This window comes from Streptomyces sp. NPDC059002, from assembly GCF_042740435.1.
GTDB lineage: Bacteria > Actinomycetota > Actinomycetes > Streptomycetales > Streptomycetaceae > Streptomyces.
Map to the genome: position 1 here is coordinate 1 of NZ_JBHYJI010000074.1, position 42,561 is coordinate 42,561.

Annotated in this window: 37 protein-coding genes and 2 pseudogenes; 18 read left to right on the top strand and 21 right to left on the bottom strand. The window is 66.8% G+C overall.

Translation table 11 applies throughout. From position 1 onward, the window contains the following. Nucleotides 1-158 precede the first annotated feature (158 nt). The 6 genes from ACFWZ2_RS38435 to ACFWZ2_RS38460 form a co-directional block, all read right to left on the bottom strand. On the bottom strand, nucleotides 159-581 hold the full coding sequence (locus tag ACFWZ2_RS38435) for a DUF6409 family protein (protein ID WP_384553921.1): 423 nt from the start codon (nucleotides 579-581) through the stop codon (nucleotides 159-161). Between the two features lie 120 nt (nucleotides 582-701). Beyond that, on the bottom strand, nucleotides 702-1,556 hold the full coding sequence (locus tag ACFWZ2_RS38440) for a hypothetical protein (RefSeq protein WP_384553923.1): 855 nt from the start codon (nucleotides 1,554-1,556) through the stop codon (nucleotides 702-704). 126 nt (nucleotides 1,557-1,682) lie between these two features. After that, nucleotides 1,683-2,042, bottom strand: coding sequence for a hypothetical protein (locus tag ACFWZ2_RS38445; protein WP_384553925.1), 360 nt, complete (start codon nucleotides 2,040-2,042; stop codon nucleotides 1,683-1,685). Between the two features lie 60 nt (nucleotides 2,043-2,102). After that, on the bottom strand, nucleotides 2,103-2,735 hold the full coding sequence (locus tag ACFWZ2_RS38450) for a hypothetical protein (RefSeq protein WP_384553927.1): 633 nt from the start codon (nucleotides 2,733-2,735) through the stop codon (nucleotides 2,103-2,105). A gap of 521 nt (nucleotides 2,736-3,256) precedes the next feature. Continuing rightward, complete coding sequence (locus ACFWZ2_RS38455; RefSeq protein ID WP_384553929.1) at nucleotides 3,257-4,276, bottom strand: transposase; 1,020 nt, start codon at nucleotides 4,274-4,276, stop codon at nucleotides 3,257-3,259. Beyond that, on the bottom strand, nucleotides 4,249-4,758 hold the full coding sequence (locus ACFWZ2_RS38460) for a hypothetical protein (protein ID WP_384553931.1): 510 nt from the start codon (nucleotides 4,756-4,758) through the stop codon (nucleotides 4,249-4,251). Before ACFWZ2_RS38460 ends, ACFWZ2_RS38455 begins: the two co-directional genes overlap by 28 nt. Nucleotides 4,759-5,223: 465 nt before the next feature. Here ACFWZ2_RS38460 and ACFWZ2_RS38465 point away from each other — a divergent pair, with 465 nt between their 5' ends. Then, on the top strand, nucleotides 5,224-6,486 hold the full coding sequence (locus tag ACFWZ2_RS38465; protein ID WP_384553933.1) for an IS110 family transposase: 1,263 nt from the start codon (nucleotides 5,224-5,226) through the stop codon (nucleotides 6,484-6,486). 47 nt (nucleotides 6,487-6,533) lie between these two features. Further along, nucleotides 6,534-6,674 (top strand): annotated as a pseudogene (locus ACFWZ2_RS38470) (4-hydroxy-3-methylbut-2-enyl diphosphate reductase); the annotation flags it as partial. A gap of 52 nt (nucleotides 6,675-6,726) precedes the next feature. Here the strand turns inward: ACFWZ2_RS38470 and ACFWZ2_RS38475 are convergent. The 5 genes from ACFWZ2_RS38475 to ACFWZ2_RS38495 form a co-directional block, all read right to left on the bottom strand. Beyond that, nucleotides 6,727-7,395: an MBL fold metallo-hydrolase gene (locus ACFWZ2_RS38475; RefSeq protein WP_384553935.1), complete on the bottom strand. Its 669-nt coding sequence runs from the start codon at nucleotides 7,393-7,395 to the stop codon at nucleotides 6,727-6,729. Beyond that, complete coding sequence (locus ACFWZ2_RS38480; protein ID WP_384553937.1) at nucleotides 7,388-7,720, bottom strand: putative quinol monooxygenase; 333 nt, start codon at nucleotides 7,718-7,720, stop codon at nucleotides 7,388-7,390. The genes ACFWZ2_RS38475 and ACFWZ2_RS38480 overlap by 8 nt, the downstream gene beginning before the upstream one ends. A 40-nt stretch (nucleotides 7,721-7,760) precedes the next feature. Continuing rightward, entirely contained in the window at nucleotides 7,761-7,967 is a 207-nt protein-coding gene (locus ACFWZ2_RS38485; RefSeq protein WP_384553939.1) for a DUF2180 family protein, read from the bottom strand. Then, entirely contained in the window at nucleotides 7,967-8,539 is a 573-nt protein-coding gene (locus ACFWZ2_RS38490) for a DJ-1/PfpI family protein (RefSeq protein WP_384553941.1), read from the bottom strand. The genes ACFWZ2_RS38485 and ACFWZ2_RS38490 overlap by 1 nt, the downstream gene beginning before the upstream one ends. 71 nt (nucleotides 8,540-8,610) lie before the next feature. After that, nucleotides 8,611-9,141, bottom strand: a complete 531-nt coding sequence (locus ACFWZ2_RS38495; protein WP_384553943.1) for an RpiB/LacA/LacB family sugar-phosphate isomerase — start codon at nucleotides 9,139-9,141, stop codon at nucleotides 8,611-8,613. Between the two features lie 222 nt (nucleotides 9,142-9,363). Between ACFWZ2_RS38495 and ACFWZ2_RS38500 the strand changes: the two genes are divergently transcribed. Continuing rightward, a complete protein-coding gene (locus ACFWZ2_RS38500; RefSeq protein WP_384553945.1) occupies nucleotides 9,364-10,218 on the top strand; it encodes a helix-turn-helix transcriptional regulator in 855 nt (284 codons plus the stop codon). A 106-nt stretch (nucleotides 10,219-10,324) separates the two neighbouring features. Here the strand turns inward: ACFWZ2_RS38500 and ACFWZ2_RS38505 are convergent, their stop codons facing one another. Together ACFWZ2_RS38505 and ACFWZ2_RS38510 are read right to left on the bottom strand one after the other, a co-directional pair. Continuing rightward, nucleotides 10,325-12,661 carry a galactose oxidase-like domain-containing protein gene (locus tag ACFWZ2_RS38505; protein WP_384553947.1) on the bottom strand — a complete coding sequence of 779 codons (2,337 nt, stop codon included), beginning with the start codon at nucleotides 12,659-12,661 and terminating at the stop codon, nucleotides 10,325-10,327. A 193-nt stretch (nucleotides 12,662-12,854) separates the two neighbouring features. After that, nucleotides 12,855-13,409, bottom strand: coding sequence for a ubiquinol-cytochrome c reductase iron-sulfur subunit (locus ACFWZ2_RS38510; protein WP_384553949.1), 555 nt, complete (start codon nucleotides 13,407-13,409; stop codon nucleotides 12,855-12,857). A gap of 726 nt (nucleotides 13,410-14,135) precedes the next feature. Here ACFWZ2_RS38510 and ACFWZ2_RS38515 point away from each other — a divergent pair. The 4 genes from ACFWZ2_RS38515 to ACFWZ2_RS38530 all read left to right on the top strand — a co-directional run bounded on the left by ACFWZ2_RS38515 (nucleotide 14,136) and on the right by ACFWZ2_RS38530 (nucleotide 18,818). Beyond that, nucleotides 14,136-14,471, top strand: a complete 336-nt coding sequence (locus ACFWZ2_RS38515; protein ID WP_384553951.1) for a hypothetical protein — start codon at nucleotides 14,136-14,138, stop codon at nucleotides 14,469-14,471. Nucleotides 14,472-15,632: 1,161 nt separating this feature from the next. Continuing rightward, nucleotides 15,633-16,409 (top strand): IS630 family transposase, encoded by a 777-nt coding sequence (locus tag ACFWZ2_RS38520; protein WP_384553953.1) that lies wholly within the window; start codon nucleotides 15,633-15,635, stop codon nucleotides 16,407-16,409. Between the two features lie 208 nt (nucleotides 16,410-16,617). Next, on the top strand, nucleotides 16,618-17,571 hold the full coding sequence (locus tag ACFWZ2_RS38525) for a hypothetical protein (protein ID WP_384553955.1): 954 nt from the start codon (nucleotides 16,618-16,620) through the stop codon (nucleotides 17,569-17,571). Nucleotides 17,572-17,801: 230 nt separating this feature from the next. Continuing rightward, nucleotides 17,802-18,818 (top strand): hypothetical protein, encoded by a 1,017-nt coding sequence (locus ACFWZ2_RS38530; protein ID WP_384553957.1) that lies wholly within the window; start codon nucleotides 17,802-17,804, stop codon nucleotides 18,816-18,818. Nucleotides 18,819-20,841: 2,023 nt separating this feature from the next. Here the strand turns inward: ACFWZ2_RS38530 and ACFWZ2_RS38535 are convergent. The 3 genes from ACFWZ2_RS38535 to ACFWZ2_RS38545 form a co-directional block, all read right to left on the bottom strand. After that, nucleotides 20,842-21,312 (bottom strand): hypothetical protein, encoded by a 471-nt coding sequence (locus tag ACFWZ2_RS38535; protein ID WP_384553959.1) that lies wholly within the window; start codon nucleotides 21,310-21,312, stop codon nucleotides 20,842-20,844. A 379-nt stretch (nucleotides 21,313-21,691) separates the two neighbouring features. Further along, nucleotides 21,692-22,882 carry a sensor histidine kinase gene (locus ACFWZ2_RS38540; RefSeq protein WP_384553961.1) on the bottom strand — a complete coding sequence of 397 codons (1,191 nt, stop codon included), beginning with the start codon at nucleotides 22,880-22,882 and terminating at the stop codon, nucleotides 21,692-21,694. Beyond that, nucleotides 22,879-23,532, bottom strand: coding sequence for a response regulator transcription factor (locus ACFWZ2_RS38545; RefSeq protein WP_384553963.1), 654 nt, complete (start codon nucleotides 23,530-23,532; stop codon nucleotides 22,879-22,881). Before ACFWZ2_RS38545 ends, ACFWZ2_RS38540 begins: the two co-directional genes overlap by 4 nt. 383 nt (nucleotides 23,533-23,915) lie before the next feature. Here ACFWZ2_RS38545 and ACFWZ2_RS38550 point away from each other — a divergent pair, with 383 nt between their 5' ends. The 9 genes from ACFWZ2_RS38550 to ACFWZ2_RS38590 all read left to right on the top strand — a co-directional run bounded on the left by ACFWZ2_RS38550 (nucleotide 23,916) and on the right by ACFWZ2_RS38590 (nucleotide 31,419). Beyond that, nucleotides 23,916-24,287 (top strand): hypothetical protein, encoded by a 372-nt coding sequence (locus tag ACFWZ2_RS38550; protein WP_384553965.1) that lies wholly within the window; start codon nucleotides 23,916-23,918, stop codon nucleotides 24,285-24,287. After that, entirely contained in the window at nucleotides 24,284-25,486 is a 1,203-nt protein-coding gene (locus tag ACFWZ2_RS38555) for a peptidoglycan-binding protein (RefSeq protein WP_384553967.1), read from the top strand. The genes ACFWZ2_RS38550 and ACFWZ2_RS38555 overlap by 4 nt, the downstream gene beginning before the upstream one ends. Continuing rightward, on the top strand, nucleotides 25,483-26,208 hold the full coding sequence (locus ACFWZ2_RS38560) for an ABC transporter ATP-binding protein (protein ID WP_384553969.1): 726 nt from the start codon (nucleotides 25,483-25,485) through the stop codon (nucleotides 26,206-26,208). The genes ACFWZ2_RS38555 and ACFWZ2_RS38560 overlap by 4 nt, the downstream gene beginning before the upstream one ends. Further along, nucleotides 26,205-27,422, top strand: coding sequence for an ABC transporter permease (locus ACFWZ2_RS38565; protein ID WP_384553971.1), 1,218 nt, complete (start codon nucleotides 26,205-26,207; stop codon nucleotides 27,420-27,422). The genes ACFWZ2_RS38560 and ACFWZ2_RS38565 overlap by 4 nt, the downstream gene beginning before the upstream one ends. Before the next feature lie 138 nt (nucleotides 27,423-27,560). After that, nucleotides 27,561-28,286 carry a hypothetical protein gene (locus ACFWZ2_RS38570; protein ID WP_384553973.1) on the top strand — a complete coding sequence of 242 codons (726 nt, stop codon included), beginning with the start codon at nucleotides 27,561-27,563 and terminating at the stop codon, nucleotides 28,284-28,286. Between the two features lie 52 nt (nucleotides 28,287-28,338). Then, nucleotides 28,339-28,863, top strand: coding sequence for a TasA family protein (locus ACFWZ2_RS38575; RefSeq protein ID WP_384553975.1), 525 nt, complete (start codon nucleotides 28,339-28,341; stop codon nucleotides 28,861-28,863). Between the two features lie 10 nt (nucleotides 28,864-28,873). After that, entirely contained in the window at nucleotides 28,874-29,404 is a 531-nt protein-coding gene (locus ACFWZ2_RS38580) for a signal peptidase I (RefSeq protein ID WP_384553977.1), read from the top strand. A gap of 174 nt (nucleotides 29,405-29,578) precedes the next feature. Then, the gene (locus ACFWZ2_RS38585; protein ID WP_384553980.1) at nucleotides 29,579-30,769 is read left to right on the top strand and encodes a sensor histidine kinase; all 1,191 of its coding nucleotides are present in this window, start codon (nucleotides 29,579-29,581) and stop codon (nucleotides 30,767-30,769) included. Further along, the gene (locus tag ACFWZ2_RS38590; protein ID WP_384553982.1) at nucleotides 30,766-31,419 is read left to right on the top strand and encodes a response regulator; all 654 of its coding nucleotides are present in this window, start codon (nucleotides 30,766-30,768) and stop codon (nucleotides 31,417-31,419) included. Before ACFWZ2_RS38585 ends, ACFWZ2_RS38590 begins: the two co-directional genes overlap by 4 nt. A 485-nt stretch (nucleotides 31,420-31,904) precedes the next feature. On the opposite strand, the gene ACFWZ2_RS38595 is transcribed toward ACFWZ2_RS38590, so the two are convergent. Together ACFWZ2_RS38595 and ACFWZ2_RS38600 are read right to left on the bottom strand one after the other, a co-directional pair. Further along, nucleotides 31,905-32,315 (bottom strand): L,D-transpeptidase, encoded by a 411-nt coding sequence (locus ACFWZ2_RS38595; RefSeq protein ID WP_384553984.1) that lies wholly within the window; start codon nucleotides 32,313-32,315, stop codon nucleotides 31,905-31,907. Nucleotides 32,316-32,470: 155 nt separating this feature from the next. After that, the gene (locus ACFWZ2_RS38600; RefSeq protein WP_384553986.1) at nucleotides 32,471-34,327 is read right to left on the bottom strand and encodes a SpaA isopeptide-forming pilin-related protein; all 1,857 of its coding nucleotides are present in this window, start codon (nucleotides 34,325-34,327) and stop codon (nucleotides 32,471-32,473) included. Nucleotides 34,328-34,652: 325 nt separating this feature from the next. Here ACFWZ2_RS38600 and ACFWZ2_RS38605 point away from each other — a divergent pair. After that, nucleotides 34,653-34,847: pseudogene (locus ACFWZ2_RS38605) on the top strand (hypothetical protein); the annotation flags it as partial. 523 nt (nucleotides 34,848-35,370) lie between these two features. On the opposite strand, the gene ACFWZ2_RS38610 reads toward ACFWZ2_RS38605, so the two are convergent. Next, on the bottom strand, nucleotides 35,371-39,339 hold the full coding sequence (locus tag ACFWZ2_RS38610) for a ribosome-inactivating family protein (RefSeq protein ID WP_384553988.1): 3,969 nt from the start codon (nucleotides 39,337-39,339) through the stop codon (nucleotides 35,371-35,373). 380 nt (nucleotides 39,340-39,719) lie between these two features. Between ACFWZ2_RS38610 and ACFWZ2_RS38615 the strand changes: the two genes are divergently transcribed. Continuing rightward, on the top strand, nucleotides 39,720-39,980 hold the full coding sequence (locus ACFWZ2_RS38615; RefSeq protein WP_384553990.1) for a DUF5808 domain-containing protein: 261 nt from the start codon (nucleotides 39,720-39,722) through the stop codon (nucleotides 39,978-39,980). A 59-nt stretch (nucleotides 39,981-40,039) separates the two neighbouring features. Here the strand turns inward: ACFWZ2_RS38615 and ACFWZ2_RS38620 are convergent, their stop codons facing one another. Then, nucleotides 40,040-40,882 (bottom strand): transposase family protein, encoded by an 843-nt coding sequence (locus ACFWZ2_RS38620; protein WP_384553994.1) that lies wholly within the window; start codon nucleotides 40,880-40,882, stop codon nucleotides 40,040-40,042. Nucleotides 40,883-41,082: 200 nt separating this feature from the next. After that, nucleotides 41,083-42,192, bottom strand: coding sequence for a hypothetical protein (locus ACFWZ2_RS38625; protein ID WP_384553992.1), 1,110 nt, complete (start codon nucleotides 42,190-42,192; stop codon nucleotides 41,083-41,085). Nucleotides 42,193-42,561 lie beyond the last annotated feature (369 nt).

Consider the following 42,561-nt stretch of genomic DNA (forward strand, 5'->3'; position numbering starts at 1 on the left):
GGGCCCCGCGGGGGGGGGCCGCCCCCGCGGGGGGGGGCGGGGCCCCCCGCCGGGCACCGGACCGGACCTGTCCTGCCGCCCCGAAGGGGTGTCCGCTGGGGTGCTGGGGGCCTGCCGGTCCGGAGGGTTGCCCTCCCCCAGACCGGCGAGGCTGGGTGTCAGCTGCGGTGGAGCGTGTGGCGGGCGGTCGGGTCGGCGTCGGCAAGGCCGGTCCGCTCGCGCCATGCCCGGCGGACGGCGGCGCGGAGCGCGTCCCCGTCGTCGTAGGCGAACCGGCCCCGGCGCAGGCTGCGGACGATGTCGCGGAACGTGTCCTGGTGCATCGTGGTGAGCGTGTCGTCCAGCGGGGTCAGCTCGTGCGGGAACATCGCCTGGACCGAGTCGCCCGGCTGCGGGGCACCGAGGGTGAAGTACCAGACCACGGACATGGTGGCCTCGTCCGCGAACTCCGGCCCGCCGAACGGGCCGACGACGACGGCGGGGCGGGTGTCGAGCTGGTGGCCACGGAACCAGGGTCCGGCGATCACGAGCGTCGCGGTGGGGAAGTCCTGGACGGTGGGCTTCTGGTCGGTGGTGAGCATGTCGTATCCCTGTCTGGTGAGAGGTTCCGCCGGGGCCGGTCGGCCCCGGCGGGGGTGTCGGTCGGGGGGTTGCCCTCCCCCTTCCGACACCATTAATTAAACCATGTTCTTGGGTTCGGGTCAACCGGTCACGGCAAATTCGCGGCGGCGCTCGGCGGCGGCCCGGACGGTGCTTGCGATGGCGCGGCCGGTCTCGATGGCCCGTACGGCGGACTCGTGAACCGGGGGCTTCTTGCCGTCGGTGATGATGCCCGCGAGCGGCGGCATGACGGCGGGGCCCGGAGTGATTCCGAGGATGAGCGCGGCGACGTGGGCGGCGGACGCAACTTCCGCTTCGCGCTGCCCGTAAACGGGGGCGTCAAGTTCGCTGATGCGCTGAAGCGCCGCGTTGTAGAGGTGGAGCCGGACGGCATAGTCGCACTCCCCGTCGGCGTCGGGTATGCCGTCGGCCCCGGAGATGGCGGCCCAGACTTCTTCGACGGTGAACCGCGCGGGCGTGGACGGCTCGTAGGCGTCGCCGTCGGTCTGGCTGATGTCGAAAACCGGCCCGGCCTTGAAGCCGGACACCTTGCGCGCCTCACCCCCGGCGGCCTCGTCGGCGGCCTCTCGCTGCCCGCCGTCGGCGACTGCGGTCGTGGCCTCCTGGCCGCCCTCGGGCCGCCGCTTGATCGGCGTCCAGATACGGAGCGAGGTGGAGCCCTTGGCGGGGAAGCGTCCGACCTTCCGCCAGTCGCCGGAGCTGAGTATGTGGGTGGCGTTGGGGTGCTGGGCGGCGACGGCAATGCAGTTGGTGGGGCTGCGGTCGTCGCGGTCCGCGTGGGTGAGGTTCGCGGCCGTGCGCATGACGGCGGTCCAGAAGTCTTCGCTGCTGACCATCGCGCCGTACGCACGATCCATGACGGCTTCGAGTTCACCGCGCATCTTGGCGGAGTAGGCCCGGCGCTCTTCGTCGGTCATCTTCGGCTTACGGGGCATGTCGCGGTCCTCCTGGTGAGAGATGGGCATCCGGGGCCGACTGGCCCTCGGGGTGCCGGTCGGGGGGTTACCCTCCCCCTTCCGGCACCACTAATTAAACCATGTTCTTGGGTGATCGGCAACCTTCTAAATCCAGTACAGCCCTGCTTCGTTGCTCGCGGCGCGGTATGCGGCTATGACCTCGTCCTCTATTCGTGTCCAGCGTTCGAGGACATCGGGGGCGGTCCGCTTGTCGCTGGCCGCACGCGTGGCCCTGCGCCATTCAATGGCGATTTTGAGTGTGCGGAGTTGGGAGCGGGTGAGTTCCCATCGGCCGGAATCCGGGAGTTCATTACCGTAGGCCATCCCAACGGCGTTGTTGATGTGCTCGGTACCGGACCACACGTTGTGTGCGGACTGGAGCGCAAGGGCGCGCTTGAGGGTGCACCGTAGGTGCGGGGCCTGCACGATCCATTGCGGTTCGATCGTGAATACGTCGGCGCTCAACCTGGGCCTTTCTGGGGAGGGCGGCGCGCTGGGCAGCGCGCCGCCACAACGCGCAGGGAATTAGAGGGTGTATCCGTCGACGTATTCGCCGCGCTCCCCCTCGGGGGTTTGGACGTGGGGAAGGAATCGGCTCACCGCGAATACGACGGCGTCGGCGATGATCCGGGGGGCGTCGTTGAGTACGAGACTCACAGCGTCGCCGTCGAGTCCGATACGGACTTCGCCCGGATCAAGATCCATGTAGACAAAGGCGGTTGTGCCGTCGATTCGGGTTCGCGCTCCGGGGAGTCGGGCGGAGAGATCGCGTGCGGCTTCCTCAACGTCCCGGCGCATTTCGGCCTGTGCGCGGTTGTGTTCCTTCACGCGCTCGTGAACGTCACGGTGCGCGGGGATGAGATCGGCGGCGATCCCGGCCGCGATGTCCGCCGGGTCCTCGCTCATGGCGAATCGGACCGTGTCGCGCTCGCCCCTGCGGAACGGGTAGTCGGTGGTGGGGAATGCGCCCCGGATGTGCAGGTGCCCGGGGTCGTCGAACCGCTCGGACAGGTGGAGCTGTCGGCCGTCCAGGTGCGTGAACGTGGCGGCGTGGTCCAGTTCCTGGATGCCGTGGCGCGCGGGCTGCGGTCGCCAGTTCCCGCCGAGTTCGAGGGCGATCGGGTGGGACAGCTCCGCGACGGTGAGAGGCGTGTTCATCGTCCGTCTCCTGGTGAGAGTGGGCGTCGGCGGCCGGTCGGCCCGCCGTTCGCCGGTTGGGGGTTGCCCTCCCCTTCCGACATCACTAATTAAACCACGTTCTAAGGGGTGGCGCAACCCTTCCGTGGGCTCTGACCTGCTCCTTTTCCGCCCTCGTCGACCCGCACCCGCTCGGCCGGGCCCGGCCACAACGGGCCTGGGCGGGGTTCCCTCCTCGGTCGGACAGCTCCGCCGTACCAGGGTTCCGGGCGCGGTGTCCTGGCTCGCGAAGCGACCGCGAAGCGGCCCGGCCTGGACGCCGTGTCCGGGTTCCTGGTACGCCCCTTGGGGTGTCCGGCCGAGGAGGGAACCCCGCCTTCACCACCCGCACCACAACGTTCCCGCACCCGACCGACCAGCCCCCGCCCCCTCCGAGGAGGACCCGCCGGAGGCAGGCTGTTCGCTCTCGCCGACACCCAACGGAGCTGTTCGCCTGTCTATACGCACTTGTTTGGGGGCAGGCACGCATTCCGTGAAGACGATCACGATGTCGTCGCCCCGGTCACGGTGAGTGGTCGACGACTCGCGGCGATCAACAGCAGTCTCTTGCGCAGGAGCGGGAGGCCGGCGCGGCCGAACATGGCTCGCTTGAGGGTCTTGAGGTCGTTGACTCTGCCCTCGACCGGCCCGGAACTCCACTTGGTGCTCAGCCCGTAGACCACAGCATCTTGGTCGGTTTCGAGGCCGGTGGCGAAGGAGCTCAGGCTGCAGGCAGGGTCGGCGCGGGCTGCGGCGATCCAATCTGGGAGCCGGGCGCCGTCACGCTGGTCCATCAAGGTCGCGAACGCGCGGACGTGGGCGGAGGCGGAGGCCAGCTCCGGGGACAGTTCCAGGAGTCTCTTGAGGTACTGGTGATTTTCTTCGTGCAGGTGGTCGGGGTGACTCATGATCCATCGGGTCGCCGTGCGCGGGGACGGCGGCAACGGAGTCGGCGGTCGGCTGCCTTCGCGTAGTGGGACGAGGAAGTGGCAGACGGTGCTGTAACTGCCCTTGAAGCCACGCTCTTTGATCTCGTCGTAGAGCCGGTTTGCCTTGGTGCAGCCTTCGCTCCACCGCTGACAGAGGTAGGGCTTGAAGGGGTCGAGGATGGTGGCGCGGTTCTGCCACTGGTCACGGAAGAGGGACTCAGGCGTGGCGGCCCGCGCGTACTTGGTAACCGTCTTGCGGGTCATCCGCAGCCGACGGGCGATCTCCCGGAGGCTATGTCCATGAGCCAGTTCCGCCTGGACCGCGGCGTGTGTGTCACGGGCCCGGTTGGTGAAACGCCCCTCCGGTACTTTGCGCGGCACCTCGTCCGTCGACTGCCCGGACTGCTGGTTCTGATCGACTTCTTCGGCAGGATCCTTGGCGACGGCATCGCGCAACGCGGCCCGGTGCTGGTTGACCAGGCGCTCGACAGCCTCACCCAGGTTGTGCCAGACATGCCACCGATCAGCACAGTGGGCCGCTTCCGGGGCACCTTCGCGGGCGCCGTCTAATAGCAGGGAGAGCCGTCCCGGCACACGATCTGCACTCCAGGATGCTCGCCGAGCCAGGTGCTGAGCGTCTCGGCGTCTCGACCCTCCCACAGGGTGATCGGGAGCCGGGTGCCGACGTCGACCAACAGGGTGCCGTACCTGCCCGCGTACAGAGCGAAATCGTCCACGCCCAGCACGCGAGGTATGACAGCGGGCGGCAGCGGCACTCTCATCAGGTGAAACAGGACGCTCGTGCGCGACAGCGCCGTGTTCAGGATGCACAGCAGGCGTGCACCACCGCGGCCGGCCAGGAGAATGCCGAGAGTCTCCACCAGGTGCTGCAGCAGCGGAGTGCGGCGTTGGTAGCGCACCGTCAGTCCGTCGACCTGCTCGGCGAAGGTGACCTTCGCGCAGGCCGGGTTCCCGCAGTACAAGCGCCGCACGCTCAAATCGATGCGGACAGGCCGGCCACCGAGAGCAGTATCGTCAAGGTGGCGCAGATAGCGGCTGTGGATCCAGTCGCTCATGACACCACAACCCGTACAGCACGCGGATACAGCGTCGTGGGTGCGGGCCTGGATGGCCACGATGGGGCCCGTGGTGTCCACCGAGACGACGGCCACCGACGTCAAGTGCGGTAACAGATCACACAGTTCGTTGACACACAACGAGAGGATGCCCGCTGACCTGTATCCCGACAGCCAGGACCTCGCCCTGATCTTCGGCTACGAAATTCTTGCCAGGAACGCGGATGGCTGTGCTGATCACCTCGAGTGCGGGAAAGTCGTGGTGGGTGTCCCGGTCACACCGAAGGTGCTGCGATGCCGGTGAGCTCGTTTGCCAGGATGGTGCGGGGGTCAGCCAGGGGACCACGGTTTGTCGCCATGGCGGCCGTTGTGCCGTCCGGGAGCACGCGTGTCAGATTCCGATTCTTCCCATGACTCCCCGGGACATTCGCTGAACAGATCCGCCGAGGTGTTCGGGAGGGTGTCGTGAGTCGGCAGGATGTCAAGGACGAGGTCATTCATCTGCGGTCCGCGGGAGTGGACCTGGGCAAGCGGTTCCTGCTGGCCTGCGTGCGCACCCCCAGCACGCGGCGTGCGGGGACGTGGAGTCTGGAGACCGAGCGGTTCGGCACCACACGAGCGGAACTCCGCCGACTTCTGGCCTGGTTGACGGAGCGCGAGGTCGAGGTGGTGGTCATGGAGGCGACTGCCGACTACTGGCGCGGCGTCTACTACCTGTTGCAGCCCCAGCTGAACCTGATGCTGGTCAACCCCGCCCACCTCAAGGGGATCCGGGGGCGCAAGAGCGATCCAAGCGACGCGGCCTTCCTGGCCCGGGCCGGCGCCTCCGGCATGGTGATGGCTTCCTTCGTCCCCGACCGTGCGGTGCGCGAACTACGCGATCTGACCCGGCGGCGCACCGAACTGGTCCGTGCCGCCGACTGGGAGGCCCAGCGGCTCGAGAAGGAACTGGAGGACACCGGGATCAAGCTCACCTCGGTGCTGACCGATGTGACCGGAGTGAGCGGACGGGCCATCCTGGAGGCCCTGATCGCCGGAGAACGTTCCCCCGAGCACCTGGCCGACCTGGCCGTCGGCAAGGCCCGCGCCAAGATCCCTGCCCTGGCGGAGGCGCTGGACGGCGACTTCACCGACCATCACGCGTTCATGGTCCGCCACTACCTCGACCAGATCGACCGGAGCAGGGCCGTCGTCTCCGCCTTCGACGCACGCATCGCGCAAGCGCTGAGCGGACGAGGCGAGGACCTCGACCTCCTGGACACGATCCCAGGGGTCGGCCGGATGGCCGCGGAAATCATCCTCGCCGAGACCGGCGGCGACATGAGCCAGTTTCCCACCGCCCAGCATCTGGCCTCGTGGATCGGTGTCTGCCCGGGGCAGAACGAGTCCGCGGGCGTGAACAAGTCGGGACGGACCCGGCCGGGCAACGGCAACCTCAAGCGAGTCCTGGGCGTCGCGGCCATGGCCGCGATCAGAAACAAGCGGACCTATCTGTCCACGTACTTCCGGCGCCTCTCCGCCCGCCGGGGAGGCAAACGAGCCATGGTCGCGGTCATGCACAAGCTCGCGATCGCGATCTGGTACGTCCTCCACGACCAGGTCCCCTACCGCGAACTCGGCGTCGACTACTGGGCCCAGCGCAACCCCGAACGCGCCATGCACCGCATGGTGAAGGAGGCCAACAGCCTCGGACTCATGATCCGGTTCGAACCCACCACTGCTGCCTGACCAGCACACTTGCTGAGTCTTTCGTGTCAGGAACACGAGTTTACGCGGACACCTGGTCGGCTGACGTGACCACCATGGGTGTCACGTCCGGCGCCTCCATCCCCGAGGTCCTGGTCGACGAGGTTCTTCAGTGGGGCTTCGATGTGGCCACACACGAAAGCCAGCACTTCGCGCTCCCCCGCGAGCTCACCTCACTTGAGACTCCACGGAGTCCGTACCCGGGGCGAGGTGAGGCGCGGTTCACCAGCCGCGTGCGCGCCACTCCGGCAGGTGCGGGCGCTCGGCGCCCAGCGTCGTGTCGCCGCCGTGCCCGGGGTAGACCCACGTCTCGTCCGGCAGCGTCCCGAAGATCTTCGTCTCCACGTCCTCGATGAGGCTCGCGAACTTCTCCGGGTCCTTCCAGGTGTTGCCGACTCCTCCGGGGAAGAGGCAGTCGCCGGTGAAGACGTGCGGGTGACCGTGCGGGTCGTCGTAGACGAGCGCGATCGAACCGGGGGTGTGGCCCACCAGGTGGCGGGCGGTGAGCGTGATCCGGCCGAACTCGATCGTGTCCCCGTCGTCGACCGCCACGTCCGTCGGCACCGGGATGCCCTCGACGTCCTCGCGCCCGGCGTACGTGCGCGCGCCCGTCGCCGCGACGACCTCCGCGAGGCCCTGCCAGTGGTCGCCGTGCTGGTGGGTGGTGACGACGGCCGTGATGCCGTCGCCCCCGATGAGGTTCAGCAGCGTCCGCGGCTCGTTCGCCGCGTCGATCAGGAGCTGCTCGTCCGTGGCCCGACAGCGCAGCACGTAGGCGTTGTTGTCCATCGACCCGACCGCGACCTTGACCACAGTCAGATCCGCCAGTTCACGCACAGCCGCCGGGCCGCCGACCGTGACTGCTCCCCTGCCGTAGAGGTCCTCAGGCATGGCGCGGAGTGACCTCGCCCATCGCGCCCCAGCCGTGCATGTCCGGGATCTCGGTGGAGACAATCTGCGGGGTCGTGGCCACCGCGTACGACATGTCGTCCATGGCAGTCCTGAAGTGCGCGGACTCCACGTGCTCCCGGCCCGCGTCGCCATCGCGGAACGCCTCGACGAGCACGAACTCGTGCGGGTTCTCTACACTGCGCGACCACTCGAAGAAGAGGTTGCCGGGCTCCTGCCGGGTGGCCTGGGTGAAGCCGTCCACGAGATCGAGCCAGCCCTCGCTGCGCTCGGGACGGACGGTGAACTTGACGGTGATGAAGATCATGTAACTGCCTTTCGATACATGGGAGTTGAAGGGGGAGAGGTCAAGCGAGGCGACGGGCTCGGCGGCAGGTGTGACAGGTCATGCGGCGGGCCGGGGCGGGTGGTGTGGCCCGCCCCATCCCCGCGACACGGTGCGGCAGGTGCTCCACTGCCGTCACGTGCTCCCCGCACAGCGCTGCTCCGCAGTCCTGGCAGATCGCGACCGAGGCGGCTCGGTGGCCCTGCTCGGAGCAGTCGAAGCACTCCATCAGGCGACCGGAGCGCTCTGTCGCAGGAGCTTGAGGAACTCGCGGAACAACGGGCCGTTCTCCGACCAGTCGCGCACGCCGACAAGGTTCCCGTCGACGACGGGAGCGTCGTCGACGAAGGTGCCGCCGCCGAGTTCGACCTCCGGAGCGACCTGCGGGAACGTGGTCGTCGTACGCCCCTTGAGGACACCGAGCGGTGCCAGCGCTATGGCGGCGTGGCAGGTATGGGCCACGGGCTTGTCTGAGGCGAAGAATGCCTTGACGACGCGCTGGAAGTCGGCGTCGTGGCGGAGGTGTTCGGGCGCGCGGCCGCCGGGGAGATACAGACCGGCGTAGTCGTCCGGGTCGACGTCGGCGAAGGCGATGTCAGCGGGCCAGGACTTGCCCGGGAACTCGGTGTACGTGCCCTGGTAGGTGCCGTCGAAGTCATGAGAGACGAACTTCAGCTTCTTCACGACCGGGGCGGCGATGGTGACCTGATAGCCCTCTTCGCTGAGGCGCTGCAGGCCGTAGAACAGCTCGAGGTCCTCGGTGGCGTCACCGGCGAGGATGAGGATCTTCGGGGTGGGCATAGGGGGTCACTTTCCTTGGGTTTCGGAGGTTCCGAGCCCTGATACGGGGCCGGTTCAAACGCGGGCTGGTGTCAGGCGCCGGGCGTCCCGCAGGAGACGGCGGCCTGGCGCGGGTCGGCCTGGCCCCCTGCCTTCTGGGCGTACTCGGCCTCGTAGTCGACCATTGCGTCCATCAGCGGCGCCCACTCGGAGGTGGGGTCGTAGTGCAGGCCGAGCCACTGGTCGACCAGGGCGAGGGCGTGGTGGAGGCTGACGCTCATCTGTCCCAGGGTCATGACCTGGGCGTTGTTGAGGAGGACTGAGCCCTCGACCTGGTAGGCGTCGTTGACGGTGACGGCGCGGATGCCGGGGACCAGGCCCGCGCTGATGGCCATGCCGAGCCCGGTGCCGCAGATCAGCAGAGCGCGGTCGGCCTCGCCGTCGGCGACGATCTCGGCGGCGTCCACGGCGATGTGCGGGTAGCCGGTGTTGGTGTCCTTGGTGACGCCGACGTCCTGGACGGACGCAACCCGGGGGTCGTTCAGCAGGAATTCCTTGATGGCTTCCTTGTAGTCGAACCCTCGGAAGTCGCTTCCGATAACAATGCGCAGCTGGTCGCTCATGATTTTCCCTTCACTGAATTAGATGACAAATCTTTGTCCTCGCCGACTTTTCCTGTTCCGGCCCGGCGATGACTCCACTGTGCGGGAAGGGCGTCATGATGGACAAGCTCGTAGGCGTGCCTCCTTTTCCCCTCGGTGGCCGAAGACCAGGTTTCCCAATTCATGGGTTTCACGCTCCTAGGTCTCCCAGTACCACCTTCAATGCGCGGCATAATCGGCACCATGGATCGTCGATCAGAGTTGCGTGAGTTCTTGCGGACGCGGCGTGCGCGGGTACGCCCGCAGGACGTGGGCCTGCAGGAGCATGGAGGCCGTCGCAGGGTTCCCGGTCTGCGCCGAGAGGAGCTGGCCCACCTGGCCGGTGTGAGCGTGGACTATTACGTACGTCTGGAGCAGGGACGCGGCGGCAAGGTATCGGCCGAAATTCTGGACGCCATCGCTCAGGCACTGCAACTGGGTGAGACCGAGCGACAGCACTTGCACTCTCTGGTACACCCGGGCCACACCCTGCACCCGGCACATCCGCCTACCGGCGAGCAACAGGTCCGCCCCGGCCTGCAGCGCATCTTGGACACCTTGGAGAACGCGCCCGCCTACGTGGTGGGTCGCCGTCTCCAGATCCTCGCCTGGAACGACCTGGCCCGCATTCTCATCGCGGATTTCCCGATCCTGTCGGAAGAGGACCGAAATCTGGCGCGTCTCACGTTTCTCGACGAAACGGCACGGCAGCGCTACGTCAACTGGCAGAAGAAGGCCGACGACACCGTTGCCTTCCTGCGGGTGGACGCGGGGCGACACCCGGGCGACACGGTCCTGACGGAGCTCATCTCCGAACTCTCCACCGCAAGTGAGGATTTCCGGCGCATGTGGGCCGACCACACCGTCCGAGACGAAACCCATGGCGACAAGCCGCTCTACCACCCGCTCGTCGGCCCACTTGACCTGTCCTTCGAAACGTTCCGCATCCCTGACGACCCCGACCAGGCCCTGACCGTCTACGTCGCTGAATCAGGGTCCTCTGCCGCTCGCGGCCTGCGCGAGCTGGCCGCACGAGCGAAAACCGAGGGGAGAGAGTAGGGGGTGGGAGTGACGGGCCGTGCTGAGGGTTCGCACCGGCCACCACCGAAAGTACGCTCCGGCCGCGCAGACAGGCGCCCGCACGGCCGGGAGGAGCGGGGTGCCCCTACTTCTTGACGGTGACGATCTTCGCCTCTGACGGCACGCCGTTGTCGCTGACCACCACCAGCATGTAGTCACCGGGCGGCGCCACCGCCGGGTTCTTCGGCACGGCGACCTTCACCAGATGGTGGTTGGCCGAATCGGCCGCCGGCGCGCCTCCCGTCGTCTGCAACCAGACATAGCGCTGACTCATGTTGTTGCCGTGTGTCATGGCGCCCAGCCGGATGAGCGCCACCCGGATCTTGTCGTGGGTCGTGTGGCCCGTGTAGTTCAGGTTGACGCTCTGCCCGTACTTCATGACCTGAGGAGCGCCCTGGAGGGCCGGACGTGGCCCTCGGAACAGGTACGGGGGGTAGTACCGCTCAGCATCCGTGTGGGAGAGGAAGTACTTGTACTGCCCCTTGTAGGGGCCGTCCTTGTAGACGTCCAGGTTGAAGCCCCCGGTGCTGCCGGCCTTCAGCACCGTGCCGTCCGGCTGGAGCAGGGCGGTGGAGTGGTAGCGCCGGTCGGTGGCCGCCCTCGCCGCCCAGGTGAAGTACTTGGTCTCCGGGTCGTAGATCTCGGACTGGTAGATGGGCTCCCAGTTCTTGTGCGGCGCCCAGTTCAAGTTGCCCCAGCCCTTGGGCGTGCCGCCGCTGATCAGGACCTTGCCGTCGGCGAGCAGCGTCGCATCGCAGAGTACCCGCGGGCTGTTCATCGGCACGCTCGTGTGCTGCCAGCCCTGCTGTTCCTTCAGGCCCTTGGCGGTGTCGACCTCGAAGACCTCCGCGGTCGCGGTCGCGTCGCCGTCCTCGTCCAGCTCGCGGTGCTTGTCGTTGTTCTCCTGCTGACCTCCGACGGCGAGGATGCTCAGCTTTGACTGCGCGCCCCTCTCGTTGGCATGGAAGGGCAGCAGGACTGAGGACCCGTAGTGGGGATAGGTGCGCGAGCCCTTGGTGGCCATGGTGTACATGGCCTCCGCCCGCGCCACCGGCTTGCTCTTGTTCCTCGTGTCGAGGGTGGTCAGCCAGCCTCGGTTGGATTCGACGATGGCGAGATAGGCATCTGCGTCCCCCTTGGGCAATACGTACACGCCGGGGTAGGTGGAGAGCTGCTTGCGGCGCTCCATGTCGTCCAGGTCCCGGTCCGGGATCTGGTCGATGTCGACCAGGAACGCGTCCTCGTCGAAGGGTTCGAGCTTGTTGGTCGCCGGGTCGAAGACGTCGTACTGGTTGTTGATCGAGCTGAAGTAGCCGTACTTCCCCTTGCCGCCCTCGGTGATGTGGTCGTTGTGGTCGCCCAGGAGCACGGACTGGCTGCCGGTGGAGATCAGCACACGGCCGTCCGGCAAGTTGGTGACCGTCGGATACCAGCGGGCCAGCTTCATCCCGCCGACCTTCGTCCATGGCTCGTCGGTCTTGGCCGGGTCGTAGATGTAGACGCCGTACGCCTCTTTGGTCAGGTGCCCTTCGCCGGCATTGTGGCCAATGTGCCCGCCGGCGACCAGCATCCGGCCGTCGGGCAGGGCGCATCCGGCCGAGCAGAAGATGTTCGGGCGCTTGCCGTCCTTGTCCGGAGTCAGGTCCCGCTTGCGGGTCTTGAGGGTCTCGACGTCCAGCGCCGCCGCCTCCGAGTCGCCCAGGCCGAACAGGTCCCACTGCCACTGGCCCTTGTGGGTCGGGTGCGGAAGCGGTTTGCCGTTCTTGTCCTTGAGCCTGGGCAGGGACCACATGGCGACCTCAGTGTGATCTCCCTGACGCAGTTGTACGGCGTGGATGGCGACGATGTCGAGGTCGAGCTTGGCGTTGTTGGGTCCGGCCTTACGCCACTCGCCGAGCGACGGCTCGACATAGGCGTCGACCTTTACCTGCCCGTCGGGCGTGGTGACGAGCAGGGTGTCGGCGGGCTCCATGGGGTCGCCCGCTCGCAGCGGCGTAACCCAGACGTCGAGCTCCGCGCCGGGCGGCACCGTCAACGATCGGGAAGCGCCCGATCTGCCTGCGCGCTCACCGGTGGAGGAGACGACCGTGCGTCCCGTCGTGCTGGTCACCGTCACCCGGGTCGACGCCGTACGGTGCTGGGGAGCACGCAGCCGCAGCGGCACTGCCTCCCCCTTGCCCTCGCCGTCGAGTCGCATGCTCACCCACGGTCGGGGCGTGCTGCGCGGCTCTCCCGCCGAGGAGATGTCCACGACGCCCACGTCGTGCCCATCGGCGATCGCTCGACCTGTCCGCTGCGCAGCGAAGCCAGTGCCGCCGCCCATGCCCATGAGGGCACCGCCGGCGGCGACGGCAGCCGCACCGCCCAGCACGGCGCGCCGGTCGGGGTGGTCGTGACCGTCCCTGATCCGGGACTGTGCCATAGCAAGACTCCTTCGTTCCTATGGGTTTTCGCCATTCAGGTGCTAATTCATCTTTCGCACAGCTGCATATGGCAATGACCCCAACACGCCAGGAACTTGGAGAGTTGGCTCGCGAGCGCTCTAACGCCGGTCGGAACATCGCGCTATCAGTCAAGGGAGAATGCTGAAATGACACCTCCGGCTATCCCAGGAATTACGTGTCCGGAGATAGCACTGGTCCGGTGAAAATCCTGCTGCCCTCCGGCTCTTCCCGGTCTGCCGACTCGGAGCACGTCATGAGCCTGCCGCCAGAAACCCACAGAGGAACAGGCGGCAGCGGTTCGGCCGCCGGGCCCCGCAGCACCTTCCCCGTCATCACGTCGAAGTGGCTTCCGTGGCACGGGCAGACCCCCACCTGGCGTTCGACCTTGTCCAGGGTGCATCCGGCATGGGTGCACACCGCTTGGTACGCGCGGTAGTCCCCCTCGGCCGACCGGGACACCACCACGCGCTGCTTCCGGTAGATCTTGCCTCCACCCACCGGTACGGCGTCAGCAGGACCCAAGTCCACTGGCCCCGGAGCATCTCCGTTGTCGAACGGTGCACCGATACAGGGGGGAGCCACGGCTAGGAGAGAGGTCCCCAACACACTCACGGTTGCCCCGCGCAGCAAAATACGCCGGGAGAACTCATCGCTGGTATTCATGCCTCCCACCCTAGGCGCATATCTCCATTTTTCCCGGGAGCACATGGGAATCCGCCAGTGCATAGTTCACCATATGGCGACGAGCACGTGACCGCACCCAGAGCCCTCTCCTCTGCAAACCTGCGCACGAAGCAAGAGGATTCACACCTCCCCTCTCGTAGGGGAATTGGCAGCCACAGGATGGAATTCTTGGGTACGCCAGAAATATCTGGCAAGAAGCTGCAAGGAGAAGCCCAGGCACGCCCCCGTCGCGCTGCGTACGCAACCTGTGCAGCCCGGCGGTCGCGACGGCTACCCGCGGAGGAGAGTTCCATCCATGTCCTGGACATGGCCCTGGGAAGGGGCTCCAGCTCAACGCCCCGGGAGTTGAGAGAGCGTCAGCTATAGGCAGGACGGTCCAAGACAAAGCACCCATCGCTTGCGGCCGACCGTGCACCGAGACCTCCCGGGCACTTTCGCCGAATGCCGTAGTAATCGTTATGGACGGGGCACACACCGACGTGCCTCCACGGATCCGCCGCACCGTTACGGCTAGAAGGATGGGGACGGTGGGCTTCACGACAGCCCCGCCCCGACCTCGAGGAGTCATCCCTATGCGTGCCCTTTACGGCTTGACCGTCACAGCGTTCACCGTTCTCACCGTGATGGCCTGCCCATGCCCAAGCCGCGGAGCCTGGCACGCCGGCCTCAGCCGCCGTCTCGTGCGGCCGCGACCTGGCGGGCTGGATCAACCCAGAAGGCGCCACGACGTACGACGCGTCCTTCACACCCCCCACCACGGCCGGCGCGGTGGGCGCGGCACAGAAGGCAACCATCGAGTTCACGCACGACAACGTCACAGTGAAGTCCGACCAACCCGCCGCGCCGGCAACCGGGACCAGTCCATACCGCTTCTCCAACGGTCCCGGCACCGATTACCACATCAACTGGTCTCGGGAGCCTGGCGCCTTCTCCAAGTTGTCGGCGCCGCGTTGCGCCTCCGGCAGCGACTCCGTGCAGACCGCCACGTACACGTACAGCGTCACGGAGCAGCCGAACGGCGGCTGCGTCACCGTCGGCCGGGAGGTGCACTGCGGTGTGGCCGAGGCCAAGACGGAAGTGACAGCGGCGGCAGTCCGCAAGTAGCCACGCCACATGGGAGCCGGGCGGGATCGGCCTGGGGTCCGTCCCGCAGCCCTGTGCTCCTCCGTCCGAGTAGACGGAGGAGCACAGGGCTCACGTGTGAAGAGCCGGCCCTGCACCCTTACGAGCCGAGGGGTACACAGATGGACTGGATTTGGATCCTCTGCTCAGCGGACCCGTTATTGCGCAGACGGATCCGCCAGCGGTTCGTATCGTCCTTGGCGTAGCTGTCAAAGACTTCGATTGTCGCGCCGAGGTTCGGCCGGTACGAGCCACCGGAGGAAATCCCGTATCCGGACGGGCACTCGGGGCCATCCAGGGTTGTCGCACCGCCGCCTGACGGCACGGTGTACTCGGCGCTCCACGTGTACCGAAGCGGCCCGGCAGGCCCTCGGTCGCCCTTGTCGCCCTTGTCACCCTTTGGTCCTGCGGCTCCGGCAGGACCACGCGCACCGGTATCCCCCTTCTCGCCTTTCTCACCCTTAGGGCCACTTCCCTCAGACATTACCGTGGCACCCGGTCTCCCCCGCTCACCTCTGTCACCCTTCTCGCCTTTCTCGCCCCTGTCTCCCTTGTCACCCTTCTCCCCCTTAGGGCCGCGGTCCCCCTTCAGCCCTGTGAGCCCTCCGATGGAGATCGGGTTGCAAAAGGGAACAAAGCCGTTATTCTTGAGATGGCGAGCGCTCATCCAGCCCGTGCGATTGGCCAGCCGATACCAGATGTAATTCCCGCCCACTTTCTGCCCTCGCACCTTGCAGGCGAGCTGGACGCGGGCGCGGTACGGATAGCTGCCCAGCGACGCGGATGCCTTGGTGGGCGCAGTGCGAATGTACTGCCAAGTCCTGGCAGTCACCATCCCTGGAACGGGGCGGCCCGAAGCTTCGAGCGCCTCGGCGGCCCCCGTCCCGCAGAGCGTCAGAGCCAGACTAACTGCCGCGACACCCAATTTGGGCGAGGTGGTTCCCATTAAGCATTCCACTCTTTCTCTCTGGGATCGATGGAGGGCTCACAAGATAGAGAACCTTGAGAATGGAGGCGAGGAAGAATGAGAGAGTTATTGAGGCGGAACTGTTGAGTTGCCTTCCTCGTTGGTGGGGTGTGGCTGGCTCTGGGGATCTGCGGCGGGTGGCACCGGCGGGGCGGGAAGTGGTGCGGTTGCGGGTGGTGGCTGCGTTGGAGTCCGGTGCGGTGGGTTCGTACCGGCAGGCGGCGGAGGTGTTCCAGGTCGCGGAGCGGTCGGTGGGCAGCTGGTGGCGTGCCTACCAGGCCGGAGGGCGTGAGGCGCTGGCCGTGAAGCGGACTCGTCGCCCCGGACCGCACGAGCTGATCGGCGAGGAGGAGCGGGCGGTGCTGTTCCAGGCGATGGCCGACTACACGCCCGAACAGCTGTTGATCGGCGGCCCGTTGTGGACGCGGCCGCTGGTGGCGGAGCTGGTGCGGATGGTTACTGGGATGGTGATGACCGAGCGCGGGGTGGGCAAGTGGCTGCGCCGGCACGGCTTCTCTCCCCAGCGGCCCGACCGCCGCTCCTACCGCCAGGACCAGGCGAAGGTGACGGCCTGGCTGCGGGACGAGTACCCCGCGATCGCGGCCGGGGCCAAGGCGGAGAACGCGGTGGTGGCCTGGGCGGACCAGTGCGGACTGCGCTCCGACACCGCTCCGCCGGGACGTTCTTGGGCTCCGAAGGGCCAGACTCCCATCGTGCGGGTCAATGGGCATCGCTTCCGGGTGAACATCATGTCCGCGATCGGCTCGCGCGGCACCCTGTACTTCACCGTGTTCACCGAGAAGTTCACCGAGAAGGTGTTCACCGCCTTCCTGGACCGGCTCGCCCGCCAGGCCGGACGCAAGGTCCACGTGATCGCCGACCGGCACCCCGTCCACCGCAGCAAGGCCGTCCGGGCCTGGCTCGCCGTCCGCTTCGAACCCATCCCCGCCTGAGCAGGCAACGTCACGTCATTTTTGTGTCAGACCCGCAACACGCCATTCGCTTCCGCGACACCCCAGCGGGGAGCAGGTACTTTTTCGACATCACCCTCGACGGCTGGAATGCACCACTTACGCCCGTAAGTTGGAATTTAGAGCAACTTGCAAAGCCGAGAGGGCACGCAGGCGCAGATGAACCACTCAAGCACGACAGGGGCATGTCATGAATCGACTGCATCGCATTCTGGCGACAGCTATTCTCGTTGCAGGGATCTTGGGTTCAGCGACTGGAGTTTCAGAAGCAGGGCCGTCCCGTAATGACGGCGACGACATGTGCCCCAAGGGGTCTGTTCACCTAAGGTCCTTTTCAACCAGGGAGCCTCGTTTCAGGCTCTATGAATGGGTTGACTATCGTGGCGAATTCATCGGGATGGTGCCCTCGGCGCTCGGCTTCCCGCTCTACTATCCCGCGTGCGCACCTCTAGACGACACTATGCTCATCAACAGTTTCGCCCAGCGTCGCGCGTCGATGGATCCAGATGAGAGTAATCCTCGCCCAGCATGGGCACTCAAGAGGACAGGGAAGGCAGGAAGCCTTAGGCTCAAGCACTTCTATCGGATCGACCTATCGCGGTCACGCCTTCTCAAGGAATCCGCGCTCCGGAAGCGAGGTGGGGTACTTTACCTCGACGGTAACGATGCCGACTGGAGCAAGGGGGGCGGACCTAAGGATCATTGGAAGTTCATCGAGAACGCAGAGCCCACCCCGTACCCGCCCAAGAAAGAGGAGGAGAAGAAGAAGGTTATTTGCCGTAAGGGGGAAATTCCGGTTTCTACAGGAACCCAAAAATACAGGTGGATGGGGGGTGGGGCCAATGCCGGAATGTTCCCATACGGCGGCGAGTACAAGGCAGATGAGTGCGTGAAAAGCAAGGATGATGTCATCATGCGCGACGACTTCATCGAGAAGCCTTACGCTGGAGGAGGGTACTGGTGGAGACTCTCCGCATCTCCCCTCGGCGGCGCGAAGGATATGACCTTCTATCGAATTGAAACGCCGACGGATTTGCCGAAGGGCACGGGGAGGTACAACTTTTACGTCAGGAAGGATCAGGTCTATTTCGGGAAAAGAGGAGGCGGGCCTCAAGACGAGTGGAGGACAACGCAGTTGAGCTGATGACCGTACTCACACTGGCCGGGGGTTAGCGAGCGGGCGATCTGGGCCACGAAGCCGACAGGCCCCTGCCCACGCTCTGTTCTGCAGTACACGGTTCATGCGGGCCCCAGACTGCGGGCGCGCCCTGCTGCCGCACCCGGTATCCACGGACGGGAAGACCCGGCGGCAGAATCGCAACATGCTGCATCACCAATGACATGAACCGAATCCACAAGAGGAGGACCGACAACATGACAACCACCCACCGCGACTTCGGCGTCGCCGCCGCCTTGGCTGCCGGAATCCTGTTCACACTCTCAGCACCGGCCGCGGCTTCCCCCGTCACTCCCAACCACCAACCCTCCGCAGATGAATTTGATTGCAGCGGGCATGGGCGTCTACCTTTGAAGGAAAGCTTGGTGCGGCGAGTCAGACTCAGTTTCTTTTATGAAGGAAAACATGGTGTGCGCACGATGGCCCCTACTGGGCCACTGCTCTCCCCGCGCTGCCTGCCCAGTGCAGAAGATGAAGTATTCGTCGGAAGGTTCGAAAAAGAGCACTCGAAAATTTCCACCGCGGATAAGCCTAGCGAATTGAGTGAATCTTGGATTTTCACCCCGGGGGACTCAGGTTTCGCGAAGTCGGTGAGGCTCAAGCACTTCTACAGGATCTCCCTCCAAGATGCGATGGAAGAGAGCCCGTCGATTGCGAAGTTCGCCAAGGAACACTGGAATGAACAGGTGATGAAAGAGCTAGAAGAGCATACATTCATTGATGGTGACTATCTCGATTGGGGCAGGGGCGGGGGTCCGAATGGCGCGACCTGGATCGAGCATGACTATATGCTCCCTCAGCCAGGATACCTTAATTGCCCAAGAGGGACGATCCACCTCGATAAGAAGACAGTCTATGAGTGGCGGGACGGGGGAGTAGGGGCAGCCATGCTTCCGATCGTCCGCGTAGGTACGGGTTGCTGGCGCACTGCTGACGATTGGGCTCTCTCGGAGCACCTCGTCAAGGAACCTCAAACCAACGGGATGGCGAAGTGGGCTGTTCCGAAGAAAAATAAGACCTTCTACGCATTGAAGTCCCCTGTGGACGGCCGCGTTATCTTTGCTGACGGAGACGATGTGGACTGGAGTCAGGGAGGCGGGCCTGCGCAAGATGACTGGCGCCTGATGGAACGACCTCCAGCCCCCAATCTGCAATCTGATGACTCGGGCCTGAAATGGAGCCAGACGAAGGCGGACGTGCTAAACGACTCCTGAGCACATGACGAGGAGCTGCAGAATTGATCTCTTCAACTTGGTAACGCCGTACGGCCCGTTCGACACTGTTCGCGCCGTCCCGGAACAGGGGCGGCGCGGCGAGCTCGTAGGTATAGCGGATCCACTTGATGGCCGCCTACGGTGTAGTGAGCTTCCCCTCGTAGCGGGGAGGTGTGACTGAAGGGGAAGTTGAGGGTCATGGGTGGGAAGCGACGGTCGTACGACGCCAGGGCCCCGGCAAAGTCGTAGCGGTAGCGGTGGGCGGGCATGAACGCCTTGATCATGTGGGTTGTCGAAGCTCACGTGGTCGAAGGGATTGTTCGTGCCCGTCTGTGTCATATCCACGCATCCCGTGCTGGAGAGGCTGCGCTGGGCCGGTGAGGTTGAGAACAGCGTGCCCGGCCGGGAGAGACTACTGCGGTGGCTGGGAGCGGTGCCGGCGCCGTCACGTTGCCTGTGGGGCAGGTGAGTTGAGGCATGCCGGCGTCGTCGATCTCGTGGCGGACCGGGCCGCACCGCATCGTGATCACCGGGTCCATCCGGTTCGCGCGATAGAGAGTGGCCGACAACCCGATCCAGCGAGAGACCTTCGCTCGGCGGATCGCCGCTTCGGTGCCGGGCGCACCGGTGGGTGGTGCCGGGCCAGTTCTCGCGGAGGATCTTATGCATCGACTGGTTTTGTTCTTCGGGTAGTTGATCGGGGCGTCTCCCTTGGATGACTTTTTCCTCCGTTACCACCGCATTCGCGACAGAGCCCTCACAGGGATGACACTTCCGTTTCCCTCGCTGGCCGCTCCGCAGGAGTGGGACGTACTGGCTGCGACGGTGGCGGGGTGGGTGTGGGTGGCGGGGCGGGAGTCTCCGTCGGTGTACCCGGCCCCTCGGCGGTGGGGGTATCGGAAGGGGCAGGGACGTCATCTTTCCTGGAGGGTGCCTTGATCTCGCCCAGAGGCGCCTGGCTGCTCCCCGTCCAGTGTGATCGTTCCGGTGTTCCCGTCGCCTTGAGTTGGAATTCGCCAGCCCGGTAGTCGCGGGGCGCAGGGCCAGGGAATTTTATGCCAACCCAGCCATTATGATAGCCTGGGCAGCACATTTCCCCCCAATCGGCATTCGTGACTCGCGGCCGCCATCCGTCGGGGCCGATAACCTCCAGGCGTATGGAAGCTAGTGGAACATCGCCCTCATTCTTGACTCCTATGCCACGATACAAGGTCATTTCACGGGATATCTCCCCGAAAGGCTCACTGAATCCGGGCATAGCATATTCTATGCTTATGACCTTTGCTTTGGGGTTGGCGGTGGAGAACGTCTTGGTGGTGGCGGTCGGGATGGCGGTCCATGCGAGTGCTTCCTGGGTGGCGGCACCAGTGAAGAGCAGCCCCGTGGTGGCAAGGGCCGCGCAGGTGGTGACCGTTCTCATGGGCGGGTGTCCTTCGTTGTGTGCGGGGCGTACTCGGGTCAGGCGTGGCGGCAGGGAGTGATGTTGGGACAGCCTTCGGATCCTGCGGTCTGTGCCAGGTTGCCCGGCTGGTGAAGGCCGGCGGGGGCGGTATGTCGGGGCCGAGGAGGGGCGCCAGCCGTGGTGCTTCCGGTCCGTCGATCCTGAGGCGCTGGACCACTCGGCTTCCGCTGGATCGGTCGCCGGTGCCGCCGGGAGTGCGTTCTATCCGGAAGACCGTCAAGGTGATAGGGGACGGTGACAGGATTGCCGGTCCTCTGCCTTCCGGCGCTGGCGTGCTTGACCTCGATCCCCCCAAGCCATCGATTACATGGTGTCCGCTGTGCGAGCCCCCTCTTGGGATTGAATGCGTCATTAAGCGGTTGCCCGGGTGCGGTTTTTGATCCGGTGTGACTGCGTCCTTCAGGTCTTCCAGGGCCGCTGCTTCGTCAGCGAAATGCTTGCGCCGCTTGAGCTTCTTCCTTTTACCTTCTTGACACCCGGATCAATAATATCGCTCATCACCCTCGCCCCTCTTGTGCCGATTTCGGGGTTGCAGGAACCTTCTTCTGGCCGCGCCGTTAATCAATCCGGAGCCGGGGTGCCGTTCTCCCATGCGCGAAGGAAACGGATGTATCCGGAGTGTGCCCCTGGGGGTTTGACGACAGCCGCATGCACGGGGAAGATGATAAGGCGTGAGGTTGTTTTGGAAATTTTTCTATTGACGGTGTGGAATGCCCACCCTGCGTTGTCCCGAGGGCACCACCTGAGGGAAAGGAATAGGTGTCCGTCGTAGACGCCGGTTATCTCGTGTATGTCGAACCGCCCCCAGTGCCGTGCAGGAATTTCCCCTGTCTGCCCGAAGTTGCCTGATATGCCGTACTCTTCGGTGTTGGAGACGCTGTAGGAGTAGGAGCCCTCGAAGCCTAGTGAGCCACCCTTCCCCGAGAAACCCAGTGCCCCTCCAAAGGACCATCCATTGAAGCAGTCTGATTTGTGCAGAACGCATATTCCGAGGCGTCCGGTGATGTCGACGGCGCGTGCCTCATGGCTCATTCCCTTATTCCATCGCAAACTGGGTCCTTAATCCCAGGCTAAGAGCGCCGCCCCCTGTCGCGGCTACCACTTCCGGATAGACACGGCCACCTCCATGGGCTCGTGGATCCCGTGCGGGAGGTCACGGCCCTGGCGCTTCGGGATGGCAGGGGGGCGGGGCGCGGCCGGCTGTTCCTGCCTCGGCGGAGGGGAGTTCGTACGTGTGTATCCGGCTCGTCTGCCGCCTCCAGAAGTGCCTGCTCAACAGGTCCGCAGACGGTCTGCGGCGGCGGGGGCGGGGCTGCGGTCGGAGCGCGGGGCGGTGCGGAGAGCGGGTTCTGCGGCGCCGGCGGCGGCCGTGCAACCGGCTGCTGTGCGGGGAACTCCGCTGCCGGTCGCCTCATCCGCTGCCGCTATGCGTGCTGTCCGGTCCCGGCAGTTCTACGCGGACCGTCAGTCCTCCTGCCGGGCGGGCCTGGGCGTGGAGGGTTCCGCGGTGGGCGTCGGTGATGGCGCGCGCCACGCTCAGGCCGAGCCCGGAGCCCTTGCGCCGCGCGTCGGCGGAGACGTGACTGCCGCGGCGGAAGGGCTCAAAGAGGGCGGGCAGTTCGTCGTCGGTGATGACCGGGCCCGTGTTGCCGACCTCGATGACGGCCGCACCTCCGTCGGCGGTACGGGTGGAGATGTGGACGGTGCCTTGGGGGTGGTTGTGGCGGATGGCGTTGCTGACCAGGTTCCGTACGAGCTGCTCCAGCAGTGTGGGGTCGCCCATCAGGGGCGCTGGCCCCAGGCCGGTGCGGACGGTCACCTGCGGTGTGCTGGTCTTGGCCAGCAGGTCCCGTACCGCGTCGCCGGCCAGCTTCGCGAGATCGGTGTGCTGGCGGACGAGGGTGCCGCTTTCGCCGCGGGCGAGGGTGAGGAGGGCGGCGATCAGGCGCTCGCTGCGGGCGGCGGCCTCCAGCGCACGGTGGACGGCGGGCTCGAGGTGGGCGGGCACTTTGCCCTGGGACAGCGGGATCTCCAGGGCGGAGCGCTGGAGGGTGAGGGGGGTGCGCAGCTCGTGGGAGGCGTGGGCGGTGAAGCGGCGCTGGCTGGCGAAGGAGCGGTCGAGGCGGTCGAGCATGGCGTCCAGCGCGTCGCTCAGCTCGTGGATTTCGTCGGCCGGGCCGGTCAGGGCGACGCGGTCGTGGAGGTTGCCGTCGTTGATGCGGCGGGCGGCTGCGGTGACGTGGCCGATGCGGTGCAGAGAGCGGCGGGCGGCCCACCAGCACAGCAGCGCGGCGAGCAGGGTGCCGCCGGCCAGCAGCAGCGCCGAGCGGGTGAGCAGGGCGGCCAGGATGTCGCCGGTGAAGTCCTGGTACTGGGTGTCGGTGACTGCGGCGGTCGAGGGGGTGCTGGCGCCCTCGGGGATTTGGTCGGGGCTGGGGGGCCGGACGATCTGGTCGCGGTGTGTCTGGATGAGCTGGCGGACGCTGATCCAGTTCAGGGCGAGCATCGCACAGCCCGCGGTGGCGAAGACGGCGGTGTTCAGCCACATCAGGCGGGCACGGAGGGTGTGCCCCAGTACGCGGGCTCGCTTGGCCGCCGTCATAGGCGGTAGCCGAAGCCGGGGTCGGTTTCGATCAGCGGCGGATCGCCGAGTTTGCGGCGCAGGTGGTGCACGGTGACTTTGACGGTGGTGGTGGCCGGGTCGTGATGGGGGTCCCAGAGCTCGTCGAGGAGGTTGCGGGCGGTGACGGGGGCCCCGTCGGCGGTCATCAGGATTTCCAGGACGCCGAGTTCCTTCGGTGTCAGCCGCAGGGGTCGTCCGTCGCGTTCGGCCTGGCGGCGTACGGTGTCCAGCCGCACACCGTGGCGGGTGAGCACGGTGGGGGCATTGTTCGTGGTGCGTCGTTTCAGGGCGCGCAGCCGGGCGACCAGTTCGAGGTAGGAGAAGGGTTTGGCCAGGTAGTCGTCTGCGCCCAGGGCCAGGCCGTCGACGAGGTCGGTGAGGGTGCCGGCGGCGGTGAGCATGAGGATGCGGGCCGGGTGGCCGGTGGTGTTGAGGGTGCGGCAGACCGCGTCCCCGCTGACCGTGGGCAGTTCGCGGTCCAGGACGAGGACGTCGTAGTCGGTGGCGGCGGTCATTTCCAGGGCGCGGGCGCCGTCGTGCGCGATAGCGCAGACCATGCCCTCCTCGCGCAGTCCCTCGGCGAGGGTCTCGGCCAGTTCGTGTTCGTCCTCGACGATCAGTACCCGCACCCGTATCCCGCCTTCCGCTCGTTCCGCTCTTCTCGATGCATGGTGCTCTGCGGCGGGTTAGCCGGGGGTTGGGCATCCGGTCACCGGCGGCTAACCAGCGCCTGGATAGCAATGTTCCTGTCCGTTTTCTTCTGGCGCGGAAGAGCCGCGCCTCAAGCCGAAGGAACGCCATGCGCCCCATGTTGTGGAACCGTCCGATTCCGAGTCGGCTTCGGCCACGGTCCTGTCCGGCCGCCGGAGCCGGGCTCGCTGTTCTCATGCTGGCGCTAGCCGGATGCTCCGGGGGCGGTGAGGCACCGAAGATCGCCGGGGACCAGGACGATAAATCCTCCCGTACGTCACCGGGGAATTCCAGGGACATCCGCCAAGCGTGGGTGAAGTGTATGAACGGCGAGGGACAAGCGGGCGTCAAGCTCGACGACAAGGGCCGGATTGTGTCCGATGCGGGCACCACGAGCGAGTCGGGCAAGAGCGGGGGCGGAGCTTACGCTGAGGCCGAGAAGACCTGCAACGCCCAGGTTCCCGGCATTCAGCAGGAGTTCGAGAAGTCGGATGCCCAGGCCGTCGAGGCCTCACGAAAGTTCGTTGCCTGCGCCCGCAAGAACGGGATGCCCGCCTTTCCCGACCCCGACCCCAAGGACGGCGCGGTCCGTTTCAAGGAGTCCCCCGATATGGACGCCTTCAACAAGATCTCCCAGCTGTGCACCAAGACCGGGCAGGAGCTGAGCGGCTTCTCGGTGGAGGAGGACAAGTGAGCGACCAGGCACAGCCCTCCTCCACCGGGCCTGATGGCCCGGATGCTCCCGGCGGCGGCGAGGACGTCCAGGACGGTGCCGGGGCGGCGGCGCGGCGCCGCCGCAGGCGCCGGCTCGCCCTCGTCTGCGCCCTCGCCGTTCTGGCGGCGGGCGGTACCCTCGCCGTGGTCCGGCCCTGGGCCGGCGAAAGCGCCCCGCAGCAGCCCCAAGTGCGGCACTCCACCGCCGAGGTCCAGCGCACTGCGCTCTCCTCCGGCATGAAGGTGACCGGACGGCTGGCCTACGCCTCCCCCGTCGATGTCTCCGCCCAGGGGCAGGGCACCCTGACCCGGCTGCCCGCCCCCGGCGACACGGTCACCACCGGCGAGGCGCTGTATGAGGTCGACGGTCAGCCCGTGATGCTGCTGGCCGGCGACCGGCCCATGTGGCGCGAGCTGGCCCCGGGCATGTCTGACGGTGCGGATGTGCGGAACCTCAAACGCAATCTCGTCGCCCTCGGCCACGCCCAGGGGCTCGGCCTGCGCGTTGACGGGAAGTTCACCCAGGCCACCGCCACCGCCGTCAAACGCTGGCAGAAGGCCTGCGGCATCGCGCGGACGGGGAAGATCCCCCTGGGGCGCCTGGTGTTCTCCCCGCACGCCACCGTGCGCATCCAGCAGGTCTCCGCCCAGTTGGGTGCGGCGGCCGGATCCGGCACCGTCCTGAAGACCACCGGCACCGGCCTGGCCGTCACCGTCCAGCCCTCCGACAGTCAGGTCTCGCAGTTCGCTCCCGGCGCCCGAGCCGAGATCCAGCTGCCCGGCGGGGCCACGGCCCGGGGGAAGATCACCTCGCTCGTGCAAGCGGGCGCCGACGGCGGCGCCGGTACCACCGGCGGCCAGGGCGGCCAGGGCGGCCAGGGCGGCCAGGGCGGCCAGGACAAGGCGACCGTGACGATCACACTCGACGACCAGAAGGCCGCCCACGCCGCCGGTCCCTCCTCGGTCACCGTCACCGTCACGGGCAAGAGCGTCAAAGACGCGCTGGTCGTGCCGGTGACCGCGCTGCTGGCCCTGGACGGCGGGGGCTACGGCGTCCAGGTGCGCCACGGCAGCGGCACCCGGCTCGTCCGCGTCGAGGTCGGTCTGGTCGCCAACGCCAAGGCACAGATCAGCGGCGGCGGCATCAAGGCGGGCGACCGGGTGGAGGTCCCCCAGTGACCGCCACCACGCCCCTGCTCGAACTGCGGCAGGTCGTCAAGGAACACCCGACCGGCCCGGACCGCCCGCCCCTGCGGATCCTGCACGGCATCGACCTGATGATCGCACCCGGCGAACTCGTCGCCATCGTCGGCCCCTCCGGCTCGGGCAAGTCCACCCTGCTCGCCCTGCTCGGCACCCTGGACCGCCCCACCCGCGGCGAGCTGTTCTTCGACGGCCACGACCTGGCCGCCCTGGGTGAACCGGAGCTCGCCGCACTGCGCGGGCACCGTATCGGCTTTGTCTTCCAGCAGTTCTACCTGCTGCCCGGCCTGACCACCGTCGACAACGTCGCCACCGGCCTGCTCTACACCGGCGCCGGCCGCAGCCACCGCCGTGCCCTTGCCGCTCAGGCGCTGCGCGAGGTCGGCCTGGGCCACCGCCTCGGCCACCGGCCCGCCCAGCTCTCCGGCGGCGAGCAGCAGCGCGTCGCGATCGCCCGCGCCCTCACCGGCGCCCCCGCCCTCCTCCTCGCCGACGAGCCCACCGGCGCCCTGGACTCGGCCTCCGGCACCACCGTCATCGAACTGCTGCGCCAACTCCACCACACCGGAACCACCGTCATCGTCATCACCCACGACCGCGAACTCGCCGCGTCCTTCCCCCGCCGCATCGGCATCCAGGACGGCCGCATCGCCTTCGACGAACGCGACGACGCCCCCGGGAAGGGGGGTGCATCATGATCCGGCGCCACCGCCACCGCGGCTATGCCGTGTTGCACCGGATCCGGCTGCGGCCTTCGGACCTGCTGCGCCTTGGCCTGCTCGGCCCGCAGACCCGCCGGCTGCGCTCGGCGCTGTGCGCCCTGGGCATCGCTCTGGGGATCGCCGCGGTCCTCGCCGTCACCGGCATCTCCGCCTCCAACCAGGCCCACCTCATGCAGCGCCTCGACCAGCTCGGCAGCAACCTGATCACCGTGGGCCCCGGCAAGGACAGTGACCAGAAGGAAGTGCCGCTGCCCGAGACGGCCCCCACGATGCTCGCCAACATCGCCCCCGTGCAGAAGACCACGGCCACGGGCAAGACTCAGGCCCACGTCTACCGCAACGACCTCGTGCCCGAGGAACAGACCAACAGCCTCACGGTCCTGGCCGCCCGGCTCGACCTGCTGAAGACCCTGCACGGCGACCTGAGGGCCGGGCGCTGGCTGGACAAGGCCGGTGCACGCCTCCCCGTCACCGTGCTCGGGGATCAGGCGGCGCGGCGGCTCGGTGTGGCGGACCCCGGTGAGCGCGTGTGGCTCGGCGGCCAGTGGTACACCGTCACCGGCATCCTCCAGGCCAACGAGCTCGCCCCCGAGCTCGACACCGCCGCGCTGGTCGGCTGGCCCCAGGCCCGGGCCCACCTGGGCGCCGGCCCCCATCCCACGGCCGTCTACCTGCGCGCGCACCCCGAACGCGTCGCGGATGTCCAGGCCGTCGCCGGGGCCACCGCCAATCCCGCCGCGCCCACGGCCGTCGCCGTCACCCGCCCCTCCGACCTGCTCAAGGCCCGTGCCGAGACCCAGGACACGTTCAACGGCCTCGTCGTCACGCTCGCCGGAGTCGCCCTCCTCGTCGGCGGCGTCGGCATCGCCAACACGATGATCGTGGGTGTCATGGAGCGCCGGGGCGAGATCGGACTGCGCCGGGCCCTGGGCGCCCGCCGCGGCCAGATCGCCGCCCAGTTCCTCCTCGAAGCCGTCCTGCTCGGATTCGCCGGCGGCCTCACCGGCCTGGTCCTGGGCACCGGCACCGTCCTCGGCTATGCCGCCTGGCAGGGCTGGCCCGCCGCCCTCCCCGCCTACGCCATCGGGGCCGCTCCGGCCACAGCCGTCCTGGTGGGTGCGCTCGCCGGGCTCTACCCGGCCCTCCGCGCCACCCGTCTGTCCCCTACCACCGCCCTGCGCACGACCTGACACCCCTTTCTCTCCCCGTAAGCGGCCACGCGCGACTACCCCGTACGGGGAGGTCAGATCTCTCCGGACGGGGGTGCTACCGCCTCCATCCGGCACGCGAGGATTCAGGGACCGAACCCAAGATCACATGAGGTAGTCATGCCCTCCTCCCGCACCGTCGCCCGGACCGGCCTCCTCATCGGCACGGCCCTGATCGCGGCAGGCGCCGTCACGGCCCTCGCAGGCGGCGCCGGACCGTGGCCCCCGGGCAACGAACGCGGCACAGGCCAAAAGGAGCACGAGCGCCGCGAGGGACGCCTGGTCGCCCGGGTCGTCCGGGACATCCAGCCCCCGCCCCAGGGCAAGCTCCTGCCCGGCGACCGGGTCACCGCCACGTTCGAGGTACGCAACGCGTCGGACACCGCCCTACCGGTCAACGGCGGCATCCTCCTCAAGGGGTGGGAGGGCCTGCAGAAGGCGGCCGATCCCCACCTCACCGTCACCCTCACCGACTCGGCGAACAAGCCCATCGCCAACACCCCACCGGTAACGCTGCAGCCCAACGAGTCACGGACCTATGCGGCCACGGTCACCCTGGACGAACACGCCGGCGACCACCTCCAGGGCAGGACCGGCCTGACGCTGCGCGGATCGTGGACCGGAGTGACCGCGGACAGCTCCGCATTCCCCAGGGGCGGCGTCGCGGCCGGCGGGGGAACCGCCGACCCGGCCAGCCCCCTCGCCCCGCTCCCGCTGGCCCTGACGGCCGGCGGGGCCGCACTCCTCACCGCCGCGCTCATCGCCCACCGGCGGGGGAGGACGTCCTGTCCCGAAGTGGTACCTGAGGGCCGTCCCGGGCCGGAGACGATGAAGAAGACGACATAAGCCTCGTTCTCCACTGAATTCCTCCCCTGACACAGCAAGGAGTTGCGCAGCCATGCACGACCTTCGCGACGTGAAGAAGCTCGCAGAGCGAAAGAAGCGGACTACCGTAACCCTGGCAGCCCTCGGCCTCGGCCTCACCCTCATAGGAGCGGGCGCCTTCGCGGCCTGGACCGCAACCGACTCGGCAGAAACGAAGGACTTCTCGACCGCCACGGTCGGCCTGGGAGCCAAGGTCACCCAGGACATTCAGGTGCCGAACCCGGGCAAGCTGCTGCCCGGCGACGAGGTCAAGGCGAAGTTCGATGTCCACAACACCTCCGATGTCCCCGTGAACGTCAAGGGCGGCATCAGCCTGGAGGGCGTGTCGCATGCGAAGCTGACGGTGACCATCACGGACAAGGACGGCCAGCAGGTCACCACCAAGGACCTCGGCACGTTCACGGTGAATGAGAAGCGCGCCTACACCGCCACCGTCAAGCTGGCCGCCGATGCCGGGAACGACCTTCAGGGCAAGACGGGGCTCAAGCTCAAGGGCACCTGGACCGGTACCGCGGTCTCCGACCAGAACCAGAAGTAGCCCTCACCCCATGACACCGCGCCGTACCGTACGGGTCCTGGTCGCCACCGCGGTCACCTCAGCGATCACCACAGTCGTGGTGATCGGGGCGGCACTGTGGTGGACCGGGGCCCGCCTGGTCCCGGTCCTGACCGGGTCGATGGCCCCGCACCACCCCGCAGGCGCACTCCTGGTCACCAAGCCCCTGGACGCCCACGAGATCCGCCAGGGCGACGTGGTCCTCTTCCCGCCCCCAGCCGCCCACCGCATCGACGACAAGCCCGTCGTGCACCGCGTCGACACCATCCAGGACACCGGCGGAACCCGGGTCATGACCACCAAGGGCGACGCCAACCCGACCCCGGACCCATGGCAGATCGACCTGGCCACCGGCGAGTACCACACCCCGGTCCTCACCATCCCCCATGCAGGTGCCCTCGTCGGCGGCCTGCGCTGGGCCGGGCCCGCACTCATCGTCCTCGCCGGCCTCGTCCTGGTCGCCGCCACCATCCGCACCACCCTGCCCCGAAACCTCTTGAGGCCCCCGGGAAAACCCCAGTGAGCCCCTATCCAAGCCCTCCCGGCCGCGGGCACCGGCGCAGCGATGCTCCGGCGCCCCTCGGCCCCGGGCTCCCCGCCGCCGTGCGACAGCGGCACGATCGAGAAGGGCCCGAATCCCCCTCGCGCAATCCGGATCATCACCGTTCCCGAGCGCGAAACTACCCTCATGCCCCCCGTGCCCGCCTCGCCTGTACGTACCGACCTCGCCCTCAGCGGCCTCGCCACCCTGTTCAGTGTCGTGGAGGCGCTGGCAGGAGACGGTTCACCCGTCGGACTTCTGCGGCACTCGCCCCTCCCCGATGCCGCCGTGTCCGTGCTGCTCGGGCTGGCCACGCTGGCCCGCCGCCGCTTCCCCCGCTGGGTCGCCGCGATCGTGGTGATCGGGGACTGGCTCGCCTACACCCCGCTGATACTGGCGCTCGCCGTGTTCACCATCGGCGTGTACTGCAAGCCCGCCTGGTCATGGCTGGTCGCCTCCTGCACCCTCGCCCTCAACGCGATGACCAGCACGCTGACCGGAGACCGTCCGCTGGTCTCCTTCGTCGCCCAGGCCCTGGTCTTCCTCATCGCCCCCGCCATCGCCGGCACGCTGGTCCGCGAGCGGCGCCAGCAGTACGAGCAGATCACCGTCCGCGCCGAGCGGCTGGAGCAGAGCCGGGCCCGGGACGTCGAGGACGCCCGCCGCGAGGAGCGGACCCGCATCGCCCGCGAAGTCCACGATGTCGTCGCCCACCGCATCACCCAGGTCGTGCTCCTCACCGGGGCACTGGAGCTCAACGCGGCACGCGGACCCGCCTGGGTCACCGAGCAAGCGGCGCGTATCCGCGGCAGCGGGACCCAGGCCCTGGACGAACTCCAGGACGTGGTACGGGTGCTGCGAGCCGCCGGCGCCCCGCAGCGCCCGGCACTCGAACCCCAGCACAGCATCGCCGACCTGCCCGCCCTGGTCGCCCAGACCCGCGCCCTGGGCTCCGACGTCTCCCTGACCCTCACAGGGGAGATGGCCCAGGTGCGCCCCTCCGCGCAGCGCACCGTCTTCCGGCTGGTGCAGGAGACGCTCACCAACGCCGCCAAACACGCCCCGGGCGCCCCCGTCTCCGTCCTCGTCGAGCTCCGCACCGGCAACCAGCCCCGCGGCGACACCATCACGGTCACCGTCCGCAACGGCCCGCCCAGCGGCGCGCGGCCCGTGAACGTCCCCACGGGCGGGCACGGACTGATCGGCTTGGCCGAACGCGTCCGCCTGCACGGCGGCAGATTCCGCCACGAGCACACCGGCGACGGGGGCTTCCTCGTCACCGCCTCCATTCCCACTCATCCGGCCGACGAGAGCCCGGAGCAGGACCATCAGGAAGAGGAAGCATGATCCGCGCACTGGTAGTGGACGACGACCCCATCGTCCGCGAAGGCCTCACCCACATCTTCGCCTCCACCCAGGACATCCACGTGGTCGCCGAAGCCGGCGACGGACGCCAGGCCGTCGCGCTCGCCCGCACCATCCAGCCCGACGTCGTGCTCATCGACATCCGCATGCCCCATATGGACGGCCTCACCGCCACCCGGGACATCGCCCAGCTCAACCCGCCACCCCAGGTCATCGTGCTGACCACGTTCGACGACGACGAATACATCCACACCGCCCTGCGCAACGGCGCCGCCGGATTCCTCCTCAAACGCACCGCGCCGCAGGAACTCATCCACGCGGTACGCGTCATCGCCGCGGGCAGCGCGATGCTCTCCCCCACGGTCACCCGCAAGCTCATCGACACCCTCGACTCCGCCGGCACACGCCTGGGCCCAGCCGAACGCGCGGCCATCGCATCCCTCACCGACCGGGAACACGAAGTCCTCACCGCCATCACCCGCGGACTGTCCAACGCCGAGATCGCCGCCGAAATGCACCTGAGCGAGTCAACCATCAAAGTCCACTGCCGCCACCTCTTCGCAAAGCTCGGCGTGAACAACCGGGTCCGAGCCGCCCTCATCGCCCACCACGCCGGCCTGCCCGGCACCTGAGCAGGCCGCCCGGTGATGTTCGCTGAGCGGGGTGTGCTTGGCTCTCCCGCTGGTCCTCGTGCCGTGCTCAGGCGGTGAGGGCGGGGCGGATCGAGCGGTCGGAGGGTGGCCGCGAGGGCGATGGGATCGGGATCCGGGCGGGTGATTCCGCCGTTGACGGTGCGGATGGCGCGGGCGAGCAATCCGCGGGGCACGGCGGCGATGCGGGTACGGGACCGGCGGGATGAGCTGCTCACGGACGGGGACTTCGCCGACTGGTATCCGGCGGACGGGCGACGGGGCTGTCACCGGCCCGGCTGGCGATGGTGTCAGTGCTGCAGTATGCGGAGAACCTGAATCACCGGCAGGCCACCGAGGCGGTCCGCTGCCGCCTGGACGGGAAGTTCGCCGCTCCAGACCTGATGCGCCATCAGCCCGTGAGCCTCGAAAGTATGCCCTTTCCCGGCAAGACAAGAATGGCGGAGCGCGACTGGAAAACGAGACCCTCAGGTCCGGCGTGCGCCCCAGATGTAGACGGGGGTGCCGGGAGTCAGGAGGTTCCAGAGCTGGCGAGCGTCGCGCAGGTGGAGGTTGACGCAGCCGTGGGAGCCAGAAGGCGTGTAGATGGTCGTGTACGTGCCATGGAATGCCTGGCCACCACTGAAAAACTGGCTATACGGCATGGGTGCGTTATACAGGGTGGACCAGTGTTCTTTGGCTTTCCATTCGATGGCGTGCCAGCCCGTGCGGGTCTCATATCCCGGGCGGCCACTGCGGATCGGGACGGGACCCCACACCGTCTTCCCGCGCTCGGTCACCCACATCGTCTGGCGGGTCAGGTCTACACAGGCCAGCCTGGCCTGGAACCGGGGACAGCCCAGCGGGGCGGACGCCGCCGCGGCCGGGCGGGCGAACAAGGCCGCACAGGCTACGGCGACTGCCAGAACTGGCGCGGCAGATGAGGCACGGACGGACACAGGCATTCCCGGAGCGATCACCACTGCAGATGCCGGGACAGTCCTCGGTAAGGAGTGTCCCGCCCCGGCATCGCAGCGGTTTCCTGATGAGACGGTTACTTCTTGACGGGCGGGCCGCCGGAGTGGTTGTTCACGCGGATGTGCACCCCTCGGGCGGCGTTGGCGGCAGTGAGGGCCAGCGGCCCGGTGACGGGGTGGGCGGGGAACGCGTAGCCGGGGGGTGTGGCGACTTCCTCCCAGTAGTAGGTACCCAGGGGTAGTCGGCTGCGGGTGCAGGTGCCCGTGCGGTCGGTGAGGCATTCAGGGCCGACTTTCCGGTCGGGGTGTGGACCGTCGGTCTGGAGCCCGGGAATGCCGTTGGCTTCTCGCCACAGCTGGAACACGGCACCCGCCAGCGGCCGGTGGCTGGCGGCGTCCTGCTTGAGGACGGACACCTGGCCACGCGGGGGTTCGTGCGGGATGGGGCGGGACGCGGTCGGGCACGGGGAGGTGCAGTTGGGGTCGGTGATGATGGTTGCCCGGTTGTCCAGCGGTGCGGTGGTGTTCAGGGGCACGGTGCCGGTGAGGGTGAAGGTGACTTTGGCATGCGGGGCGATGTCCACTCGGGTATCGATGTCCCCGCGGCCGGAGCGCTGGGTGCAGAGGCTTTCCGCGTCGGGCGCGCCGCAGGTCCAGGTGAAGTCCTGCAGTGGCGCGGGCAGCCGGTCCGTGACCTGTACGCCCCTGGCGGGGTCGGGGCCGGTGTTGGAGACGATGATGGTGTAGGCCAGCGGACCGCCGGGGGCATAGGTCGTCCGGTCGGCGGTCTTGGCCACTGACAGGGTGCTGCGGGATACCTTCAACGCCAGCGCAGAGAACCTGTTCCTGCCTTCGACTCCATCGACTGCCCCGCCCGCGGCAATGCCGGTCACCCCTGATCGAGTCTCCTGCGGAACCGTGGTCTCCCTGCCGCTCTGGCTGTTCCAGGCGATGACCCGGCCGTTCTTCAACGCCAGCGCCTGGTATCCGCTTGTGCTGGCGGCGATGGCGGTCACCTCTGATCGGGCCTCCTGCGGAACCGTGGTCTCCCTGCCGCCCCGAGTGTTCCAGGCGGTGACCCGGCCGTTCTTCAACGCCAGCGAGTAGCCAGAGCCTCCGGCGATGGCGGTCACCCCCGATTCGGCCTCCTCCGGAACCGTGGTCAGCGCCCCGGTATCTGGTGCCCAGGTGATGACGCGGCCGTTCTTCAACGCCATCGGATACCCGCCTGCGGCGATGGCGGACACCCCCGATTCGGCCTCCTCCGGTGGATCCGCGAGCAGCCCGTACAGGCCCCAGGCGAGGACGCGGCCGTTCTTCAATGCCATCGAATAGTTACGGCCTGCGGCGATGGCGGACACCTCTGACTGCGCTTCCTGCGGAACCGTGCTCTGCCTAGCTGAGTCATCGCCCCAGGCGATGACGCGGCTGTTCTTCAACGCCAGCGAGTAGCCAAAGCCTCCGGCGATGGCGGTCACCCCCGATTCGGCCTCCTCCGGCACCGTTGACTGCCCAGCTGAGTCATCGCCCCAGGCGATGACGCGGCCGTTCTTGAGCGCCAACGAATGGTTGGTGCCCGCGGCGATGGCGGTCACCCCGGACCGGGCCTCCTCCGGCACCGTTGACTGCCCCCACCCGTTATCGCCCCAGGCCAGGACCGTGCCAGTTGGTCTGATGTTGCCGACCGGGGCAACATCAGTCGCGGTGAAGGAACCCGCTTTCCGTGTCGCCGTGACAAAGGCGGACCCCCTAGGGATTTCCGTCTCAGGCTTGTGGCCGGGGAATTCTAGGTACAGAGGGATCTTCTTCTGTTCGCCGGCGCCCAGGCGGGTCCGTGTGCCGTTGGTGATGGTTGGCCGGTATGTGCCACCGGCCTCCAGTACGACATCACCGTCCACGTTGCCGTGATTCGTCAGCCGGACTGCCCGTTTCACGGTCTCACCGCCGGCTAGCTCAAATGGGTCCGCGAGACTGCCGGCACCTGCTTTCACCGCCACCTTTGCCCTCGAGAAGGACGACGTCGCTGCCTGGAGGGAGCGTGCCGTCCACGCGGCCTCCGCAGCCCCTTGCGAAAGGAGCAGCCCGGCCACGGCGATGGCCGTCGTACTGACGATTTTGAAACGAAGTCGTCCCTGCACTGGCACTGGTCACCCACCCTGACGGAGGAAGAGAAGCAGAAGAACAGCTGAGGATTTTTCCTCGCAAGCATGAAAACCTTGATCGTCGATGGCAACCTGACACGCCCACTGAAGCTCTCTGGGCGGCCCGGCCGTCTGCGAGGCGCTCGCCGCGTCGACGCGCCGCTACGGCGTCCCGTCGAAAGTCGTGACCGACAATGGCAAGCAGTTCACCGGCCGACACACCAAACCGGAGCCCGTGGAGGTGCTGTTCGAGCGCGTCTGCCGGGAGAAGTGCCGCCGATCTGTCCTTGGGCGTCGCAGCCGGGTAACCAAAAGGCTTCCGTTCGGCGCCCACGCAGCACACCACGGGGCACGATCTGGCTGGTCGCGAAGGTGCCGGGCACCACTGCTCTAGCGGAAGGCGTCGACGCCGGGTCTAGCAAAGACATGCGCCCGACACCCACGCGACCAGCCCGCTCGCGTCTTGGTGGTGACGGCCGCGAAGACGCCGAACGCTGCCGCTCTCACAGAAGGCGTGGAGAGCCGGGTCGTATGTGGGCATCCACTCGGCGCCCACACGGTCGCCACCACCAGTACCTGGGGCTCGCACCGCTCTGCAGGAAGGCATGGCCTGCCGGGCTGAAACAAGATGTCGATGCCCCAGTACTCGAACAGATCCGATGAGCCGGAGCTTCGCGAACCTGCTGCTACAAAGAGATTAGGTAACCAACGAGGCCCCCGGACTGCAGAGTTGAGACGTCAGACATCTCGCTCAACCGTCCGAGGGCCTCGCCCGTCACTGCCCCGCCGTTCGCCCGATCAGTGGCCACGCCGAAGAAGCTGAATGCTTCGCAGGGCTACTTCCGGGCGAACTCAGCGAGTACCGAGGCGTCCTTGGTCACCCGGTACAGGTATTCCGCCTCGCTACCCAATGACCACGGAGTTCCCTCTTCCTTCCAACCGACGAACCGATAGCCGGGATCCGGCTGCGCGGAGAGACAGACCTCATCCCACGCATCGTAGATTCCGTCGGCACGGGCATGGGCAATGACCTTCCCGCCCTCCTGCTGGGGGAACTTCACCTTGTACCCGTTGCCGCCCGAAGACTTCTTGCTGAAACGTGCCGTCACGGAAGCATTCTTCGCCACTTGGTACGGCACAGCACACGGGCTGTTCGCTCCCTTGGTCCAGCTCCCTAGCTGGCCACCACTCACTTCCCACTTATCGAAGTGGTAACCGCGAGCGGGCACCGCAGTGAAGCTCAGCTGGTCCTGTGACTTGAATGTGCGGCTCGCATCGGGAGAAACAAGGTCATGACCGACAGCGATTCTTCCGCCGGCAGACGGCGACGGATGGAATGTGAGCTGTGGCCCCGACGGCTCCGGGGGCTTAGTGCGGGTGAACTCGGCCGTCAATGTGACGTCCTCTTGTGCCGTCAGTTCATACTGCGGCGATCGGGATACTTCTGCGCCGTCCCGCAGCCAGCGAACGAACCGGAAACCTGGGAAATGCCTTGCCTCCACAGAAAATGTACTTCCAGTGGACAGCTTTCCTCCGATGTTCCTTTCACCGGTTCGGGTGTCATAGGCGATGTTGCCCGCTTTCGGGTTCATGCTCAGAGTCACTGTAACCAGCGGTTCCCTGCTGAACTTGGCCCGAAGACGGAGATCATTCGCGACCTTCAGCGCAATTCGGCTTTCGTCGCTGTACTTACCCTCTCCCGAGTACCATCCGGCAAACCGGTATCCGGTGTAGGGAAGGGCGCTCACAGTCAGCGAGGTGCCTTCCGGGTAGAGCCCTCCCGGCTTTCGGGAAGGCGGTTCCACGTTAACGCTTCCTCCCCCGTCAGACGTGACGGAGATCATGTGGGAAGCCTGGAGGCACCCGGTCTCACATTTCTCGAACTCTCCGGTGACGGTCACCGATTCATCTTCCAGATAGATGACCGGGTCTGTCTGTTTCCTACCGTCTAGAATTTGAAGCGGTTTTCCGTCCTTCCTGGCCCACCGGACAAAACGGTATCCCGGTCCAGGGGTGGCCACGAGTGAGACTCGCGCCTTCGACGGGCTGACGCTCTGCGGGACAGGCTCGGCCTTGACTTGCCCAGCTTCGACGGGCGACGCCTGGGCCTGCACCCGCACGGTACCGGTCCCGTGGAGTGCTTCAGGCATCTTCCCTCCAAAGGGAATCACTGCTGCCCACGGAACATCGGACGCGACCATGGCGCACGCTGCGCGCCCGTTAGCCTGGCTCCCCATCCAGTCCACTGACAGTTGCGTCAATTTACGGGATAGCCTGTTGCCCAGGCGGTAGTAGAGAAAGAAATACTTTGGCCCGTGGTCGAGCATTGTGAGACGCCAGTCACCGCCGAGGTGTTTGAATTCCCCGAACTGTGAATATTCGTCGATGTCTGCGTGCGAACCACCGGGAGAAAGCTCCAGCCTCAGCCTCTCCTCCCCGGACAGGCCATCGTAGTATACGATCCCCAGCCGGACCGGGTCACTGGTTGTTTCCTGGTTAATTTCCAGCTGCGGATGCCTTGCCTGCGTGTGCTCGGTACCCCTGACCTTTTCAGTGCAAGCGATCCCCGGCGGCTTCTGCAGTTCACTCACCCCTTCAGGAAGACTCACAACCGGCGGGAGATCGAATACGTAGTTGCCTGGCTTTCCGATGAGTGGGGAATCGGCTGGAAAGGTAGCTGGCGCGTCAGCACCCTCCATGCGCTCGGTTGTTTTTTTGGCCAGTTCGTAGGCGTTGAATCCGACCGCTCCAGCAGATCCCACAGCGAGACCGAGCAGGGGGTTGGCGGCGGCGGCCACAGCAGTGAGGAAGATCCAGAGGTAGGCGAGTGAGTTGACTACCACCGCCTCTGTATCCCCACGCTTTTGCCCGTCCTGAATGCCGAGCATAGGCGACACTCCGGGGATGAGTGACGCAAAGTTCTCAATATAGTCGAGCTTCCTCTGTCTTTCGTCCTTATAGTCTCCCTTGGAGATCTCGATCGCCCTATCCACCACCTGATACAGGTCGAGTGAGGACGTCGCCAGGTCGAGCGCCGCAGGAGTGCCTTTGATGAGGCCCTTCGCGGCGAGCCTGTTGAATCGCTGCTTAAGCGTTTGCGCGGCCTTGACCGTGGAAGCTCTGGTCAGATTCCCCTGCGGCAGTAGGTCTTTGGCAATATTCGGGTCGGCGCTCAGAATAGCCTCAACAGCCGCCTGCACTCTGGCAGGAACCTCCACCAATCCCACCCCTCCGCAGAATCTGCTGCGGCCTGCCCTCCTGGCGCGGCCGCAGGTAACACGAGATACCGCCTCCTTGAACTTCGCTTCGCTTTCATCTCTCGTCAGGGATGCGCCAGCAGTGCGGACGAAGTCGAAGTCCGGCAGACGCACACCTTGTGCAGCGTTGGCAACCTGTTGAGGAACGACTGCCACGGAGGCCGGCGCAGGTCCGTAAGTGCGAGGCTCCCCAGGAATTCTGACGATAACGTTCTTTTGACCCAGCGCATCCATCACCTTTCCGCCCTCGGGGACATCATAATACGCCCCGATGAGCTTTACCACATCCTCGTAGTAGGTCAGCGATCCCTCACCGCCGAAGAAATCAACAGAAAGGACCTGCGTACTTCCTTGATCTTTCGGGAGCAATCTGAGGACAGCTCCTCGTTCTCCCTTATCCGGGTCTACCGCCTTCCCGATAGCACGGGACAGAGCCTTCTGCTCATCCCTGTCAAGAATCACATACTCCCCATCGAGACCTGGAAATGTAGATTCCCTTTCGGTCGCGGTGCTCTGCCCGCCGAAGATCTCCTCATAACGCCTCTTACCCACAGGGAGGAGCATCGAAGGACCCCGGTTCCGCCGGTCCAGATAACTGCTATTCACGACGCGGGGCGCCATCGCAGTGCCCGAGGCTGTTTTCATGACACGCATAAGGTCAGCGTCAAGAATATCTTTGGTCCGGATTTTCTTACCACGCACTTCCAAAAACTTCCCAGGGGCCGGATCCCGGAGCATTTCGCTCAGCCTGTCCCACTTCTTGATGACCTCAATATAACTGACCGACGGAGAGAGGTTGAGGACGGGATCGAGTGGATTGAAATGCAGCCTTCCAGCCAGGCCGGCACCAATCCGATCACTTACGGTCCTGAAGCGCGTGCCCTCGCTGAGGGCGACAACGAACCGGAGCAGAGGCCCCTTCTCGTCGTCTAGCCTCACGTCGCTGCCCCTGCGTGCACGCACCAGTCTCTGTACCTGATAGGGCAAATTCTCCGGATCAATACGGAATTGCGGTGATTCGATACTCACACTGTCTGTAGCGAGTGATCCGTAGTCCGCTTTATACCCCATAGACCTAGACGGCTGCTGCCCAAGGGCAGCCTGGATATCATCAGGGGCCTGGGCCCCAGGAATTTGCTGCTCACCCGCAAAGTGATATGCCTGCCCCCTGTTCCCGTCTCGCCCGTGCGCAAAGTACCCAGTCAGATAGAGGTTTTCATTGCGGATGAATACATCGACGACCCCCTGCCCCTGTGCGGAAATCCGGACTGTCGTATAACCGTCCGGATGCGTAACTGCGGAACGTGCGATCTCGTCAATAACGTGCAGATATTCCAAACGGTTTCCCTCCGTCGCCCCGTAATCCAAACTCCACACGATGGGCTTATGTGCCTGGTCGTTTGCAGCACGGATGCCGCCCGAGGTAATCGCCGAGGCCGCAGGCCGGGCGCTGATGGCCTGAGTCTGGGCATTGACGACCCACTCCGCTGAAGCCAGCAGTGTCAGGGCCATCACCATGCCCGTCAGGCACCTTCTGATACCGATCATCAAATCGGCTCCTCTCTCGCACTACCCCAAAGGAGTGGCATCTTCGCTATCAATCGACTTTGCCACCTTCTTTCGGAGAGCTAACCCGATCCCATCTGTTCGGACGCGGGTGTTTCCATCGAATGGCGGGTGAGCGATTCTAAAGCTGATCAGAAAAGAGGTGCGGGAGGGCGGGCGGCGGCATCCGGGCTGCTTGCGGGCGGGGTGTCAGGGCGAGGCTGGTCTGACTGCTGCCTTTTCCACGGTGCGTGAGCGCCCCGATGTTTCCGGAGAGGGAGCCAAAAGGGTTTGGGTGTGGCTCTCCTCGAGTGAGATGACTCTTCCGGTCGGGTGTGCAGGATTCGAGGCTGCAACTACCGTGTCTTCGAAGGGGTGGTGGCATGGGTATGCGCACGAACCGGGCAGTGGGCGCGGTGGCCTTCATGCTTCTGGGGGCGGCTCTGGCCAAGGAGTTGAGCAAGCCGGCTGTCGATCGCACCTGGACCGGCCGTGTCGTCGGTCTCCCTTATGACTTCCGTCCGCCGACCCCGGGCAAGCTCCGTCGCGTGTTCTGGGATCCGGATAATGACGCGCTGTTCACCCCGCATGCCTTCGGGGTCGGATACGGGGTGAACCTCGCGCGGGTGCTCAGGCGTCGGTAGCCCCGCCTCCAGGGGGTGTGACTCCTTCGGGTCCGGCCTTCTTGTGGTGACTTCCGCGGTCAGGCGATGAGATCATACTGGTCCTGGTGATGGGCTCCGTGGACCCGGTGGTACTCGCACTTGGCATGGAACCGCCAGTACTCCGTGAAGTCACCGCAGTGGTAGCCAGGCGCTCGATGACCTGGCTCGCCTCGTACAGCGCGTAGAGGTTGGTGAGCAGGACGTCCCCGACGCTCAAGGCGTGACCTTGAGCTGGCGTCCTGCGGATTCTCGCCCGTCTGATGCAATTCCCGAGGGTTCGCGTAACAGGCAGCCCGGTCCCGGCACACGACTTCCACTCCCGGGTGCTCACCCAACCAGGCCGCCAGTGTCTCGCTGTCCCGGCCCGGCAGTACGTCCAGTGGCAGCCGTGACTCGCAGTCGATCAACAAGGTGGCGTACCTGTGGCCGCGCCGGATGGCGAAATCGTCAACACCCAGCACCCGCGGTGTGGTCCCCGCCGGGTCGGGCAGGGCCATGACCAGCCGCAGCACCGTCATCCGGCTCACCCTCATGCCGAGCAGCAGGCCCAGACGGGCCACCGCCCGCGCGGCCAGCACCACGCCGAGCGCCTGCAACACCGCTTGTAGCAGCGGCGTGCGCCGGCCGTAGAAGAAGGTCAGCCCCTCGACCTGCTCGGCGAACGTCACCTTGCCGCAGTCGGCGTTGTCGCAGAACAGCCGCCGCACCGACAGGGCGACCACGACCGGGTGGCCCCCGGTCGGCGCGTCTGTGAGGTGCCGCACGTACCGGCTGTGTGTCCGGCGGGACGCCACCCCGCAGCCTGGGCATCTGGCAGGAATGCCGTCCCGCGTACACGCCACGACGTGTAACACGTCCTCCTCCAGCACCAGTTGCTCCATCAGCACCGATCCGAGGTGGGGGAACACTCTCTCAACCAGTTCATTGCACACCCGGGAAATGCCCGCGAAGCGACGGAGCGTCACCAGCGCGCAGGAGCGTGATCGTCTTCACGGAATGCGTGCCTGACCCTAAAGAAGTGCGTACGAACAGTTGTTCGCCGGATCGTGGTTGGTCGGGTCGCGCCTCGGATGCGTCACCGTCACCACAGGGCAGGTTGAACGGCGGTGTGCCGATGCAGGGGCAAGATGATCCGGACGGGCGAGCTCGCGACGGAGTCCACCGCGGGGCGCGGAGTGTGAGCGCCGGGGCAGTGACCGCCTTCGTCCTCCCAGCGGTCGGCGGCGTCGCGCTCGGCGCGGGCCCGCTGTTCGGTGAGGGTGACCGGCTTTCGGTACAGGTTTCGGGCGCTGGAATCCAGCGGCGGAAGCACACGGGCGGCGGCCTTCTGGTCGTCGCGGCGCTTGTGGCGTCGCCGGACCCGGGCGAACCGTGCCTCGTAGGCGGCCTGGTCGCTGTCGTGGAGCCCGGCAGGGTGGAGCCGGGCCAGTTCGAGGGCGACTTGCCCCATTGGGCTGGGGGTCAGAACGCGGGTGCCGTCGTCCTGACGGACGGCGACGAGAAACCGCGCGACGAACAGAGCCTGGGTCCGCTCGCGGCTGATCCGTCGGCCACCGTTCCACACGCCGCGCCGTGCTGCCTGCCGGGCCCGCCCACCTCGCCAGTACAGGCGCCCCGACTCGGCGGCCTCCAGCACACGGACGTGCCCGGCCGTCCAACCGAGTGCGGCAACGTGTCCCTCGGCGAGATACCGGTTCCTTGCCGCCCGGTCCCGGTTGTCCGCGTCCATGCCGGTGGCCGCGCGCTCCTCGGCCTCCCGCGCCGCTTCCTCTCGGCGGCGTTCGGTCTCCCGCTCGGCGTATTCGGCCGCCGTCAGCTTCCGCTCCAACTCGGCCCGCAGGTCTTCGGCCGTCGGCTCGACTCCGGCGGCCGACTGCGCCCGAACAACGTGGTCGACGGCCGCACGGGCGCAGTACAAGGGTGCGCTGCTCGGCATCGTGGGGTCGTCGGCGTACTGCTCGGCGCGGTCCGCGTGCCGCTCGGCTTCGACGGCTTCCTTGTGGGCCGCGCGCATGGCCGCCTCCAGACGGGCGGCGGCTCCGGACCGGCTGTGGCACACGGCGGTCATGGCGTCGTCGGCTGCGGTGACGGCGAGGATCGCGGCCTGCCGGGCGACCTGGATGCAGGTCTGCGGAGACGGGTCTCCTGCGGGGACAACCTGATGATGGACGGCGGGTGCGTTCTCGGGCATGGGTGTTCCTCGGGGTCTCGGTGGTGCGGTCGGCGACGTGCCGTACCGCCGTCGGGGAGATGCCGCCCGTCATCGTGCGGAGCGCGATGGACAGTGCTGTCGTGCCCGCAGGGCACGTCCGTTGGCCCGGCGTCCGGACGGGGCGGGAAGGCCGCCCGCGGCCTGGACGTCCCGGCCGGCTGCGAGCCGGGCCATGCTGAGCCGTCCCCGCGGGACGTCCTTTTGCATTCCGGTGCGACGGCCGCCGCTGGCTCCGGAGGCTTGTTCGGCGGTGGGCGCGTGGGGTGCGGGCGGGTCGATTCCCCCCCCACCCCCGGCCCCGCGGCCACGGTGCGGCCGGGCCGTGGCGGGCCGCCCCGCCCGGGGGCG

Coding starts and splice junctions, on each gene's coding strand:
- ACFWZ2_RS38590 (WP_384553982.1), top strand. CDS start 30,766: ATGATCCGCGCACTGGTAGTGGACGACGACCCCATCGTCCGCGAAGGC.
- ACFWZ2_RS38440 (WP_384553923.1), bottom strand. CDS start 1,556: ATGCCCCGTAAGCCGAAGATGACCGACGAAGAGCGCCGGGCCTACTCC.
- ACFWZ2_RS38450 (WP_384553927.1), bottom strand. CDS start 2,735: ATGAACACGCCTCTCACCGTCGCGGAGCTGTCCCACCCGATCGCCCTC.
- ACFWZ2_RS38540 (WP_384553961.1), bottom strand. CDS start 22,882: ATGACGGCGGCCAAGCGAGCCCGCGTACTGGGGCACACCCTCCGTGCC.
- ACFWZ2_RS38615 (WP_384553990.1), top strand. CDS start 39,720: ATGGGTATGCGCACGAACCGGGCAGTGGGCGCGGTGGCCTTCATGCTT.
- ACFWZ2_RS38495 (WP_384553943.1), bottom strand. CDS start 9,141: ATGAGCGACCAGCTGCGCATTGTTATCGGAAGCGACTTCCGAGGGTTC.
- ACFWZ2_RS38475 (WP_384553935.1), bottom strand. CDS start 7,395: ATGCCTGAGGACCTCTACGGCAGGGGAGCAGTCACGGTCGGCGGCCCG.
- ACFWZ2_RS38460 (WP_384553931.1), bottom strand. CDS start 4,758: ATGAGCGACTGGATCCACAGCCGCTATCTGCGCCACCTTGACGATACT.
- ACFWZ2_RS38575 (WP_384553975.1), top strand. CDS start 28,339: ATGCACGACCTTCGCGACGTGAAGAAGCTCGCAGAGCGAAAGAAGCGG.
- ACFWZ2_RS38550 (WP_384553965.1), top strand. CDS start 23,916: ATGAACGGCGAGGGACAAGCGGGCGTCAAGCTCGACGACAAGGGCCGG.
- ACFWZ2_RS38535 (WP_384553959.1), bottom strand. CDS start 21,312: ATGAGCCATGAGGCACGCGCCGTCGACATCACCGGACGCCTCGGAATA.
- ACFWZ2_RS38565 (WP_384553971.1), top strand. CDS start 26,205: ATGATCCGGCGCCACCGCCACCGCGGCTATGCCGTGTTGCACCGGATC.
- ACFWZ2_RS38530 (WP_384553957.1), top strand. CDS start 17,802: ATGACAACCACCCACCGCGACTTCGGCGTCGCCGCCGCCTTGGCTGCC.
- ACFWZ2_RS38505 (WP_384553947.1), bottom strand. CDS start 12,661: ATGGCACAGTCCCGGATCAGGGACGGTCACGACCACCCCGACCGGCGC.
- ACFWZ2_RS38435 (WP_384553921.1), bottom strand. CDS start 581: ATGCTCACCACCGACCAGAAGCCCACCGTCCAGGACTTCCCCACCGCG.
- ACFWZ2_RS38490 (WP_384553941.1), bottom strand. CDS start 8,539: ATGCCCACCCCGAAGATCCTCATCCTCGCCGGTGACGCCACCGAGGAC.
- ACFWZ2_RS38580 (WP_384553977.1), top strand. CDS start 28,874: ATGACACCGCGCCGTACCGTACGGGTCCTGGTCGCCACCGCGGTCACC.
- ACFWZ2_RS38610 (WP_384553988.1), bottom strand. CDS start 39,339: ATGATCGGTATCAGAAGGTGCCTGACGGGCATGGTGATGGCCCTGACA.
- ACFWZ2_RS38500 (WP_384553945.1), top strand. CDS start 9,364: ATGGATCGTCGATCAGAGTTGCGTGAGTTCTTGCGGACGCGGCGTGCG.
- ACFWZ2_RS38620 (WP_384553994.1), bottom strand. CDS start 40,882: ATGGAGCAACTGGTGCTGGAGGAGGACGTGTTACACGTCGTGGCGTGT.
- ACFWZ2_RS38480 (WP_384553937.1), bottom strand. CDS start 7,720: ATGATCTTCATCACCGTCAAGTTCACCGTCCGTCCCGAGCGCAGCGAG.
- ACFWZ2_RS38625 (WP_384553992.1), bottom strand. CDS start 42,192: ATGCCCGAGAACGCACCCGCCGTCCATCATCAGGTTGTCCCCGCAGGA.
- ACFWZ2_RS38510 (WP_384553949.1), bottom strand. CDS start 13,409: ATGCACTGGCGGATTCCCATGTGCTCCCGGGAAAAATGGAGATATGCG.
- ACFWZ2_RS38570 (WP_384553973.1), top strand. CDS start 27,561: ATGCCCTCCTCCCGCACCGTCGCCCGGACCGGCCTCCTCATCGGCACG.
- ACFWZ2_RS38525 (WP_384553955.1), top strand. CDS start 16,618: ATGAATCGACTGCATCGCATTCTGGCGACAGCTATTCTCGTTGCAGGG.
- ACFWZ2_RS38485 (WP_384553939.1), bottom strand. CDS start 7,967: ATGGAGTGCTTCGACTGCTCCGAGCAGGGCCACCGAGCCGCCTCGGTC.